This window comes from Enterococcus lemanii, assembly GCF_016909125.1.
GTDB classification, from domain to species: domain Bacteria; phylum Bacillota; class Bacilli; order Lactobacillales; family Enterococcaceae; genus Enterococcus_I; species Enterococcus_I lemanii.
In genome coordinates this window covers 1-57671 of record NZ_JAFBFD010000007.1, presented here as the reverse complement: position 1 = coordinate 57671, position 57671 = coordinate 1, and the positions used below count along the sequence as shown (strand labels likewise).

The following is a 57671-nucleotide window of genomic DNA, read 5'->3' as shown; positions in this document are numbered from 1 at the left end:
AACCGGTGTTGCCATTGCGGTAATGATTCCGATTGCGGGTGCGCTTTTAATTTCAGCTATTATGGTTTTACCAGCTGCAATTAGTATGCGACTAGGCAAAAGTTTTAATCTAGTTATTTTAATTAGTATAGCGATTGGTTTAGTTGGGATGCTCAGTGGCTTAACAACTTCTTATTACTTAGACACGCCACCTGGGGCAACGATTACCTTAATTTTCATCTTGCTTTTTTTAGGAGCAAGCCTTTTACGACAAAGTCTGATTCTTTATCGTCGAAGCAAAGAATAAAAAGCAAAAGAATTCGCTTAAAAACGAAAGTTATTATGCGAATTCTTTTTTCTTGTTAAGAAATTACGAACAATTAAAAGAAAAGACTCGAAAAAAAGAATAAAAAAAGCTATAATAGCTAAGAATAAAAAAAAGAGGAGTTGACGGTTTTGAAAATTCGTCGAAGTGAACGATTAATTGATATGACCCATTACTTATTAGACCATCCCCATCAATTAATTTCATTGACATATTTCGCTAAACGCTATGAGTCAGCGAAATCTTCAATTAGTGAAGATTTGGCAATTATTAAGAAAACTTTTAAAGAAAGAGGGACGGGAATTTTAGATACAATCCCAGGAGCAGCCGGTGGTGTCATTTTTGTCCCAATGATTACGCAAGCAGATGCCAAAGACTATATCACTGCACTAGCTAGCCAATTGTCTGAGCAAGATCGTTTATTGCCAGGTGGTTATGTTTATTTGTCAGACTTACTCGGCAATCCCGCACTGCTTCGTGAAGTCGGTCGAATTATTGCATCGAAATATCTAGATAAAAAGATTGATGCAGTAATGACGGTGGCGACTAAAGGGGTGCCAATTGCTCAAGCGGTCGCTTACTATTTAAATGTTCCGTTTGTTATTGTTCGCCGAGATTCAAAAATTACAGAAGGTTCAACCGTTAGTGTCAATTATGTATCGGGTTCTTCTGAAAGAATTGAGAAGATGGAACTTTCAAAACGAAGCCTAAAACGCGGCTCACGAGTCCTTGTGGTAGATGACTTCATGAAAGGCGGCGGCACGATCAATGGGATGCAAAGTTTAATTGAAGAGTTTGAAGCCGAACTTGTAGGTGTGACGGTTTTTGCTGAAGGAAACTTTAAAGGAAAACGTGCGATTGCAGATTATAATTCTTTATTGTTTGTTGAATCCGTTGATACACAAACCAAAACGATAAAAGTTCGACCAGGGAATTACTTTGACGATACTGATGAATCATAATATAATCAAAGTAGCTAAAAAGAGGGAAGTAATGGCCTCTTTTTAGCTACTTATTTATTATTTAGCTGAGGGGGAAGTGTACATGGAAAAAACATTAGTTATCATTAAGCCTGATGGCGTAAAGCGTCATTTAGTCGGAAAGATTATCCAACGCTTTGAAGAAAAAGGGCTGGTTATAACCGCACTAAAAATGGAAACGCTAACATTGTCGCTGTTAGAAGAACATTACAATCATCTCGTTACACGTCCTTTTTTTTCAGAATTGGTTGATTATATGACGTCTGGACCAGTCGTAATCCTCATTTTAACCGGTGAAAATGCCATTGAAATTGTTCGAAAAATGGTTGGCACAACGAATCCCTTACAAGCTGAAATTGGTTCAATTCGAGGGCAATACGGACTAAGTCATACCGAGAATGTCATTCATGCCTCGGATTCAACGGCAGCTGCTCAAGCGGAAATTCAACGTTTTTTTAAGTGAATCCGGATACCAATAGTCGTATTCTTTTTGAATCTTTTATTGAAAAAGCTTGTTACATAGGCTAAACTAAACAAGCAAAAGAGAAAAGGGAGGACGAGTCATGAGCGCGCGTTATGCAATTATTTTAGCAGCCGGTAAAGGCACACGTATGAAGTCAAAACTATATAAAGTCTTGCATCCAGTTTGTGGTCAGCCAATGGTTGAACATATTTTACAAAGAGTAACAGAAACCAATCCATCAGAAGTTGTTGCGATTGTTGGTCACGGAGCAGATAAAGTCAAGGAGCAACTGGGAGAACGTTGCCAATACGCATTACAAGAAGTGCAGTTAGGGACAGGACATGCGGTCTTACAAGCAGCCGAATTCTTAGAAGGGAAAACGGGGACAACGCTCGTCATTAGTGGAGATACGCCACTTTTAACAAGTGAAACGTTGAATAATTTATTTGATTACCATTTAGGAAAAAATGCGTCTGCTACAATTTTGACCGCCCAAGCGCAAGACCCAACTGGCTATGGCCGCATTATTCGTGACCGTGTCGGAATTGTTGATAAGATTGTAGAACAAAAAGATGCGACACCAGAAGAAGCACGGGTGACTGAAATTAATACCGGTACTTATTGTTTTGATAATGCGTTATTATTTGATGCTTTGGCTAATTTAAAAACAGATAATGCGCAAGGAGAATACTACTTAACCGATATTATCGAAATATTAAAAAGCCAAGGACACAGTGTAGCGGCCTATCAAACAGCCGATTTTAACGAATCTTTAGGGGTGAATGACCGCGTCGCTTTAGCCCAAGCCAATCAATTGATGCGCGAAAGAATTCAGTTAAAACATATGTTAAATGGTGTAACGCTTGTTGACCCAGCAACAACTTATATTGATGCGGCTGTTGAAATTGGTAGTGATACTGTTATTGAAGGCAACGTTTCAATTAAAGGAGCGACCACTATTGGCGAAGATTGCTTCATTACCAATGGCTCACAAATCGTGGATAGTGTGATTGCAGACCGCGTGGTAGTGAAGGCTTCAGTGATTGAAGAAAGTCGTATTCACTCAAATGTTGATATCGGCCCATATGCTCATTTACGTCCAAACGCTGAAATTTGTACGGGTGCCCATATTGGAAATTACGTGGAAATCAAAAATGCTAAAATTGGTGAAAATACAAAAGTTGGTCATTTAACGTATATTGGCGATGCAACTTTAGGTCGTGATATTAACGTAGGTTGCGGTGTCGTCTTTGTCAATTATGACGGTAAATCAAAATACCAAACAATTATTGGCGACCATAGTTTTATTGGCTCTAATGCCAATTTGGTGGCGCCCTTAACCATTGCAGCCAACACCTTGATTGCAGCTGGTTCAACGATTACAAAAGACATTCCAGAGTTTGCGATGGGAATTGCCCGAGCAAAACAAACAAACAAAGAAGAATTCGCTAAGAAATTACCTTATTTCCAATAATTCCTAGAAAATGACTTGATTTATTATAAAAAAATGACTACTATTTATGAGGAAGATGTCTCAAAAAGTAGTCATTTTTTAATTGGAATGGAAAAGAAAGTGGAGGTTCCCATGTCGAATCATTATTTTGATCCAAGATTAAAGATTTTTGCGTTAAACTCAAATCGCCCGTTAGCAGAGAAAATTGCAGCAGCAGTTGGTGTTGAACTAGGTAAATGTACGGTTAAACAATTTAGTGATGGTGAAATTCAAGTCAACATTGAAGAGAGTATCCGAGGTGCGCATGTTTACATTATTCAATCAACAAGTAGTCCAGTAAATGATAATTTAATGGAATTATTAATTATGATTGATGCCTTAAAACGAGCAAGTGCGAAAACGATTAATGTCGTAATGCCTTACTATGGCTATGCACGTCAAGATCGTAAAGCTCGTTCACGTGAGCCAATTACAGCGAAACTTGTTGCAAATATGATTGAAAAAGCTGGTGCAGATCGTATGGTTACATTAGATCTACATGCGGCACAAATTCAAGGTTTCTTTGATATTCCAGTGGATCATTTAATGGGTGCCCCATTAATTGCGAATTACTTTTTAGAACACGGGGTTGTGGGTGATGATGTTGTCGTTGTTTCACCAGACCATGGTGGTGTCACACGTGCTCGTAAATTAGCACAATTCTTAAAGTCACCAATTGCGATTATTGACAAACGTCGTCCAAAAGCGAACGTAGCAGAAGTCATGAACATTATTGGTCACGTTGATGGCAAAATTTGTGTCTTAATTGATGATATGATTGATACAGCTGGTACAATTACATTAGCAGCGAATGCTTTAAAAGAAGCCGGTGCTAAAAGCGTGTATGCTTCTTGTACGCATCCTGTTTTATCGGGACCTGCGATTCAACGTATTCAAGATTCAGCGATTGAACGTTTAGTAATTACAGACTCAATTAACTTACCAGATGAGTGCCGCATTGATAAGATTGACGAAATCAGTGTCGGACAATTGATGGGTGAAGCGATCAAACGTATCCATGAAAATAAACCAGTAAGTCCATTATTTGAATCAATTGAACAACTCGATTAAAAAAACCGTCTTTTCAGCCATAACGATGACTGAAAAGACGGTTTTTTTAATCGAGCTCCAACTGACCAGTTGCCAATTGGTAGTAAGTTCCTTTTTTAGCGAGGAGTTCATCGTGGTTGCCACGTTCAATAATCTCCCCTTGATCTAAGACGATAATGGCATCAGCATTTTGAATGGTTGAAAGTCGATGAGCGATGACAAAAACAGTTCGGTTTTTCATTAAGGCATCCATCCCAGCTTGTACGATTCGTTCCGTTCGTGTATCGATACTTGAGGTTGCCTCATCTAAAATCATCACAGGTGGATCAAAAATAGCCGCTCGCGCAATGGCAAGTAATTGCCGTTGCCCTTGTGATAATCCGTCGCCGTCGCCAGTAATGACGGTATCGTAACCTTGCGGCAAATGTGAGATAAAGTAATCCGCATTGGCGAGTTTTGCGGCAGCAACGACTTCTTCATCGGTCGCATCTAACTTGCTATAACGAATATTTTCTTTGATGGTTCCAGTGAATAAGTGGGTATCTTGCAACACAATCCCAAGTGAACGACGTAAAGATTCTTTTTTTATCGATTGAATATTGATCCCGTCGTAAAGAATTTCACCGCTGTCAATTTCATAAAAACGATTAATCAAATTAATAATCGTTGTTTTCCCGGCTCCTGTTGCTCCAACGAAGGCAATTTTTTGCCCAGGTTTTGCAAAAAGCGATAAGTTTTTCAAGATTTTCTTTTCAGGTGTATAAGAAAAATCAACTTGATTAAAACGAACATCGCCAGTGAGTGGGACGTACTTCGCCTCTTTTTCTGTCGTTGTGATTTTCCAAGCCCAGTGGCAAGTGTCGTCTAGGCATTCTGCTAGCTGCCCATTCGTATAATTGACGTTAACAAGCGTGACAGTCCCTTCATCAATTTCAGGTGTTTCATCCATTAAAGTAAAAATCCGTTCAGCTCCAGCCAAAGCCATAATAATAAAGTTAATTTGTTGTGAAATTTGGCTAATGGGCATGTTTAATGAGCGACTTAATTGTAAGAAAGCTGCAATTCCACCAATCGTTAACCCACCAATTCCGTAAATACTTAATAATCCACCAACAATCGCGATTAAGACATATTGAATATTTAATAAATTCATCATGACAGGCATTAAAATATTCGCATAACGGTTGGCATTTGTTGTATTTTCAGCGAGCGTTTCATTTAAATCAGTAAAATCATGAATGACAATTTGCTCATGGTTAAAGACTTTGACTACTTTTTGTCCATACATCATTTCTTCAATATAGCCGTTTAAATTACCAAGTGCTTGTTGTTGCTTAGTGAAGAATTGACCACTCAACCGACTAATCAACCGAATGGTAAAAAGCATTAAGACCATCGCAATCAGGGCAAAAAGCGTTAAAGGCAAACTAACCGAGTACATCGCAATAAAGACACTTACAATCGTTACAACGGCTTGTAAAAGATGCGGGGCGCTTTGTGAAAGCATTTGCCGCAGTGTATCGACGTCATTGGTGTAGTGACTCATCACATCGCCTTTTGGATGCGTATCAAAATAAGACAAAGGCAAACGTTCCATATGCGTAAATAATTCATCGCGGATTTTTCTTTGTGTCCCTTGAGAAATAGTCACCATTAACTGGTTAAACACAATCGAAGTCACAATTCCTAACGCATAAATCGCACCCATAACGACCACGGCTTTTAAAAGCCCCGTAAAGACGGTTAGTTGCGGGTTCATAAGCATCGGTGTCACGTGTTCATCGATGACAACTTGCAAGAAAAGAGAACCCTTAACGGTTGCAAAAGCTGTCACAAAAATACAAAGGGTCACAATCAATAATTGCCAAGGGTAGTCTTTGATTAAATAGGCGAGCAAGCGACGCAATGTTTTGATGGGATTTTTTGCTTTTTTCTTAGGATTCTTCATGGACATCACCAAAACCTTTCTGTTGCGACTCGTAAACCTCTTGGTAAATTTTATTGGTAGCTAGTAATTCAGCGGGGGTTCCAAAGCCGTTGATTTTGCCCTCGTCCATGACGATTACGACATCCGCATTTTCTATCGAGCTGATACGTTGGGCGATAATAAATTTCGTTGTTTCAGGAATAGCCGCATAGAAGGCTTGTTGAATGAGTGTATCTGTTTTTGTATCAACCGCACTCGTTGAATCATCTAAAATTAAAATTTTTGGCTGTTTTAACAAAGCACGAGCAATCGTTAAGCGTTGTTTTTGTCCGCCTGAAACGTTCGTACCACCTTGCTCAATATACGTGTCATAACCTTTATCAAAACGTTGAATAAATTCATCTGCTTGCGCAAGTTGACAAGCATGAACCAGCTCTTCATCGGTTGCATTAGGATTGCCCCAGCGTAAGTTTTCTTTAATGGTACCAGAAAACAAGACATTGTTTTGCAAAACAACCGCAACGCTATCTCGTAACGCTTCTAAAGAATAATCTTTGACGTTACGGTTAGCGACTTTAACGACTCCGCTCGTTGCATCGTATAATCGTGGAATGAGTTGGACTAAACTTGTTTTTCCACTACCCGTACCGCCGATAATGCCGACTGTTTGCCCAGATTGAATTGAGAAATGACAGTTTTTCAAAACAAGATTTTCAGCATCATTTGAATAACTAAAATGAACATTTTCAAAACAGACCGCCCCATTTTCGATTGTTTCAATGGGTTTTTGCGGATCGGTCAAGTCACTTTTTTCATTTAAGACTTCGGTAATCCGTTCAGCAGAAGGACGTGAAATAATTAACATCACAAAAACCATGGACATCATATTCAAGGAAACTAAAATTTGCATTAAATACATAAACATACTCATTAGTTCCCCTGTTGTCATCGAGCCGACGACAATTAAATGTGCACCCATCCATGAAATTAGTAACAAACAACTATAAATTGCAAATTGCATGGCTGGTTGATTAAAAGCAACAATTCGTTCAGCTTTTGAGAAAGAGCGATAAATTTTTTGGGACACGGTTGTAAATTTTTCGACTTCGTGATTTTCTTTGACATAAGATTTGACCACCCGAATCCCTTGGAGGTTTTCTTGTACGACTTGATTTAAGCGGTCATAAATTTTAAAGACACTTTGAAAAGCTGGCAAGGCAAAACGAATAATTAAGCCTAAACTAATCGCTAAAAAAGGAACAACGTATAAAAAAATGAGTGCTAGATCACGATTGACCCGAAAAGCCATAATTAAGGAAAAAGTAAAGAGTAATGGGCTACGTACCAAAATCCGAATCGTCATCTGAAAAGCGTTTTGAACATTCGTCACATCGGTTGTCAACCGTGTCACTAGGCTTGGTGTTGAAAAACGGTCCATATTGGCAAAAGAAAAACGTTGAATGTTCTCAAAAATACTTTGTCGCAAGTTTTTGGCAAACCCAGCCGAAGCCGTCGCCGCATACCGCGCAGAAAACATCCCAAAGAGCAAAGCTAAAATCGCACTAATTAATAAAGCAAGTCCAATCCAGATGATATTGTCTTGGTTTTTAGCGCTAATCCCACGATCGACAATTAAAGCCATTAATAATGGAATGAGAACATCTAAAACGACTTCGAGCGTAACAAAAAAAGGGGTCAAAAGACTCTCTTTCTTGTACTGCCCAACATGTTTAAGCAAGTCTTTAATCATATTGCAACTCCTATCTGAACCAATTTCATAATTATTTAGGTCTTCAAACCATTGATACACCAGCTCTTTCAAAAGACACAAAAAAGGAACCTCCCCATATGGTACAATTAGGTTGTCTACGACGGACAAGTACTCACAGGAGGGATTCCCTATGTCTATTATACAACAACCGACTTTATTTGACATTGATTATTTAGAAAAATTGGATATTCAGGAGAAGTATAAAGAAATCTTCTCCCCACTCGATTGGACAAATGTATTGAACTTATTCCAAAAAGAAACCCGCGTTGGTCCATCCATTACGGTTAATTATGAAGCACTATTACGATCCTTAATGGTTCGCATTATGGAGAAAATTCCGACACAAAAAGCTTTAATCAATCGCTTAAAAAGTGACCTTCGTTTGAAATTAAGTGTGGGATTTCTTTACTCTGAAGCGATTCCTTCTGAAGCCACCTACTCCCGTGTAATGGCTATTTTGGCAAGCAATCTTTCAGTTATCGAACAAATGAACCAATCGCTACTTCAGTTAATCAACGAAGAATTGGACATTTTTGAAGAAAACGTGGCGATTGATGTCACGGCCATCGAGGCACGAACCAAACCAGTAAAAACAGAGAATCCAAAATTACCATCGACGAAAGAACAACGCACGCTGGCAAAGGAAGAACTACGAACGTTAATCCCAACCTATCCGGCTTGGGGTGTCAAAAAAAATAGTAAAGGGAAGAATGATTTTTGGTTTGGCTATAAAGGAACATTGGCTGTGTCTACCAAGAACCAGTACATTCTTTGTATGGATATCGCATCGGCCTTCGCTTCAGATGTTAGTTTGGCGATTCCAACCATTCGTCAAACAGCCCCTTTGTTGTCTACGAAGAAGGAACCCACCTACTTTTCTTTTGATAAAGGCTACGATGCCCAAGAAATTTATCAAGAAGTCCATGATTTAGGATTTGAACCGATTATCCCCTTGAAATCTGTCCCGAAAAATGATGGAGAAGTGGACGATTACTATGCCCCTACTTGCCTTTTAGAACATAGCTATCAATATGATAGTTATGATTCTCGTTATGGTGCGCTTAAGTATGTACAACCCAAAAACCACTGTCAAAACTGCCCTTTAAAACACGAAGGTCTCTGCCAAAAAGTCATAAAAATCAAACAGATGAATGATCCAAGAAAATACAATCATCCCGCTCGAGGAACAAAAACCTGGGAGACCAAGTACAAAGAAAGAAGCAGTGTTGAGCGAGTCAATGCCTACCTGAAGGAGAATTATCAGCTTAATGATACGCGCTTTTACAAATCTGCACATGCCATTGTCTTTTATCATCTGATACAACTTACTTATAATGTCAAAACCTTTGTCAATCAACGTTTTTCTAAGAGGAATGCCGAAAAGAAATAGTCATGAAATTTCAAAAAAAAATTGAACGATTTGAAATTGGATGAGTGTTTATCTTTTTAAAAACAGAGTTATGAAATTGGTTCATCTAAAAATAACAATCTTCTTTTCTAATTGTGTTGAATCTAGCCAGAAAAGTCAATCAAACGGCTTAAAATAAATGGAATTTCAAAACAGTCATTGGTTTTATCAATCGTAGTTGCTTGAAAAGAGTCTTGTAATGATTAAAAACTGTTTTTTTTGCTGATTTATGCTAAGATAGACTTGTATCAAAAAATTAAATAGAATCCAATCACAAAGGGGAGTCCATTTGGGCTGAGAATGAGTTTACTCTAAACCCTTCGTACCTGTTTCGGTTATGCGAACGTAGGAATTGTGACGAGCAGAAGTATAAATTTAAAAAGATACTTCTCCTTTGTGAATTGTGAAGATTCTAAAGGAGGAGTTTTTTTATGCAAATAAAAACAAAAATTTTAGTTGAGGGCACGTTGATGGCAGCATTGGCCATGGTTTTTTCGTTGATTCCCTTACAGGTTGGCTCGAGTTTTTCCATTTCATTGGGACAAATTCCATTGACCATTTTTGCTTTACGTCGTGGAGTGAAACCAGGTCTATTAGCTGGGCTTGTGTGGGGGTTATTGCATTTCCCATTAGGGCAAGTGTACTTTTTAAGTGTGCCACAAGTTTTAATTGAATATTCACTAGCGTTCATGTTTGCAGGCTTTGCGGGCGTATTTATGGGCACGTTGATGCAAGCAATTCATAACGAAGACGTTAAAAAAGCAACCTTTATTGTGATTAAAGGCGCATTGGCGGGCTCTTTAGCGCGTTATTTTTGGCATTTTGTTGCGGGCTGGATTTTTTGGGGACAGTACGCTTTATGGGGACTGGCACCAAGTATCTTCTCGTTAGTAATGAATGGGGCAAGTGGTTTAGCCACCGGGGGCATCACGGCTCTAGCCTTAGTTTTACTTTATCGTGCCGTACCACGATTATTTAAAATTGAAGATTCAGCGGCTTTAAAATTTAAGTAACGGTTTGACAGAGGGATTTTACTTCGCCATTTAATGTTTCTCGAAAAATGGTTTCTACAAACATCTTTTCTTGTGCAAGTGTTTGTAGTGTTTCAGCGAGATGTTTGTTCAAAAAGGTAAGCCATTCGTCGACTACGTATGATTTGCCTTTTTTTACTTTGAATCGGGTTAATTCAACATTGTTCATCGTTTGCCTCCATTCATTTACTAGCTGTTCAAGTGAAGAAAGTAGAATCTATAAATTTGGATAAATAACTTTCTTTTTCTGATGATCTTTTACAAAAAAGGCATTGTTTTTGAATGAAAGTCAAACAACTCATCATACAAATCTAAGGTCCAGCTTTGGACTTCACAATGAAACGTTAAGTATCCTAGTAAATATTCTTGCTTTAATTTAAAACTTCTTTCAAGAACGGTTCTTTCATCGGCAAATAAAATGGGAATTTGCAGCTCATTATTTTTGAGTGAGGCATCTTCAAAAGAAAAAACCAGGCCTTCTTTCATGGCTTCTTTGAGTGTTTTAAGTAATTCGTAATTCAGTTTTTCAACGGGTTGTGTTTTACGGAAAAACGTTCGGCGTTCATTTAATTTTTCTAGTGAAAAGCGTGTGATTTTTAAGGCTAAAATCCGATAAAATTCATCAATGTAACGATAATACGTTCGATTCAAGCCGGATTCTAATTCAAAGTAAACAAAATTATTTTGTAATTTATAAAAGAAGGGGGAGTGAAGGTGTGTTTTCATGTGACCAAAATAAAGTAGCTCAGAGATCTCGAGTGGCGTGAGTTCCTTAAGCATATTTAAGTCAGAAAAATCAATCCATTTGTTCTCATTTGTTTGTCGTGTTCGACCGCTGATTTGAAAAAATTGTTGAATGGCTTCGGTGCCGCGAACAATTTTTAAGGCGGTGTGACTCTCGTGTTCCCCAAGTTCAGTTGTTGGATTTAATAACAATAGATTTTTAGGTTGATGAACAATTCCTTGCTGAAAATCACGAGCGGTAAGGCCTTTGGTTAAAACGGTATTACTAATCGTATCCAGATGAATATAAACAAGCGCAGTCAAGTTCTCCCCTCCTAAAAATAATTTTCATTCTTAGTTTCATTTTACCTCATTTCTATGAAAAAAGCTTATATCTTTTCGATTAAAATCCGGTTACAATCATTAATATTTGGCTTTAAATTGTGGTATGATTAAATGAGAGAGGAGTTTTCATAAATGAAGAAAAAAAGATTGAAAAATATCCTAATTAATCTGGGCCTATTTCTCTTATTGCTACTTGGACTGGCTCTCGTTTTTAATCGTCAAATCAAACAATTTTTAATGTCTAAAACAAGTGCACGTTATCAAATAGAACAAGTTACTCGTGAACAAATCGAAGCAAACAAGCAAGTCGAAGCAACATTTGATTTTGCGGCAGTGGAGTCTGCTAGTTTGGAAGCGGTCTTACAAGCGCAATTAAGTGGTAAAGTCTTGCCGGTGATTGGAGGCATAGCCGTTCCGAGCGTCGAAATTCAATTACCAATTTTTAAAGGGTTAGGCAATGAAGCTCTTTTATTTGGGGCAGGAACCTTCAGCCCAGAGCAACAAATGGGGCAAGGCAACTATGCATTAGCGAGCCACCGAATTGAGCAGTCAACGATTTTATTTACGCGTTTAGAGGAAGTTAAAATGGGTGATGTGATTTATTTAACCGATTTAGATCAAATTTATGTTTACGAAACGATTGAATCAAAGCGTATCGAAGCGTATCAAGTCGAAGTAATTGAGGAAGTGCCGGACCAGACGTTAGTGACGTTAATTACGTGTGGTGAGGCAGCCGGGATTACGCGTTGGATGGTCCAAGGCAAATTAACAGAAACGATTCCCGTTGATAAAGCAACACCGGCCATGTTAGAAGCTTTTTCAATGACGCAACAAACATTTTAGGTAAAGGAGGAAAAATACGTGAGTAAGAGTGAATTTTCTTATGAGATTGTGGAAGAAATTGGTGTTTTATCAGAAAATGCGAAAGGTTGGCGCAAAGAGTTAAATTTAGTGAGTTGGAACGGTCGCCCACCTAAATTTGATTTGAGAGATTGGGGACCAAATCACGAGAAAATGGGTAAAGGCGTAACTTTAAGCAATGAAGAATTTGAGGCGTTAAGCCAACTAATTTCAAAAATGTAGGTGAGAAAATCAAATGAAAAGTATGACGGGTTTTGGTAAAGCGTTAAAAGAATCCAAAGATTATCAAATTGAAGTGGAAATTAAAAGTGTTAATCATCGTTTTTTAGACTTTCAATTGCGATTACCTCGAGCGTTGCATCCTTTTGAGCAAGCGGCACGTCAAGCGATGAAAGAAATTTTAAAACGAGGACGAATCGAAGTTTTCGTCACTTTAACCGAATTAAATGACCAACAAAAAGAAGTGAAAATTCACTGGGATTTAATTGAAGCTTTTATGGCTCAAGTTAATCAAGAGGCCCATACTCGTTTTCAAACGACATTGGCACCGGAGCATTTATTACAAAGTTTGCTTGAAAAAGAAGAATTTGTTCAAGTCCAAGAAAAAAAGACTGTCGATGAAGCGTTAGAAGCGCTATTACTTGCGGCAATTGTAGCAGCAGCGAATGCCAATGATCAAAGTCGCCAAGTAGAAGGCGCCGGTATTTTACAAGTTTTACAAGAAAACTTGCAACAACTACAAGTAATGTTAGCTGAATTGGCGGGTTTGTTTCTTGTTTTTGAAAAAGAGTATTTGACTCGTTTTGAAAAGAAGCTAACTGAGTATTTAAGTACGGAAATTGACCGCGAACGGCTATTAACCGAAATGGTCATCTTATTAGAAAAAAGTGATATTCATGAAGAAATTGATCGTTTAAAAATTCACGTTGAAACATTTGAACAACTCTTAACAAGTAACAAGCCGGTCGGTCGAGAATTAGACTTTTTAATTCAAGAGATGAATCGAGAAGTCAATACGATTGGTTCAAAATCAAGTGCCATTGACATTAAGAACATTGTCGTTCAATTAAAAACGACAATTGAAAAAATTCGTGAACAAGTCCAAAATGTTGAGTAAAAACGTGTCGGAGAGGATAAAATTTGTTTGAAAGTAGCTTTTTAGTCGAAATTTTGGTATATTAAAGTAATTCTTGAAATTTACTGAAAAAAAGTGCACAATAAACGATAAGTAAATCTTCAAAAGTGAAAGGACATCAACATGACAGAGCGTGGGTTATTAATTGTATTATCGGGACCTTCAGGTGTAGGTAAAGGAACCGTTCGTAAGGCTATTTTCGAAAGTGAAGACAACGACTTTCAATACTCTATTTCGATGACAACTCGTAAAAAAAGAATTGGTGAAGTAGAAGGCGTAGATTATTTCTTTAGAAGCCGGGAAGAGTTTGAAGCATTAATTCAAACGGGTGAAATGTTAGAGTACGCCGAATACGTGGGCAATTACTATGGGACGCCACTTTCTTATGTGCAAAAAACGTTAGATGAAGGCAAAGATGTTTTTTTAGAAATTGAAGTTCAAGGGGCTCGTCAAGTAAAAGAAAAAGTGCCGGATGGTGTCTTTATTTTCTTAACACCACCGGATTTAGTGGAATTGCGTTCACGCATCACTGGACGAGGAACAGATGCGCCAGAAGTGATTGATGAGCGGATGCGCGTTGCTAAAGAAGAAATTGAAATGATGGCACTGTATGATTATGCCGTCGTGAATGATGAAGTACCGTTAGCTGTAAAACGAATTAAAGAAATTATTGCCAGTGAGCATTTTCGCGTGGAGCGTGTCATTGGGAAATATCGAAAAATGTTAGAGGAGTTGTAGAATAAAATGATGTTAAAACCGTCGATTGATAAATTGTTAGATCGTGTAAACTCAAAATATTCACTTGTGATTTTAGCTAGTAAACGTGCACATGAGCTTGAGGCTGGAAGTCAACCAACGTTAGATAAATTTGATTCAGTTAAAAGTGTTGGACAAGCGCTTGAAGAAATTGAAGCAGAGACTGTCATCAATGATCCACATCCTGAAATTAAACGCGCGCGAATGAAGCAAGAAGAAGAAGAGTTAAAAGCACGCAAAGAGCAAGAACAAAGAGAGCTAGAAGCAAAAGTACGTCGAGATTAATTTGCATCGGTATAAAATAAATAAAAGTCTGAGGTCTCGTTCTCAGACTTTTTGTTTGCTTTAAAGACAAAAGCAAACAATTCGAGTAAAATAAGAAGGAAATCTAAAAATGTCGGAAAGGAAGGGGTTAAATGACGTTATACGCAGCAGTCATTGTCGATGTCCCAACGATGCAAACCGATCAGCCGTATACGTATCTCATTCCTGAAAAGTGGCAAGAGGTTATTGAAGTCGGAATGCGTGTGGAAGTCCCTTTTGGCGAAGGGAATCGTCACTTACAAGGGTTTGTTGTCGGCCTCACAGCGGACTTGCCAGCAGAAATTACAACTGACCAACTCAAAGCCATTATGAATGTGCTAGACGTTTCGCCTGTTTTAAATGAAGAATTACTGGCATTGGCCGATCATATGAAAAAGACAACTTTTTCTTTTAAAATTACGTGCTTACAAACAATGTTACCAGCGGCGATGAAAGCTGCTTACGAAAAGCAATTTCTTTTAAAAGACCCAAATCACGCGGTTCAAGCGACCTTTTTTGAAAAAAAAGAAACAATTAGTTGGGATTTAGTTGAAGAACAGCAAGCATTGCCACTATTCAAAAAACTACGCGAGCAAAACGTGGTCGAACTACAGTACTTAGTCAAAGAAAAAGGGCGTAAAAAAACAATTCGCCAAGTTAAAAGCCAAATAACTGCCGAAAAAAAAGCCGACATCGCCCAAACTTTACGCCCAAATGCGCAACGACAGCACCAGTTACTTGCTTTATTAGTCGAACATCCGTATCAAAGTGTGTCATTTTATAAAGAGCAAGGTTTGACGACTAGTCAGTTAAACCAAGGATTAAAGCTAGGTTGGTTAAGTTACGAAGAAAAAGAAGTTTACCGTGATCCGTTTGAAAACCAAACGTTTGCCCCTTCCGAAGCGTTTGCTTTAAATGATGAACAAGCTGACGCAGTAGCGAAAATTCTAGCTGCTAGTCACAGCCAACAAGCCACGACCTTTTTACTGGAAGGGATTACTGGCAGTGGTAAGACAGAAGTTTATTTACAAACAATTGCGGAACTTTTAAAGCAAGGGAAAACGGCGATGATGTTAGTACCAGAAATTTCACTCACGCCTCAAATGGTTCAGCGTTTCAAAAGTCGCTTTGGTAAAGCGGTGGCGGTTTTACATAGTGGTCTGTCTCAAGGTGAGAAATATGATGAGTGGCGTAAAATTGAACGCGAAGAAGCACAAGTGGTGGTGGGGGCTCGTTCAGCCATTTTTGCGCCTTTAAAAAATATCGGGGTCATTATTATTGATGAAGAACACGAGACTTCTTATAAACAAGACGAGACACCGCGTTACCATGCCCGTGACTTAGCCATTTGGCGTAGTCAGTACCACCATTGTCCATTGATTTTAGGAAGTGCCACTCCTTCTTTAGAATCAAGAGCACGCGCCCAAAAAAAACGTTATGAACTACTCATGTTAACAAAACGTGCAAGCCACAATGCGCAATTGCCTAGCGTGGTGGTCGTTGATTTAAAAGAAGAATTTCAAAAACACAATCTGAGTACTTTTTCGTATTTATTACAAGAAAAAATTCAAGATCGTCTAAATAAAAAAGAACAAATGGTGTTGCTGTTAAATCGTCGGGGTTACTCGTCATTCGTGATGTGCCGTGATTGTGGTTACGTCTTGCCTTGTCCGAATTGTGATATTTCCTTGACGCTTCATATGGACATTAAAAAAATGTGCTGCCATTATTGTGGCCATCAAGAAAATATTCCCCATCGTTGCCCAGACTGCCAAGGGGATAAGATTCGCTATTATGGCACCGGCACGCAAAAAGTCGAAGAAGAACTACAAGCTTTGTTTCCTAAGGCACGTATTTTGCGAATGGATGTCGATACGACGGGAAAAAAAGGAGCGCACGAAAAGATTTTAACGGCTTTTGAAAAACACGAAGCCGATATTTTACTCGGGACACAAATGATTGCAAAAGGGCTCGACTTTCCTAATATTACTTTAGTTGGCGTCTTAAATGCAGACACCGCCTTGAATTTGCCTGATTTTCGATCGAGTGAGCGAACTTTTCAGTTGTTAACGCAAGTGAGTGGCCGAGCAGGACGGGGGCAAAAAGCCGGGGAAGTCATTGTCCAAACATTTAACCCTGAGCATCATAGTATTTTACTTGCAAAAGAACAAGACTATGAAACTTTTTACCAACAAGAAATGTTTTTACGTCATCAAAGTGGGTATCCGCCATTTTATTTTACGGTAAAAATTACGGCGAGTCATCCAAACGAAGAAATCGCTGCTCGCAAAATGTTTGCGATTGCGCAACAATTGCAACAAGCACTTAGTTCGGAGTGTCGGATTTTAGGCCCGATTCCCAGTGGCGTCGCACGGGTAAAAAACCGCTATTACTATCAGTTAATTTTAAAGTATAAAAGAGAGCCACATCTCCAAGCCGTTTTACAACAAATTTTAAACGAAAGCCAAGTTGAACAAAGGCAAAACTTATTTGTGGCCATTGATTATGAACCATTAAATTTTATTTAAAAAAAGGAGTTTGCTATGCGTTACCCAATTGTAATTCATCCAAACAAAAAATTATATGAACCAAGTACCCCGGTTGAGGCGATTACGCCAGCGTTACTTAAGTTGCTAGACGATTTGCACGAAACGATGCTTGCCCATGATGGTGTTGGGATCGCTGCTCCTCAAGTTGGCAAAAATATTCAAGTCGCACTCGTGGAAGTCGAAGAAGGCGATTTGTTTGAATTGATCAATCCACAAGTGTTGTCAGCGAAAGGCCGCGAAATTGATGTGGAAGGGTGTCTAAGCATTCCGCATGTCTTTGGCACTGTCGCTCGCCCGGATGAAATCATCGTGCGTTATTATGACCGTGAAGGCGAAGAAATGGAAGTCGAAGCATACGGCTACTTAGCGCGGGCCATTTTGCACGAGATTGATCACTTACAAGGCAAGCTTTTTATTGATCAAATGATTGAGCAAATTCCCGAAGAAGAACTAGAAAATTATATGGAGGAAAAAGAAAATGACTAAAGTTGTATTTATGGGAACACCGGCTTTTTCCGTGCCCATTTTAGAAGGATTGGTTGCTGCTGGCTATGAGGTGTTGGCCGTTGTGACCCAGCCTGATCGTCCAGTCGGTCGTAAAAGAACGATTACGCAAACCCCAGTAAAAGAAGCGGCCTTACGTTTAAATTTACCAGTATTACAACCAGAAAAAATAAATCAATCGCCAGAAATGGCTGAAATTATAGCCATGGCTCCAGACTTGATGATTACTGCCGCATTTGGCCAATTTTTACCTGAAAAATTACTTCAAGCAGCTAAGATTGCGGCCTTGAACGTTCACGCATCACTTTTACCAAAGTATCGTGGTGGAGCACCGGTGCATTATGCGATTATGGCAGGCGACAAAGAAACAGGGGTCACTATTATGGAAATGATTAAAAAAATGGATGCTGGTGGCATTTATGCCCAAAAAACCATTCCAATTACAGACCAAGATGATGTCGGTGTTTTATTTGAAGAATTAAGTCTTTTAGGCAAAGAGTTATTGCTTGAAACCTTACCTGAAATCATTGCAGGAAAATTACAAGCCACGCCTCAAGACGAAGCGTTGGTTACTTTTTCACCCAATATTACCCGTGAACAAGAAGCGATTGATTGGCAAAAGTCTGCCCAAGAAATTGACTGGCAAGTGCGTGGGATGCGTCCTTGGCCGGTAGCATTTACAACATATCAAGGAACACGTTGGAAAATACTAAGCGTTAAACCACTGGCAGAAACCACAACCAAAGCCCCTGGAACAATTATCGAGCGCACCAAAGAAACGTTGAAAATCGCTTGTGGGCAAGGTAGTGTTTTAGCCCTTGAGCAGCTGCAACCAGCTGGTAAAGGGGTTCAAGCGATTGCAGAATTTTTAAACGGTAGCGGTCAAAAAGTCGCAGTCGATCAAAAGGTGGGTATCAATGAGTAAAAAACAAACAAAAAAAACGGTACGCTATGTTGCGCTAGAAGCACTGGAACGTATTTCTAAAGGTGGGGCGTATTCCAATTTATTATTACGTGACCTCATAAAAAAAAGTGAGTTAAATGAAAAAGATGCGCGCTTATTAACGGAACTGGTCTACGGGACGGTGAGCCGCCAATTGTTACTTGATTATTATTTAACACCGTTTATTCAAAAAGCTAAAAAAGTTGAAGATTGGGTTCGGCTATTATTGCAACTGTCTTTATATCAAATGCTTTATTTAGACAAAGTCCCTAGCCATGCCATTGTAAATGAAGCAGTGGAAATTGCCAAAACTCGTGGTAATATAGGAGTAAGCAAATTTGTGAATGGCGTCTTAAGAAATATTCAAAGACAAGGCGTCGCAGAGTTAACGCAAATCAAAGACCCGATTGCTCGACTTGCTATTGAAATTAGCATGCCACAGTGGTTAGTTGAGAAATTTATTGCCGAAATGGGCTATGAACAAACGCGAGAACTCGGTCTGTCTTTATATGAACCGAGTCAAGTGAGTGCTCGTGTCATGACTAAGTCTATCTCGCGTGCCGAAGCATTGGCACAGCTTCAGGCAGAAGGAATTGAAGCCAAAGAAAGCTTGCTTGCACCCGAGGGCATTGTTGGCCAAAAAGGCTTTTTAGCGGGAAGCTCGCTTTTTAAAGAAGGGAAAATGACGATTCAAGATGAAAGTTCGATGCTAGTGGCTCCTGCTTTACAAGTGGCGCCCATGCACCAAGTATTAGATGCTTGTGGCGCGCCTGGTGGGAAAACCACCCACATCGCTACTTACCTAGACGGAAAACAAGGCGGACAAGTGACCGCTTTAGACATTCATGCCCATAAAGTCCGCTTAATTGAAGAAAATGCGGAACGTTTAGGCTTGGCCGATGTTGTGACTACGAAAGTCATGGATGCACGCACGGTAAGCGAGAATTTTGCCCCAGAGACTTTTGATCGTATTTTAGTGGATGCCCCATGTTCAGGGTTAGGCTTGATGCGTCGGAAACCAGATATTAAATACAACAAAAAACCAAGTGACTTTGAACAACTACCGACGATTCAGTTAGCAATTTTAGAAAGTGTGGCCCCAACCTTAAAACAAGGCGGCCTTTTAGTTTATAGTACTTGTACAATTGTCTCAGATGAAAATCAACAAGTCGTCGAAAAATTTTTAGCGGAACACGCTGACTTTGAACAACTTCCTTTTTCCGCTTCGAAAGCGTTAGATCAAAGTATTACTAACCAAACATTAACTCTTTATCCACAAGTTTTTCAAACGGATGGATTTTTCATTAGTTGTCTAAGAAAAAAATAGTGAGGTGGAAAGAAATGGAAGTTTATTTCCAGAGTGATCAAGGAAAAAAAAGAAATAGTAATCAAGATTATGTCGCCACGTTTTGTAATCAACAACAATATACGTTAGCTTTACTAGCTGATGGGATGGGTGGGCATCAAGCGGGCGATATCGCTAGTCGTCAAGCCGTCGAAGAAATTGGCCAAAATTGGCAAAAAACGACCATCACTGAAAGTCAAAAAGCGACACAATGGTTTATTCAGCAAATCCAAAAAGTCAATCAACTTATTTTTGAAAAAGGGCAAGCTGATTTGAAATTAAGTGGTATGGGGACAACCTTTGAAGCGGTTGCGGTTTTTGAAGACCAAATTGCTCTGGCCCATGTGGGGGATAGTCGGATTTATATTGTAAGAGACAATCAATTGTTGCCGTTAACAGAAGATCATTCGCTAGTAAATGAGCTAGTGAAATCAGGCGAAATTACAAAAGAAATGGCGGCTGTTCATCCGCGTAAAAATATCATTACCCGTTCAATTGGGATGCCTGGAACGGTTGAAGTGGACGTTGCAACGTATCCGTATCGCTTGGGGGATTTAATTTTAATTTGTTCAGATGGTTTAACCAATATGGTTTCAGAAGAAGACATATTGGCATTAATTCAAACAAAAGAGAGTTTACCAGCGCTTGGCCAAGCCTTAATTGATACAGCGAACCAACAAGGCGGATTAGATAATATCACTGTTTTATTAATTGATTTTGGAGGAAAAAACCATGATTGAAATTGGGAATAAGTTAAATGGTCGTTACTTAATCTTAGGAACAATTGGCAGCGGCGGAATGGCCAATGTCTTTTTAGCCAAAGACCTGATCTTAAATCGTGAAGTAGCGGTTAAGGTTTTACGCTTTGATTTCCAAGACGATAAAAATGCTATCCGCCGTTTCCAAAGAGAGGCGTTAGCGGCAACGGAATTAGTCCATCCAAATATTGTTGCGGTTTATGATGTTGGCGAAGAAGATGGGATGCAGTATTTAGTGATGGAATACGTAAAAGGGATGGATTTAAAACGTTATATCCAAACACACTACCCAATGCCGTATGCGTCAATTGTTGATATTATGAAACAAATTTTATCTGCCGTTGCACTAGCACATCAACACCGGATTATTCACCGGGATTTAAAACCACAAAATATTTTAATGGATGAAGATGGTTCGGTTAAAATAGCTGACTTTGGAATTGCGATTGCGCTTTCTGAAACGTCGATTACACAGACCAACACCATGCTAGGTTCCGTGCATTATTTGTCACCTGAACAAGCGCGTGGCAGTATGGCAACCAATCAGTCCGATATTTATGCTCTAGGAATTATTTTGTACGAAATGTTGACCGGCCAAGTGCCGTTTGATGGCGAATCGGCAGTAACGATTGCACTAAAACATTTTCAAGATGATGTGCCATCCATCCGCATGTATGATCGAACCGTTCCGCAATCATTGGAAAATGTGGTCTTAAAAGCGACGGCTAAAGAAACCGCGGATCGCTATAAGACCGCCGATGAAATGTTGCAAGACTTAGAAACGGTTCTTTCGCCGGGGCGTTTAGATGAAGCGCGTTGGGAACCAAGTGCACTGTTGGATGAAACCCGGGTCTTAACGCCCATTACCGAAGACACACCGATGCCAGAAAGCTTTAAAGAAATGGCACCACCTAAAAAAGACGTAGAGCAGCCAGAAGCAGAACAACCCAAAAAGAAAAAGAAGCTTTGGCTATGGCTTTTATTAGGGCTAGTCGCACTTGTTGCTGTCATCGGTGCATTCTTTTTCTTTAGCGGGGGCAAAGACCAAGTGGAAGTACCAGACGTCACAAATCAAACCGAAATTGTTGCCCGAGAAACGTTAAAAGAAGCCGGTTTAAAAATTGCTTCAGAAACCAAAACAATTTCAAGTGATGAGATTGAAAAAGATCGCGTGGTAAAAACAACTCCTGAATCCGGTTCTTTAGTGAAAGAAGGCCGTGAGATTGTTTTGTATTTAAGTTCAGGTAGTAAAACCATTGATATGATTGATGTCACTGGTGAAACGTTACGTTCAGCGACACGCGAGTTAACTAATTTGAACTTCGAGGCAAAGAACATCACTTCAAAAGAAGAATACGATAAAACGGTGAAAGCAGGCGAAGTCATTCGTCAAACACCAGAACCAGGAACCGAAGTCGTACCAAAAGAGACAAAAGTGGAGTTGATCATCAGTAAAGGGGAAGAACCAATTGAGATGCTTGACTTTACTGGTAGTACGAAAGAAGCGGCGAGCCGTAGTTTAAATAGTCTAGGTTTAGGTGACAATCCGATCACTTTTGAAGAAGAATATAGCGCCACCGTTCCAGCTGGTAATATTATTTCACAAACACCAGAAGCTGGAGCTAAAATTACGCCTGGGAAAACCGCGATTGCCTTTGTTGTAAGTAAAGGGGAAGAATTGGTAAAAATCCCAAATGTAGTTGGTGACACAAAAGACAGCGCTAAAAAAGCTTTAGAAGACGCTGGTTTTGTGACAGAAATTGTTGAAGAAAATAGTGATAACGTTGAAAAAGACAAGGTCATTCAGACGAATCCAAGTGCAGGCACCGAACTTGCTAAAGGCGCAACGGTCACTTTGACCATTTCAAAAGGCAAAGAAGAAGTAGAACAACCTGAAATGAGTAGTTTTAGTGTAGATGTAAGAGCTAATTGGCGAGAAGAGTTGTCGGAGAAGCAAGAAATATACATTTGGGTAACAGACGCTAAACGTGATCATGAGTTGGTAAGAAAAATTTCTGTTAATGTAAATAATCAATTTGAAACGATTCCTGTTTCTGTTACAGTAAAAGATGGAGAAACAGCGACAATTTTCGTACAACGAGATTCAAATCCTGAAGTTAGTCAAAAAGTAGATCGCAGTCAAACAGATCCACTGACTGTTCCTTAAAATTTATATACTAAACACCGATTAAAAGAAAATATCTTTTAATCGGTGTTTTAATATTACAGTGAGAAAACTTGAAGAGTTAAAGTAATCTTAAAAATACAGTGTACATTATAAAAATTTTGTTCTTTAACAATTAGAGTTTTGACTGAATCTTAAAAATTTGGAGAGTATAAATTTTGAGTAATTTAATTAATGTCTATCGATTAAATAAAAAATTTCTTATTAAAAAAGGCATTGTTGCGTAGTTTTTATGAATGACTTTAGGTGCCTTACTAATTCAAAAAAATATGGCTTCAGTGCTGAAGAAACTGTTATGCAAATTTAAGAAAACTCTTATTTTCAATCTTTTTCTTTTGTTAAATGAAGGTTTTTAGGCACCTATTACTAATTCCTCTATACAAGTGAATCGGAGAGAATCATTGGCGCCGGAGCCGTGTTAAAAGATTCGATGTGAATTACGGAAGCTTGGTGCTTTAGCAACTAGCTCTCCGTTTGAAGCTCGAAAGCTGAGAGACTACAGGCTCGAAGCGGTCTCACGGCCCCAAAAGCCAATGAATTCTCGTAGGTGAGCGGTGCTTACAAATTAAATTGATCTTTAAATACATGCACTTTTAGATGGTCACTAAACTTAGCTTACGAGAGCGGATTTCACTAAATTTATTTAGTAAAATCCAAGTAGGAAGACCCTTCTCCTTTTCATTTTCAGCAAAATTCAGTATAATTAAGGTCAATATTAGTCAAGGGAGGGTGCGATACAATGAATCAACGAAATACGTCCGATTCAATTGAAGCTTATTTGAAAAAGATTCTCGAAAATAGTTCAATGATTGAAATTCGTCGAACAGAGATGGCCGATTTATTTAAGTGTGTCCCTTCACAAATTAATTATGTCATTAATACACGTTTTACAATCCAGCGTGGTTATACCGTTGAAAGTAAACGTGGCGGAGGCGGCTATATTCGGATTGAGAAAGTTCAAATTTCAAGTTATTATCAATTTCTAAGAGAAATGAACCAAATGTTTGATGATGCGTTAACAGAAGCAGAAGCAAGAGGCATGTTGCAAAAACTATACGAAGAAGAATTATTAACCAAACGAGAAGCCGATTTGCTTTATTCGACCATCAGCAAAGCAACTTTAGGTCAATTTTCGCAAGAGCAAGCAATTCGGGCTGCTATTTTACATGAATTATTAGAACGTTTAAGTTATCAAGAAAAGGAGTGAATGTCGTGGATGAATTATTTACACCAAGAGCAAAAGCAGTTTTAAGCATTGCACAAGAAGAAGCCAAGCATTTTAAGCACCAGTCCGTTGGTTCAGAGCATTTGCTGCTCGCTTTAATTGTTGAACAAGAAGGGATTGCGGGTAAGACTTTACGTGAAATGAGCGTAACCGAAAGTGATATTCGTGAAGAAATTGAGCATGTGACGGGTTATGGCGCAATGAAAGAATACCCAGTAGGTGGCTTTTTACCTTACTCTCCACGTGCTCGTCAAATTTTTGCTTTTGCAGGCGACGAGGCGAAACGCTTAGGTGTCGGTCAGATTGGTACCGAACATTTGTTATTAGGGATGTTACGAGACGAAGAAATATTAGCGGCTCGTTTATTATTGAATCTTGGGTTTAGTTTAGCTAAGATGCGTCAATTATTAAAAAAGAAAATGGGCTTAAGTGGTGCGAAAAACACAAACAGTAACAATCGCCGCCCACAACCACGACGTCAAGGGGCGCCAACAGGCAATCCCGCTTCAGAAGGAACCCCTGTACTTGACTCACTCGCTCGTGATTTGACTAAAATTGCGCGTGAAAATCGTTTGGACCCAGTCGTTGGTCGTACCAATGAAGTCAAACGCCTAATTCAAATTTTAAGTCGCCGGACTAAAAACAACCCCGTCTTAGTTGGTGAACCTGGTGTTGGAAAAACAGCCATTGTTGAAGGACTTGCCCAAAGAATTGTTCAAGGGGAAGTACCCGTAGATATGCAGCAAAAACGCTTAATGATGCTTGATATGGGTGGGCTCGTTGCAGGAACCAAGTATCGTGGAGAATTTGAAGACCGCATGAAGAAAATCATTGATGAGATTTATCATGATGGGAATGTCATTTTATTTATTGACGAACTTCATACCTTAATTGGAGCAGGTGGCGCAGAAGGGGCGATTGATGCGGCCAATATTTTAAAACCGGCTTTGGCTCGAGGCGAGCTTCAAACAATTGGTGCGACAACGTTAGATGAGTATCAAAAATATATCGAAAAAGATTCCGCTTTAGAGCGTCGTTTTGCTCGTGTTCAAGTCGACCAACCAACGCCCGCTGAGGCACAAGAAATTTTACGTGGCTTACGTCCGCGCTACGAAGAGCATCATGGCGTGCGCATTTTAGATGAAGCGTTAGATGCAGCGGTTCATTTATCCGTTCGTTATATTAATTCACGCCAATTACCAGATAAAGCGATTGATTTAATGGATGAAGCAGCCGCTAAAGTTCGTTTAGACAAGGCGGAAGAAGCACCAACGTCTCTTCGTTTGCAAACAGAGATGCTCGCTTTAGCAGAAGAAAAAGAACAAGCAATTCGCAACCAAAACTTTGAAGAGGCTGCTCGTTTGCGCTTGAAAGAAAAAGAATTTGCCCAAGCTTTAGCAGAAGCCACCATCCAAGAGATGAAAGTCGAAGAAGGCTATGCGAATGTTGTCACAGAAGAAGATGTCGCTGCCGTTGTTTCGCAGTGGACGGGTGTCCCTTTACAACAAATGGAGAAAAAAGAAACAGAACGCCTCCTTGCCTTAGAAGATGTCTTACATGAGCGAGTGGTTGGACAAGATGATGCGGTTAAAGCGATTGCCCGAGCGATTCGCCGTGCGCGCAGTGGCTTGAAAGACCCAAATCGTCCAATTGGTTCCTTTATGTTCTTAGGCCCAACAGGAGTCGGTAAAACAGAATTAGCCAAAGCATTAGCTGAAGCAATGTTTGGTAGCGAAGACTCACTTATTCGCGTAGATATGTCGGAGTTTATGGAAAAATATAGTACCAGTCGCTTAATTGGCTCACCCCCAGGTTATGTCGGTTACGATGAAGGTGGCCAATTAACAGAAAAAGTACGTAGCAAACCTTACTCAGTCATTTTATTAGATGAAGTGGAAAAAGCCCATCCAGACGTCTTTAATATCTTATTACAAGTGCTTGATGATGGGCATTTAACAGATGCAAAAGGTCGCAAAGTCGATTTCCGCAATACGATTTTAATTATGACTTCGAATATTGGGGCAACGCAATTACGCGAAGAAAAAAATGTCGGCTTTAATGTAGTCGATGCATCAAAAGATTATCGAGCGATGCAAAAGCGGATTTTAGAAGAATTGAAAAAAGCCTATCGACCAGAATTCCTAAATCGAATTGATGAAACGATTGTGTTCCGTTCATTGGAACAAGGTGAAATCCATCAAATCGTAAAAATTATGAGTCAGTCGATTATTAAACGGTTAGCCGAACAAGACGTTCGTGTGAAAATCACTCCGGCCGCTTTAGATGTGATCGGTAAAGCCGGTTTTGATCCAGAATATGGGGCGCGTCCGATTCGTCGGGCTTTACAAAGAGAAGTGGAAGACCGTCTAAGTGAAGCTTTGTTGATGGGACAAATTCACATTGGCGACCAAGTGACAATCGGTGCTTCAAAAGGCGCGATTACACTAAACGTAAAAGAGAAAAAGAACGAAGCCATTTTACAAAAAGTTTAAAATTAAGAAACTCAACCTAAAAATAAAAGGTTGAGTTTTTTTACCTTTAAAAACGACAACTTGAATGATCGACACAAACTTATTTATTTTAATAACAGCCACTTCACAAAGAAAACGGAAACAGAAGAGGAAAAGAACAGAAAAGTTCGCCGTACCAGTCGCTATTCATGTATTTAAGTGAACATGATTCTGTGAATTTTTCGTGAAAAAAGCAACAAAACTACTTGGAAAGCCAAGAAGCATGTGATACGATAAGTTCGTTGTAAAAAAGTAAGATTGAATTTTAGAAAATGAGGTTACCATCCATGATAGAGATCATAACAACTGTTGCATCGATTGAACAAGCACAAGCAGTATTGCCGTTTGTCGATACGATTTATTTTGGTGAAGAAACATTTGCTTTACGCTTGCCACATTCTTTTGACCGTAAAGAGCAACGTGAACTTGTAACTTTAGCCCACCAAGCAGGTAAAAAAGCTCAAGTGGCGGTAAACGGCATTATGCACCCAGAAAAAATGAAATTGATTCCTGAATATTTAGCTTTTTTAGTTGAAATTGGCGTCGACCAAATTACCGTTGGCGAACCAGGAACCATTTTTGTCATGAAAAAAAATGAAGCGTTACGCATTCCGTTTATTTATGCGGGTGAAACGTTGGTTACAAGTGCCCGTCAAATTAATTTTTGGGCCAAAAAAGGGGCGGTTGGTGCGATTTTAGCACGTGAAGTACCATTTGAAGAAATGCAAATCATGGCGCCACAATTAAGTGTACCCGTTGAAGTTTTAGTTTATGGGGGCACCTGTATTCACCATTCGAAACGACCATTGTTACAAAATTACTATAATTTTACCAGTCAAGAAGAAGGCAAAGATCGAGCGCGTGATTTATTTCTTTCAGAACCTAAAAAAGATGAAACGCACTATTCGATTTTTGAAGACAGCCATGGCACGCATGTCTTTGCAAACAATGATTTAAATTTAATGAAAGAGCTAAAAGAGTTAGCGGATACTGGTTTTCAGACGTGGAAACTAGATGGTATTTTAAATACTGGCGATTCATTTGTTGAAATTGTCAAAACCTTTGATCAAGCACGTCAAGCGATTGAAAATAAAACATGGACAAAAGAGCTAGCCGAAGAACTCAATGCACAAATCATCGCCCACCATCCAAGCAATCGTGGGTTAGACACTGGTTTTTACTATATTGATCCAACGAAAATTAAGTAAGGGGATAAAACATGAGTGAGAAAAAAGTTTTAAAACGACCAGAAGTTTTAGCACCTGCTGGCACGTTAGAAAAATTAAAAGTAGCCATTCACTATGGCGCAGATGCAGTTTATATCGGTGGAAATGCGTATGGTTTACGCAGTCGTGCCGGGAATTTCACCTATGAACAAATGGCCGAAGGGGTGGCCTTTGCTAAAGCCCACAACGCCAAAGTTTACGTGGCGGCGAACATGGTAACACATGAGGGCAACCAGGCAGGGGCGGGGGAATTTTTCCGTGAGTTGCGTGATGTTGGCATTTCAGCTGTGATTGTTTCAGATCCGGCTTTAATTGAAATTTGTATTACGGAAGCACCAGGCTTACCGGTTCATTTATCGACCCAAGCATCGGCTACCAACTTTGAAACGTTAGAGTTTTGGAAAGAAGAAGGGTTAGAGCGCGTCGTTTTAGGCCGCGAAGTATCGATGGCAGAAGTGGCAGAAATTCGTAAAAATACCGATGTTGAAATCGAAGCCTTTATTCATGGCGCGATGTGTATTTCTTATTCCGGCCGTTGTACGTTATCCAATCATATGTCGATGCGTGATGCAAACCGTGGTGGTTGCTCGCAATCTTGCCGCTGGAAATATGATTTGTATGACTTACCTTTTGGCGGCGAACGTCGTAGTTTAACGAAAAATGGCGCGGTCGCAGAAGATTTTTCAATGAGTGCGGTCGATATGACGATGATTGAACACATCCCTGATTTAATTGAAAATGGCGTGGACTCTTTTAAAATTGAAGGCCGAATGAAATCAATCCACTATGTCTCAACAGTTTCAAATGTCTATAAAGCCGCTGTTGATAGTTACATGGAAGACCCAGAAAATTATGTCTGCAAACAAGAATGGATTGATGAACTTTGGAAAGTCGCCCAACGTGAATTGGCGACGGGCTTTTATTACCATACACCAACTGAAAATGAACAACTTTTTGGTGAGCGTCGTAAAATTCCTGAGTATAAATTCATTGGTGAAGTATTAGCCTATGATGAAGCCACCAAAATAGCGACCATTCGTCAACGAAATGCGTTTGAAGTCGGCGATGAAATTGAATTTTATGGACCAAATTTCCATCATTTTGAACAAAAAGTCGAAGTCATGTACAATGAAGACGGCGAATCAATTGATCGAGCGCCAAATCCGATGATGCTTTTAACGATGCCGGTGGTTGAGCCAGTTAAAGTTGGCGATATGATGCGTAAACGAAAATAACCAATAAACAAGAAAAACCGAATCGCTTTGAGGTTTGGTTTTTCTTTTGACTTTGATTTAAAAAAAAGGCGGTGGTTTCATGGAAATAAAATGGCGAACGCAAATTCAACTAGAAGATTGGCCGCTCCTGCTTAAAGCCGATCCAGAGAAAAAGGTAGTTGAAAGCTACTTAGGTACAAGTGAATTACTCGAAATACGAGACAAAAATCAATTGCTCGGTCTGCTTGTCTTACAAGAAAAAAATACCACAACGGTTGAAATTATGAACGTCAGTGTGGTTAAAGAGGCCCAAAATCAAGGGATTGGTCAACAATTACTCCGCGAAGCTTTGCGCCAAAGTCGAGAACAAGCTTATGAACAAATCGAAGTGAAAACCGGCACAACGAGTTTAGTGCCTTTAATCTTTTATCAAAAACAAGGCTTTCGCGTCGTGTCCGTCTTAGCCGATTATTTTACACAAAATTATCAAACGCCGTTGGTTGAAAACGGGGTTACATTAAAAGATGCCTTGCTCCTCCAGCGAAGTTTGATTGATTGACAGAAAAAAACACACATGCTAGTTTGAGTAAATACAAGGAAATAAAATCGGAGGGAACTTCTTTGAAAAAATATGATTATATTGTAATTGGCGGTGGCAGTGGAGGGATTGCTTCCGCGAATCGAGCGGCGATGCGTGGCGCAAACGTTTTACTAATTGAAGGAAAAGAATTGGGCGGGACGTGTGTGAATGTTGGTTGTGTTCCTAAAAAAGTAATGTGGCAAGCCAGCGATCTTTTTGAAAGCCTGCATCGTGACGCGAGTGGGTATGGCATCACTGCATCGTCACCCGTCTTAAATTTTAAGCAACTTGTGGATAACCGTGAGCAATACATTGAATTTTTACATGGTGCGTATGCTCGTGGGCTTGAAGGAAATGGTGTTGACGTTATTAAAGGTTATGCACAATTTGTGGATAACGAGACGATAGTTGTGGATAACTCGAAATATCAAGCACCACATATTTTAATTGCAACCGGTGGCCGACCAAAGTCTCTTGAAATTCCAGGTGGCCAATATGCTCGTGATTCGGATGATTTTTTTGCTTTAACCGAACTGCCTAAAAAGCCCATCGTCATTGGCGGTGGCTATATTGCAGCAGAAATCGCTGGTGTCATGCAAGGTTTGGGTGCACAAGTGTCATGGGCGTTTCGCTACCATCGTCCATTAAGGTGTTTTGAAGAAATGCTATCGTACCATTTAATGGCCCTTTATCAACAAGATGGGATAAAACTTTACGAATCCCACGTACCAGAAAAAATTGAAAAATCTGGGGATAACTATCTCGTGCATTTTGCTAACGGCACGACGTTAACCGGCGATTACGTTCTTTTTGCCGGTGGTCGAGCGCCGAATGTGGATAACTTAGGTTTAGAAAAGACAACGATTGCTTTATGCGAAAATGGTTTTATTCCGGTTGATCAGTACCAAAATACAAACACCAAAGGAATTTACGCGGTCGGGGATGTCATTGGTAAAATTGATTTAACCCCGGTGGCGATTGCGGCCGGGCGTCGTTTAGCTGAACGTCTCTTTAACAATCAGGCCGATGCCCATCTCGATTACAATCTTGTACCAACCGTCGTTTTCACGCATCCACCAATGGCTACGATTGGTTTGTCAGAAAAAGAAGCGCAAGAAAAATACGGTGAAAAACAAATCAAAGTCTATCAATCGGAATTTACGCCGATGTATTTTGCGCTTGATTCTTATCGCCAAAAAGCGAAAATGATGCTGGTTTGCGCAGGAGAAGAAGAAAAAATTGTTGGCTTACACGGGATAGGTCGGGGTGTCGATGAAATGCTCCAAGGCTTTGCCGTTGCGATTAAAATGGGCGCGACTAAAAAAGATTTTGACGAAACAGTTGCTATCCATCCAACCGGGTCAGAAGAATTTGTGACCATGCGATAAAAAAAGAGAGAAACCTGGTGAGAGAAGCAATCACCAGATTTCTCTTTTTTTTTACCATTGAGCGATTAAAGATATTTTATTTCATTAGCCGAATACTAATGACCGAGCAATCGCTGAAAGCTGTTCTCGAATTGTTTCTCCCAATTCGGCTATCCTTTGTTTAGACTCTTTTCTAGTAAAAATATTTATTTATGAACGATAGCAATTTTTAGTGCTACTTTTTTTAGTCGTAATTCCAGTGAAGTAGCGAATGTGACCAATAAAAGGTCACAAGAGAAATCGATAAGACTAGAAATCGTTAAAACAGCAAATAATGGGGTGGGATCCTCAAGTGAAGTCGTGAGAATGAAATATTTATAACTTATACCAATGACATGAATCCAAATTAATGAAGCATAATTGACCAAAAGGGTGCTTTGGAAGGTTCCTTTGTCATTTAAAGATTTTTTCATTTGGAACTGAATCAATGGGAAGACCGCAAATGCCAACAAAAAACCAAAAGAAGGTCTTAAAATATAAGCCAATCCTCCACCTGCAGCAAAAATAGGCAATCCAAGTACGCCTAAAATGAAATAGGAAATGGAAACAAGCAGACCATTTTTTAATCCTAAAATGGGGAATAATAAATAGACAACTACAATTTGTAGTGATAAATAATCAAGTAAAGGTAAAGGAATAAAAATTTTTGCCGAGACGATTAATAAAGAAAAGAGCATCGCCATATAGCTTAATTGTTTTGTTGACCGGTTGTGTGTTTGAATCATGGCAGACACCACGCTTGATAAATTTTTTTCCTGATATTCTCAGAGGTAAATTGATTTTCTAGATTTGTGATGTAAGGAATCTCACCAATCAATGGAATTTTTGTTGTTTTTTGAATAATATGACACATTTCTTCTGAGAACTTCGTATCTTGATCGGTGTGATTATAGACAAATCCCTGAATGGGAATCTTTTTTTGTTGTAAAGCTTGAATCGTTAATAAGCTATGGTTAATGGAGCCTAAATAATTATTCATAACGAGAATGACAGGGATTTGTAGCGCTTCAATGAAATCAATCATGAATTGATTATCGTTGATTGGCGTATAAAGGCCACCAGCTAATTCAAATATCAGCGCCGGCTCTTTTAAGCGTAAAGCGTGAGAATAAGCGAATAGGTCATCAAAATGAATCGCTTGCTGCTCTAGTTTACAAGCGATATGAGGAGAAGCCGCTGTCTGAAAAGAATAAAAATTGCCAATTTTTTCTTGAGGCACTTTCCATTTTGTATACATCTCTGTATCTTTTATAGGTCCTGTTTGAATGGGTTTGATTATTTTGGGTGATACTTGTAATTTGTCTTTTAAGTAATCATAAAGGAGTGTCGTAGTTACTGTTTTCCCGCTATCGGTATGAATGCTACAAACAATATATTGATTAGTCATAAGGTGCACCTACAATCTCTAGACCAAGTGCTTCAAGCATATTGAAGTCTTCTTCTTTTGTGGCCCCTTGTTCAGTTAAATAGTTTCCTAGAAAAATAGAGTCAACAATTAAGAGCGCAAGGTGTTGCAATTCCCCTAGGAGAAACTCACGCCCAGCACTAATTCGTAATTCTGTTTTAGGAAATAAAAGTCGCATCATAGTTAGAATTTTTAAACATTTCATCGGAGTTAACTCATTTTGTTGGGCAAGTTTAGTCCCTTCAATTGGTAATAAGAAATTAATTGGTAAAGAATAAGGCTTTAGTCGATCTAGTTCAAACGCCAAGGCCACGAGTTGTTCGTCTGTCTCACCCATTCCACAAATAAAGCCAGAGCAAATATTCATTTGTTCTTTGTTCAAATGTTCTAATGTTGCCACTCGATCTTCATAAGTATGGGTGGTTGTAATTATCGGATAATTTTCTTTAGGTGTATTTAAATTATGATTAATTCGATCCACACCAACGTTTTTTAAATAAGAGATTTGTTCTTCGTCTAGTAATCCAGTTGATAAACAAATCTCCATTTGTAAAGTTGCTTTTATTTCTTTGACGGCTTCCCCAAGTTGGAGTAATTCTTTCTTTGAAGGTTTGGTTCCGCTAGTCGCAATGCAAAAAGTACTTGCTTGATTTTTTTTAGCAATCAAAGCACGTCGGATAATTTCGGCTTTCGGAATTAAGCGATACGATTCGATTGGAGCGGTACTTGATTGTGATTGCGCACAATAACCACAATCTTCCTTACATAACCCACTTTTGGCGTTCAATAAACTATTGAGTCGGATTTGGTTCTTTGTCGCCTGTTGCTTAACTTTAATGGCTTCTCCATAGTAATGCCACCAATCAGCATTGTCTCCTAAAATCGTTAAACAATGCGCTATAATTTGTTCTTTTTCTTCATTTTCAAACATGCAATCACCTTTTCTTTAAGAATTGGTCACAATTTTATTTTCGTTAACCTTTACAAATTATAATGGTTAACGAAAATAAAGCAAGATTTTTTTTGAAATTCACTCCTCCTGCTCTCAAAAATTGCGCCTGCTTTTGTTTTATGAGCAATAAACCACTACTTTTTAACGTGGATATGATTCATGTGGTAAAAAATTAAAGTGCTAGTTTTCAATGACGAAAGCTAGCACTTTTCAGTGGTCTATAAAGATTGTATGTTATTTAAAGTGGTCTATCTATCCTTTTTAATGGTTAGCAAAAAAGATTTTTAACCCCTTTGCTCAAAATAGTACTAGTGCTATTTTGAGCAAAGGGGTTGGTGATACGCTTTTTTTTAATTGGTTCGATGCAAAATCAATTTCGTAATTTCAATCAGAGTTTCTTTGGCCCAAGCTGGCTCTTTAGGTAATTTTTCCAAGGCTTTTAAAGCTTGATTAGTATAATTTTCCGCCATTTTTTTGGCTTTTTGAACACCGCTTGAAGCAGTCACCAGTTCGAAAACTTGTTGGGCTTCTGTGAGGGTTAGTTGTTCTTTTTTCGCTAGTAAGGGCTTGATTTCAAGTGGGTTTTCTTTTAAAGCATAAAGTAACGGTAATGAATAAATTCCTTGGCGTACGTCTTCTAAAACAGGTTTACCAATAGCCGTACTTGTTTGCGTATAATCTAAAATATCATCTAAAATTTGAAAAGCCATCCCAATATTGTGTCCAATATCACCGGTTCTTTTAGCAAAAGAAGTGGTGCTACCACTTTCCAAAGCCCCAATCCCACAACTTAAAGCGAAAAGTTCCGCCGTTTTGCCTGAAATATTTTCCAAATACTCGTCAATGGTAACTTCGATATAGTAATGTTTTTCCATTTGCCCCAGTTCACCATCTAAGATTTTCTCCATACTTTTTGAATTCATCTGCAAACTTTGCATTGAACTTGCATAATCAGCTAAGAGTTTAAAACACGTCACAAACAAATAATCCCCTGCATAAACAGCGGTACTATTCCCAAAGCGTGCTCGAATCGTTGGTTGTTTGCGTCGTAAATCAGACTCATCGACAATATCATCATGAATTAAAGTGGCGGTATGTAACATTTCAATGGCAGCAGCTAAGGCAATCGTTTTTTTGTGGTCAGTTTGTTTGCCAAATTGAGCGAAAAGGATTTGATAGGCTGGGCGGAGTAATTTTCCGCCGGCTTGAATCATTTCTAAAATGGCAGTCTCCACGTCTTTATTTTTTAGTTGGATCGATTGTTCCATTAAAGTTAAGGTTGCTTGTAAATCTTTTTGTAATTGGGGGAATTGTGCCCACATTGGGTGAAGGACCATTAGCAACGTCTCCTTTCGTATTTATCATTCAGACCACTGAATTTTCGTTTCTTCTTCGTATGCTTGTTGGAATTGTTTGAGTGTTTTAACGCGTTGCAATAAGTAATTTGCACTAATTCCAATCGCGATACCAGATAAAATCCCTAAAAATGAGAGTACTGGCAAATAAAGCATCACACTCCAAGATTGGGCAATCCAAGAAGCAGTGACGAGTTGTCCGACGTTATGCATAAAGCCACCGGTTGCGCTAATTCCAATGATACTAACGCGTTTTGGCCCGAGCTTTTTGACAAGTAACATACTAAAGTAACTTAACATGCTACCAGAAAAGCTATATAGAAAAGTTGAAACCGTCCCTCCAAGGAGCGTAGTCAAGATTAGGCGCAAGGAGACCAGTAAGAAACTTTCTTTTTTTGGCATCGTAAATAAAGCGATAATCGTAATTAAATTAGCCAATCCAAGTTTTGCGCCAGGAGCAAAAGGAAAAGGGTAAGGAATTAAATTTTCGATTAAACCAATGACGACTCCTTGAGCGACAAGTAAAGAAATAAAAATAATTTTTCGTAAATGATTCATAACTTGAACGATTAATAAATCAAATCGTTTTGTTCACTCCCGTCTAGTGCTTTAATTTCAATGACTAATTTATGTGGTAGACAAACAATGGTTTCGCCATTTTTACTGGCCCAACCGCGTCGTACACAAATTTGATCACCGCAATCGGCTTCTTTGATACGAATGCGGCTACCATCAATTTCGAGTAAGTTCGTGTCACCGTCTTCATCTTCGTAAAGGTAGGTGAAGCCTTTTTTTCCTTCAACTAGCTGAAAAGTAGTAATTTCTTGCCCATCCACTCGTAAAATAGCTTGCATTTCCACATTTTCTGGTAATTTTTGCCAACCAAAAAGAAAGAGCGGCGTAAAGGAAGCTAAAATTAAAAATAAAATAATAATGAAATCCCAGCGCTTGAGGCGACTTGTTTGAATAAAATTTTTTAGCATCATTTTCCCATCTCCTTGGTTGATTTTCTCTAGTTTAACATAAACAGGTGCATTTCTTTTCGATTCATGAAAAAAAGTTGAAACAAAAGAATTGAGCGCCTTTTGTTTCAACTTTCAATAAAATGTGACTTAACTATTTTTGACCATACATTGATTTTGGTTTACCGTACCACCAGTTGCCTAAAGTTTTTTGTAACCAAGGCACAACCCAACGGTCTAAACCAACTGCACGACCAGAACCGTTCATTAAAGCAAATGCGACTGGAATAAACCAAATATTTACCCAGAAGAACATGCCTGAAAGACAGAAGGTCACAACTAAAGCAATGGTTGTCGCACTCATTAACCAAGTAAATAAGCCCGCCATTAATGCTAAAGCAATTCCGATCTCAACAAAGACCATCATTTTTTGGAAGAACATTGCAACATCCATGTTTGGCATCATCACTTTCATAATGCTTGAGAACCAATCTGGTGCCTTATCTAAAACCGCCATTGGATTTTCGCCATAAGCATAACTTAAACCAAAATGAGCCACGGCTTCGACTGCTTCGCCTGTAGCGGCCCCACTTGCGGCAGTTGTTGCTTCAGCGGCACTAGCCCCACTTGCAGCATCGGTAACGGCTTGGTAATCCCAAGTCCAAGGGAAGACACTGTTACCCGTGAACCAAGAACCTTCACCAAACCAAGTGCCAGGTTTTAGCCACTCCCCATTACCAACAATTTTCTTAGAGGCTTCAATAAACCACACTAAACCATAAAAGACGCGTAAAGGCACACTCCACAAGACGTTTCCATAACGAGAAGAATGACCATGAGTGACGTTACGATCATCTTTAATGTGGAAAAATTCATGCATCATGTATTGGAACATATAGTAACCAGAACGAATATCAAAGAAGTATTTCAAGTTGACGATGTGTTTCATAATAATCGCTAAGAAACCACTTAAATGAATTTTGTTAAATAAGTTAGCGACACCCCATTTGGCACCAATTGAAACCATAAATCCTTGGTAATTTCCTTTAAATGGATGTTTTTCGCCACCTTTAATATCAGCCACGATGTTTGCAGCAGCTGTATGACCAGTTTGTTCCGCTGCTTGAACAATTTGTGGTGTTGGGGTATTTGGAAACTCTTCGTAAAAAACTAAGTCCCCAATAATATAAATATTTTTATCTTCGTAACCTTTTGCTTCCATGAATTCATTGGCAACTAAACGATTACCACGAGAAGCTTCTAAACCAAAGTCAGCAGCGTCGGTTGTCCCTTTCACACCGGCAGTCCAAATTAAGGTATGTGTTGGAATCGTTGAACCGTCTTTCAAGATAATGTGATCTTTTGTTACTTCAACAATTGGTGCATTTAAAACAAGATCGACGTTTTTCGCTTTTAAGTAACGTTCTGCTTTTGCGGCATCGTTACGATCAAGCATATTTAAAATCGTCGGCATTGCTTCAACGACTTTCAAGCTAATTTCGCTCGGGTCTAATTTGTAATCTTTGGCTAAACGATCTTTCCAATCAATTAACTCCCCAATCATTTCAATTCCAGTAAAACCAGAACCACAAACAACAAAAGTTAACATCGCACGACGTACTTGTGCATCAGGTTCAATCGCCGCTTTGGCAACCGTTTTTAAGATATGTTCGCGAATTCGAATCGAATCTTCAAAAGACCATAAAGTAAAGCCGTGATCTTTCACGCCTGGTGTGCCAAAATCATTTGGCTCTCCACCCATACCAAGAATTAAATAATCAAATGCATAAGAACCTTGTTTAGTCGTAACAACTTTCTTTTCTTTATCGATACTTGTGACGGTATCTGTTACAAGTTGCACGTTTTTCTTACGACAAAATAGACGTTGCAAGTCATATTGAATGGCTTCAGGCTCAACACGTCCGCCAGCTACCTCGTGTAATTCGGTCATCATTGTATGGTAAGAGTGTCGATCAATTAAAGTAATTTGGACATCGTGATCCTTTTTTAGCTTCTTAGCCAAAAACTTTGTAGCCGCCACACCAGCATAACCAGCGCCGACGACAACGATATTTTTTGTAGCCATTAAAAATCTCCCCTTGTTCTAGAATAAATTAGTTTATAAGTGCACAATCTTAATAATTATAACTTGTTTTACAGGATTTGTCTAAGCTTTTGTTTGAAACTTTCACAAAAAATCCTGAAAATAACATTTTTTGTGAAAACTTATTTTTTTAAAAGATTCTTGCTAGAAAGGATTGACATCTTAAGAAAATTCGTTAAAATGTTAAATGAATCACAAACATCTTTGTGAATAAAAATGGAAAAGTGAAAAGGGGATCTTGATATGAAAGCAAAAAAATTTTTAGTAGGATTTGCCGCATTGACATTTACAGCATTAGTTTTAGGAGCTTGCTCACCAGATAGCAAAACAGAGGGCTCATCAAGTAGCGCACCAGCTGCGTCATCATCAGAAGTCGTAGCCTCTTCAACAGAAGCAACGCCGGGTGTAGCATTACAAGATGGCACTTATACGCTAGAAGAAACAGACTACAGCAATGACTACCGCGTTGTATTCTCAATTGTTGTAAAAGATGGTAAAATTGCAGAATCAAAATATGATAACTTAAATGAAGCAGGCGAATCAAAAGTTGAAAATGCAGATTACAATAAAATGATGGTAGAAAAAGCAGGAATTGGCCCAGAAGAATTTATTCCAGCATTTAACGAAGCTTTAATCGCTGCACAAAATCCAGTAAACATTGAAGTAATTTCAGGCGCAACGCACTCATTCCGCGCTTTCCAAAACTACGCACAACAATTAATTCAAGCAGCTCAAGCAGGGAACACTGAAACAATCGTTATTAAAAACGGTGGTGAATTAAAAGACGGTACGTACACATTAGAAGAAACAAACTACAACAATGATTACCGTGTTGTCTTTTCAATTGTCGTAAAAGATGGCCAAGTCGTTGAATCAAACTACGATAACGTAAATGAAGCAGGCGAATCAAAAGTTGACAACGCGGAATACAACGAAATGATGAAAGAAAAAGCGGGTATCGCACCAGAAACGTTCATTCCAGAATTTAACAAAATCTTTGTAGAAGAAATGAAAGCAGAAGATGGCGCACCAACAAACTTAGATGTGGTTTCAGGCGCAACACATAGTTTTGATGCATTTGTTATTTATGCACAACAATTATTAAATGCTGCTCAAAACGGTGATACTGAAACAATCACAATTGACAACCCAGTCCAATAATTTATTGATTTAACAAGAGAAGTCAGACATTCATTTGTTTGACTTCTCTTTTTTACTTAAAAATTGAAACTTTATTTAAGGAAAAAAAGAGAGACTTTCTAATTTTTCAAAAAAAAGTTATGATAGAAAAAACAAATAATTATTTGAGGGATGAACAAATGAAGAAGAGAATCATATTACTCGTAGCAGTAGCAACATTAGGTTTAGGCTTGAGTGCTTGTAGTAAGAAACAAGCAACAACAAGTTCGGACCAACCTGAAATAGCAGAAGGGATGCGTAGTGACCCTTACCGCCAAGAAGAATTCTTACTAGGAACGTACACGCGTTTAAGTGTTTATAATGAAGGGAAAAAAGAAGCATTAACGCCAGCTTTTGCTAAAATGCGTGAACTAGGAGATAAAATCACAATTAATGAAAGTGGTTCTGAAATTGATGCGATTAATGAAAAAGCCGGCATTGAACCGGTCGTGGTTTCAGCAGATGTTTATGATTTAGTGAAAACCGCTAAAGAGTATAGTGTCCAATCAAAAGGGGCGTTCAATTTAGTCATCGGTGCCATTACTCAACTGTGGCGGATTGGTTTTGACGATGCAAGAAAGCCAAGTCAGGCTGAAATTGATGAAGCATTGACTAAACTTGATTACAATAAAGTCCAATTAAATGACGAAGCCAAGTCTGTTTATTTAGAAGAACCTGGGATGATTATCGATTTGGGCGCGATTGCGAAAGGTTATATTGCGGATGAAGTCGCTGATGTATTAAAAAAAGAAGGGGTTACTTCAGGGATTGTTGATTTAGGCGGCAATATTTTAGTGATTGGTCATAGCTATCGCGGGGACGACAAACCTTGGAATGTTGGGATTCAAGATCCAAATGATGCTCGTGGTACAGTAATCGGTTCGGTCGAAGTGACGGATAAAACGGTCGTTACTTCAGGAATTTATGAGCGTTACTTAGAACTCGACGGCGTAAAATACCATCATCTTTTTGATACGAAGACGGGGTATCCAGTGGATAATGATCTAGCGAGCGTCTCAGTGATTACCGAGCATTCCATGGATGGTGATGCATTGACGACCTTGATTTTTGCCAAAGGATTAGAAGAAGGCATTAAATTTGTCGAAGAGCAAGCAACAACAGGGACCCAAGCGATTTTTATTACCCATGAAGGCAAAGTTTATGTGACCAAAGGATTAAAAGAAAACTTTAAATTAAACCCAGATTCCGAGTATCAAATGGCAGAAGAGGAGTAATTGAAAAAAAGAATGAATGTAAAAGTATTTTTAGAAGTCGTTGAAATAAAAACCAAAATTGCCAGTTTATTTCCTTTTTTTATTGGCGTGGCCTTTTCGCTCACTTATTTTCAACAAGTGCAGTGGTTCAACACGTTTTTGTTTTTCGTAGGGATGTTCGTCTTTGATATGGCAACGACCGCCATCAACAACTTAATGGACTATCAAAAAGCTAAATCAAAAACATATAAATATGAAAACAATGTTATCGGGCGAGAAAATTTGTCCGCTAAAAAAGTTGGTTGGATGATTATCGGCATGATTTTATTTACTTTAATCATTGGCTTAATTTTAAGTTATCGAACGGGCTGGTTATTACTGATAATGGGGGCTCTTGTTTGTTTTATTGGTATTTTTTATACGTTTGGTCCGATTCCGCTGTCACGGATGCCTTTGGGCGAAGTCTTTAGTGGTGTCACAATGGGCTTAGGGATTTTTGCCATCGTTCTTTACATTAATACGACGGCGCAGCCAATTTATGATTTAATGCTTGATTTTAAAGCAGGCACGTTTTTATTTACCGGTCACATGTGGCAGATTTTAGCCATTTTTTTAGCGTCGTTGCCAATGGTCTTTACGATTGCTAATTTAATGCTTGCAAATAATTTGCGTGATTTAGAAACGGATATTAAAAATCATCGCTATACATTGGTTTACTATATTGGTCGTTCAAAAGGCATCCGCTTATTCCAAGGGATGATGTATAGTTGTTACGCAGTTATTTTACTGGGGTTAGCCTTTGGATTATACGCTTGGCCGATTTTAATCACCCTTTTCACCATACCAAAAATTCATCAAAATCTAAAAGAACACGAAGCAAGTCTGCCTCATCCAAGGAGTTTTGGCTATGGCATTAAAAATTTAATCTTATTTAATAGTAGTTATTTCATTGGTTTAATGCTAACTCTTTTGTGGCAACAATTTAAATAAAAAACGAGCATGCTTTGAAGTGCGCCCCCTAAGTTAGATTTTTGGTCTAACTATTGGGGATCACTTCAAAGCATGCTTGTTTTTTGATCTAGCCAATTTGACTTAAACTAATCTCGCCAGAAGAAAGTATTTTTTGCCCGTCAGCGGTTTCGACAATGAGTTCCCCTTGCGCTGAAATGGCAACTGCTTTACCGGTGTAGTCTTGTCCTTGCTGGGTAAAACGCACCACTTTGCCTAAAACAAACGACTTGCGGCGGTAATACTCTAAGTAGGATTGATCGGGTAAGCCGTCAATGAGTTCAAAAAAGTTTTGCCAAATTTTTTGAATGAGTTCGTTGCGCGTAATCGTTGGTTCTGTGTCTGAAAAAAGAGCGGTCACTTTTTCTTGTAATTCGATTGGGAAGTCCGTTTGTTTCAAGCAAAAGTTTAAACCAATGCCAATCGTTACGTAAGAAATTTGGCCCGATTCAAAGTCACTAGTTGCTTCAGATAAAATCCCACAAACTTTTTTCTGATCTAAAAAGATATCATTGACCCATTTAATACTACAGTTTTTCCCGGTCACTTCATCAATGGCCAGGGCAACAGCGACGGCTGCTAAAATGGTGTATTGCGGTAATTCAGCAAAGGATTGATTTGCCTTTAGTAAAAGCGTCATATAAATTTGACCAGGTGGCGAAAAGAAAGGACGCGCGAAACGGCCATGCCCGCCGGACTGTGTCTCTGCTAAAAAAAGGGCCGGAGTGGCGTGTTGGTCCATGGCGGCTATTTTAGCTAACTTCATCGTTGATTGGGTTTCTTTCGTAATAAAGATTTGATTGACTGGTAAATGTTCAAAACTAATTTCTTCGGCTTCTAAAAGGTTGGACTGGATAAAACGATACCCGTTGGCTAAATGTTCAATCTTGTAGCCAATTCTCTCTAATTCACGAATCGCTTTCCAAATGGCCGTACGTGAAACGTGCAGTTGTTGGGCGATGGTTTCACCAGAAAGAATGGTATTCGAGTGTTTTAACAATTGCAAAACTCTTTCTTTCGTACCCTTCAAAAAACTCACTCCCTTTTTGAAATAATCATTGCTTAAGTATAGAGTTTTTAAGAACGACAAACAAGGGGCTTTCGTCGTAAAAAAAGCGAACAGACAAAAAAACGATGAAAGATAGAAAGAGTTGAAAATGAAATGAGTTTTTGCTGAAAACACCGCGAAAAAATACTTGACGAATGAGCAGTTGATGTGTATAATAAGGAGTTGCAAAAACTATCTAAAAAAACGAGCAGGAACGAAATATTGTCCGTTCCGGCAAGCAAATAAGGAACAAAAGTAGTTACTTCCCCAGAAGGCGTCGCTATTTTTGGTTTTTTTTTGCCTAAATGCCGTAAAAAATGTTCGATGTTACACATATTTAATATTTGTAACAAAAAAGAAATAATGTCGGATAGGTTTTTAGAAAGATTTTTTAGAAGAGGTGAAGAGCTTGGCTGGACACGTAGTAAAATACGGAAAGCATCGCGAACGTAGAAGTTTCGCACGAATCAGTGAAGTATTGGAATTACCAAACTTAATTGAAATTCAAACAGACTCTTATCAATGGTTCTTAGATGAAGGCTTGCGAGAAATGTTTGAAGATGTTTTACCGATTGATGATTTTAATGGCAATTTATCGTTGGAGTTTGTCGATTATGAGTTAAAGACACCAAAGTATACAGTCGAAGAAGCGCGCGCACATGACGCCAATTATTCGGCTCCTTTACATGTAACCTTACGTTTGATGAACCGCGAAACAGGTGAATTAAAAGCCCAAGAAGTTTTCTTTGGTGATTTTCCCTTAATGACTGAACAAGGAACGTTCATTATTAATGGGGCAGAACGAGTAATCGTTTCTCAGTTAGTTCGTTCACCAGGGGTTTACTTCCATGGGAAAACCGATAAAAACGGCAAAGAAGGTTTTGGTTCAACTGTGATTCCAAACCGCGGTGCTTGGTTAGAAATGGAAACAGATGCCAAAGACATTTCTTATGTTCGAATTGACCGTACCCGTAAAATTCCATTAACGGTGCTTGTTCGTGCATTAGGTTTTGGTTCGGATGATACGATTTTTGAAATTTTTGGCGATAGTGAATCGTTACGCAATACGATTGAAAAAGATTTACATAAAAATGCCAGCGATTCTCGTACTGAAGAAGGGTTAAAAGACATTTATGAGCGTCTACGCCCAGGCGAGCCAAAAACAGCCGATAGTTCACGTAACTTATTAACGGCCCGTTTCTTTGACCCACGTCGTTATGATTTAGCCGCTGTTGGTCGTTATAAAGTCAACAAAAAATTAGATCTAAAAACACGTTTATTAAACTTAACTTTAGCTGAAACGTTAGTCGATCCAGAAACCGGCGAAATTTTAGCAGAAAAAGGGACTGTTTTAACACACCAAGTAATGGATACGTTAGCAGAAGCAATCAATAATGGCTTAAATTCTGTGACTTACTATCCAAGTGAAGATGCCGTTGTCACAGAACCAATGACGGTTCAAGTGATTAAAGTCTTCTCACCAAGAGACCCAGAACGTGAAGTGAACGTGATTGGGAATGCTTATCCAAGTGACGATGTTCGGACAGTTCGTCCAGCAGACATCATTTCATCAATGAGCTATTTCTTAAACTTAATGGAAGGTATCGGCAATGTTGATGATATCGACCACTTAGGAAACCGCCGCATCCGTTCAGTTGGTGAGTTGTTACAAAACCAATTTAGAATTGGATTGTCACGGATGGAGCGAGTTGTTCGAGAAAGAATGACCATCCAAGACAGTGAAACAATTACGCCACAACAATTAATTAATATTCGTCCAGTTGTTGCAAGTATCAAAGAATTCTTTGGTTCTTCTCAGTTGTCACAGTTCATGGATCAAACGAACCCATTAGGGGAATTGACCCACAAACGTCGTCTTTCAGCCTTAGGACCTGGTGGTTTAACGCGAGATCGTGCGGGTTATGAAGTCCGAGACGTTCACTATTCTCACTATGGCCGTATGTGTCCGATTGAAACGCCTGAAGGACCAAACATTGGGTTAATTAACTCACTGGCTTCTTATGCGAAAGTGAACCGTTATGGTTTTATCGAAACACCGTACCGTCGTGTGGATCGTGAAACTGGTCAGGTAACGAACCAAATCGATTACTTAACCGCAGATATTGAAGACCATTACGTTGTTGCCCAAGCCAATAGCTTGTTAAATGAAGATGGTACGTTTGCTGAAGAAGTCGTTATGGCCCGTTTAACGAGTGAAAACTTAGAAGTAACGATTGATAAAGTCGACTACATGGACGTTTCACCAAAACAAGTAGTCGCAGTCGCAACAGCTTGTATCCCATTCTTAGAAAACGATGACTCCAACCGTGCCCTAATGGGTGCCAACATGCAGCGTCAAGCCGTACCACTGATTAATCCAAAAGCACCATGGATTGGTACTGGAATGGAATATAAATCTGCCCATGACTCGGGTTCCGCTTTATTATGTAAGGCAGACGGAATCGTTGAATACGTGGATGCACAAGAAGTTCGCGTTCGCCGCGACAATGGGACGTTAGATGCGTATCCAGTAACGAAATTCCGCCGTTCAAACTCAGGAACCAGTTATAACCAACGCCCATTAGTTGAATTAGGTGAAGCCGTTGAAAAAGGCGATATCTTAGCCGATGGACCGTCAATGGAATGTGGCGAAATGGCTTTAGGTCAAAACGTCTTAGTTGCCTTTATGACTTGGGAAGGGTACAACTATGAAGATGCGATTATTATGAGCCGTCGTCTAGTGAAAGATGATGTGTATACTTCTGTTCATATTGAAGAATACGAATCAGAAGCACGTGACACCAAATTAGGCCCAGAAGAAATTACGCGTGAAATTCCAAACGTTGGGGAAGACGCACTGAAAAACTTAGACGAAATGGGTATTATCCGCATCGGTGCGGAAGTAAAAGACGGCGATTTGCTTGTCGGTAAAGTGACACCAAAAGGCGTGACCGAACTTTCAGCGGAAGAGCGCTTATTACATGCAATCTTTGGTGAAAAAGCTCGTGAAGTCCGCGATACTTCTTTACGTGTACCACACGGTGGAGGCGGAATCGTTCATGACGTGAAAATCTTTACGCGTGAAGCAGGCGATGAATTGTCACCAGGTGTAAATATGTTAGTTCGTGTTTACATTGTTCAAAAACGTAAAATCAATGAAGGGGATAAAATGGCCGGCCGTCACGGAAACAAAGGGGTTGTCTCTCGCATTATGCCAGAAGAAGACATGCCTTTCTTACCAGATGGCACACCAGTTGACATCATGTTAAATCCTCTAGGGGTACCTTCACGGATGAACATTGGGCAAGTATTAGAGTTACATTTAGGAATGGCTGCTCGGGCACTGGGCATTCACATTGCGACACCCGTTTTTGATGGTGCAAGCGATGAAGATGTTTGGGAGACCGTTCGTGAAGCAGGTCTTGCAAGTGACGCGAAAACGGTGCTTTATGATGGTCGTACCGGTGAACCATTTGATGGCCGTATTTCTGTCGGAGTCATGTACATGATTAAATTAGCCCACATGGTTGATGATAAATTACATGCCCGTTCAATTGGACCATACTCACTTGTCACACAACAACCGCTTGGAGGAAAAGCCCAATTTGGGGGACAACGTTTTGGTGAGATGGAAGTTTGGGCCCTTGAAGCATACGGTGCTGCTTATACTTTACAAGAAATCTTAACGTATAAATCCGATGACGTGGTCGGTCGTGTGAAAACATACGAAGCCATCGTTAAAGGTGAACCAATTCCAAAACCAGGCGTACCAGAATCTTTCCGCGTACTTGTAAAAGAATTACAATCACTTGGTTTAGATATGCGTGTTCTCGATATCGATGAACAAGAAATTGAGCTGCGTGATATGGACGATGATGACGATGATTTAATTACCGTTGACGCATTAACCAAATTTGCAGAACAACAAAAAGCGCGTGAAGCAGCTGAAAAAGCACAACAAGAAGCAGCCGCTTTAGAAGCAACCGAAGAATAAAAACGAGGAGTTAGCGGGGAAAAAAGAGAAAGAAAAACCTCTTTTTTTCCGCGTGCTCCCTTGGTTTTTTTGAATATTTAGCCATGAAATGAAATGGAGGGAACCCCTTTTGATCGATGTAAATAGATTCGAAAGCATGCAAATAGGTTTGGCTTCTCCCGAGAAAATCAGAAGCTGGTCGTATGGGGAAGTAAAAAAACCTGAGACCATTAACTATCGTACGTTAAAACCTGAACGAGAAGGGTTATTTGATGAGCGTATTTTCGGTCCGACAAAAGATTGGGAATGTGCTTGTGGAAAATACAAACGAATCCGTTATAAAGGGATTGTTTGTGACCGTTGTGGCGTAGAAGTCACTCGTTCAAAAGTTCGTCGCGAACGCATGGGACACATTGAATTAGCCGCACCAGTTTCACATATTTGGTACTTTAAAGGGATTCCATCTCGCATGGGGTTAGTTTTAGACATGAGCCCACGTGCGTTAGAAGAAATCATTTATTTTGCTTCATATGTTGTGATTGAACCGGGAAATACAAGTTTAGAAAAGAAACAATTGTTAACCGAACGTGAATACCGCGAAAAACGTGATCAATATGGTCAAGAATTTACTGCCGCAATGGGTGCCGAAGCGGTCAAACAATTGCTTGATAATGTCAATTTAGAAGGCGAAGTAGCGGAGTTAAAAGAAGAGTTAAAAACCGCTTCTGGCCAAAAACGGACACGCGCGATTCGTCGTTTAGATATTTTAGAAGCTTTCCGTGCTTCAGGTAACCAACCAGGCTGGATGGTAATGGACGTTGTTCCTGTTATTCCACCTGATTTACGCCCGATGGTACAATTAGAAGGTGGTCGTTTTGCGACTTCTGATTTAAATGACTTATACCGTCGTGTAATCAACCGTAACAACCGTTTGAAACGTTTATTAGACTTAAACGCTCCAAATATTATCGTTCAAAATGAAAAACGAATGCTCCAAGAAGCCGTTGACGCATTGATTGATAATGGTCGTCGTGGCCGTCCGGTAACAGGACCAGGTAACCGTCCATTGAAATCTCTTTCTCACATGTTGAAAGGAAAACAAGGTCGTTTCCGTCAAAACTTACTTGGAAAACGGGTTGACTATTCTGGCCGTTCGGTAATCGTTGTTGGACCATTTTTACAAATGTACCAATGTGGTTTGCCAAAAGAAATGGCGTTAGAATTATTCAAACCATTTGTGATGCACGAACTTGTAAAACGCGAAATTGCGTCAAACATTAAAAATGCAAAACGTAAAATTGAACGTCAAGAAGACGATGTTTGGGACGTTTTAGAAGATGTGATTAAAGAGCATCCCGTACTACTAAACCGAGCACCGACGCTTCATAGATTAGGAATTCAAGCGTTTGAACCAATCTTAGTCGAAGGTCGTGCGATTCGTTTACACCCATTAGTTTGTGAAGCTTATAATGCCGACTTTGATGGGGACCAAATGGCGGTGCACGTACCATTAAACGAAGAAGCCCAAGCAGAGGCACGGATGTTAATGCTAGCGGCACAAAATATCTTGAACCCGAAAGATGGTAAACCAGTTGTAACGCCATCTCAGGATATGGTTTTAGGGAACTACTATTTAACAATGGAAGAAACGGGTCGTGAAGGCGAAGGCATGATTTTCCGTGACATGGATGAAGCAGTTACAGCATGGCGTAATGGCTATGTTCACTTGCATTCACGTGTTGCTGTCGATCCTGCTCACTTAGGTGAAAAACCATTTACACCAGAGCAAAAAGAGCAATTATTATTAACAACCGTTGGTAAAATTATCTTTAACGCGATTATGCCACCAGAGTTCCCTTACTTAAACGAACCAACTGACTATAACTTAACGGTTAAAACACCGGATAAATATTTTGTTCCAGCAGGTACGAATATTCCAGAATACATTAAGACCCAAGATTTAGTCGGACCATTTAAGAAGAAAAATCTAGGAAACGTGATTGCCGAAGTCTTCAAACGTTTCAAAGTAACCGAAACATCTCGCATGCTTGACCGTATGAAAGATCTAGGGTACAAACATTCGACAATGGCAGGGATTACGGTTGGAATTGCCGATATCATGGTCTTAGAAGAAAAACATGATATTATCGAAGAAGCACATAAACAAGTGAATAGCATTACTAAACAATTCCGTCGTGGTTTAATTACGGATGATGAACGATACGAACGCGTCATTGGTGTTTGGAATAGCGCGAAAGATCAAATTCAAATTAAACTAATGGAAACATTAGATGCAAAAAATCCAATCTTCATGATGTCTGATTCTGGTGCCCGTGGTAACATCTCCAACTTTACCCAATTAGCGGGAATGCGTGGACTGATGGCGGCTCCAAGTGGGAAAATCATGGAATTACCAATCATTTCTAACTTCCGTGAAGGGTTAACCGTTTTAGAAATGTTTATCTCGACTCACGGGGCGCGTAAAGGAATGACCGATACCGCCTTGAAGACAGCCGATTCAGGATACTTAACGCGTCGTTTAGTTGACGTTGCCCAAGATGTCATCATTCGTGAAGACGATTGTGGTACCGATCGCGGATTAGACATTGCGACTATCCGTGAAGGCAATGAAATTATCGAATCTTTAGAAGAACGTTTAATTGGTCGTTATGCACGTAAATCAATTATTCACCCAGAAACAGGTGAAGTGATTGTTGCAGCCAACGATTTAATTACGGAAGATTTAGCAAAACAAACGATTAAAGCGGGCATTGAAAAAGTAACGATTCGCTCCGTCTTTACATGTAATACCAAACACGGTGTATGTAAACATTGTTATGGCCGTAACTTGGCAACTGGTAATGAAGTTGAAGTTGGTGAGGCAGTTGGAACCATCGCTGCGCAATCAATCGGAGAACCAGGTACACAGTTGACGATGCGTACGTTCCATACTGGTGGGGTTGCCGGAGACGATATCACGCAAGGTCTTCCTCGTGTTCAAGAGATCTTTGAAGCACGTAATCCAAAAGGTCAAGCAGTAATCTCTGAGGTAACAGGTGAAGTGATCGATATCACAGAAGATGCAGCGACACGCGTGAAAGAAGTAACCATTAAAGGTGAAACCGACACGAGAACTTACCAAGTACCATTTACTGCACGTATGAAAGTAGCACAAGGCGACATGATTGATCGTGGTGCACCGTTAACGGAAGGTTCAATTGAGCCAAAACACTTACTTCAAGTTTGTGACGTACTAACAGTTGAAAACTACTTATTACGTGAAGTGCAACGTGTTTACCGGATGCAAGGGGTAGAAATTGGCGATAAACATATTGAAGTAATGGTTCGTCAAATGTTACGTAAAGTTCGCATCATGGATCCAGGTGATACCGATATCTTACCAGGTACTTTAATGGATATTGCCGACTTTAAAGACCGTAACTACGAAGCGATTGTTTCTGGTCGCGTCCCAGCAACATCTCGTCCGGTTCTACTTGGAATTACGAAAGCTTCCCTTGAGACTAATAGTTTCTTATCTGCCGCTTCCTTCCAAGAAACGACACGTGTCTTAACAGATGCGGCGATTCGTGGTAAGAAAGACCACTTACTTGGCTTGAAAGAAAATGTTATCATCGGAAAAATTATTCCAGCAGGAACAGGTATGCCACGTTACCGCAACATGGAACCAAAAGAAGTAACCGTTGCAAGCGAAAATGTCTATAGTATTTCAGATATCGAAGCACAAATGGCCGCAGAAGATGCAGCAATGGAGCAAGGGAAACTATAATGAAATAACAAAAAAGGTTAGCTTTTATGGCTAATCTTTTTTTATGGTCTAAACGCTGAATAATTGCTATTTCTGAGCGGTGAATGTTTACTTAACAAGGCTTCCTTACTTGAACAGTTCTTTATTTTATAATAGATTTTCTCTTTTTTTTAAACCACTTTCAAATAAAGCGGAGAAAGCATATTCTAAAAAGTGATAAATAATGAGAGGTGATTTGAGTGAAAATAAAATATTTAGGAACGGCAACCGCTGAACGGGTCCCAGCGATTTTTTGTACATGTGAGGTTTGTGCTTTTGCAAGAAAAGAAAAAGGTAAAGAGATTCGCACGCAAATGCAAACGTGGGTCGATGATGGCCAATTACTAATTGATTTTACAGCAGATAGCTATCTACATCAGTTGCAACACCAAATCGATTTTAATCAGGTGGAACATCTACTACTCACGCATTGGCATGGCGATCATTTTTATGGGGAAGATTTAGCATTACGCATGAGTGGTTACGCGCAAAATTTACCCAATGTTTTACATGTTTACGGGAGTCCTTTTGTTAAAGAATTTTATGACCGGGCCTTTGAACTAGAAGGACGGTTTGATGAGCGTCGTTTGCTTTACCATACGCTCACACCTTACGAAGAAACAACGATTGGTTCGTATCGTGTTTGCCCAATCCCAGCGCAACATGGCCATTTTGAAGCGGACTGTCTAAGTTATGCCATTCAAAATTTGAGCGATGGCAAGTGTCTTTTTTATGGCCATGATACGGGCGTTCCTAAAGAAGCAGATCTCAGCTTTTTAGCGCAACATCATTGGCTATTTGACTGTGTATCACTTGATTGTACGGGACAAGAACGAGCAAGTAGCGATCCAGTCCATATGTCACTAAAAGAAAACCTAGCTTTGATTGCACACATGCGGCAATTAGGGCTTATCCACGATCAGACGCAGTTTATTGCGAGTCACTTTTCCCATAATGGTGGCATGAACTTTGCCCAAATGTGCACTTTAAGCGAAAAAAATGCAATAGTGACAAGTTATGATGGAATGGAAGTCGTATTTTAAAAAAGTAAACAATTCGTTTAGTAAACAAATTTTTAATAGATAAAGCTTGCTATTTCAGTATATATGTGGTTTATTTTAGTTAACAGATAAATTGAAGGTAGATGATAAAATGGCTGGTATTCGTGATGTAGCCAAAAGAGCGGGTGTTTCTATCGCAACGGTTTCGCGTGTCTTAAATGAAGACCCGACACTCTCCGTAACAGATGAGACAAGAGAGAAAATTGCAGAAGCCGTGACGCATTTTAGTTATCAAAAGAAAAGCGTACCGCAAAAGAAAACAAAAGCCACTAAAAGTGTGTTATTAATTACAACTGTCTCTGAGATCGATGAACTCGAAGATCCCTATTTTCGCGCGATTCGTCGCGGGATTCAAGTAGAAGCAGAAAAAAGAAAATTAGCAATCACTCAAACGGTGCGTTTATGTGAAGGCAAGATTAAACCAGAAGAACTTAAAAACAGTGGAGCCGTGATTATTGTCGGCCAAGTTTTGCCAAGTGTGATTGAATTTGTGATGAAATATAACTCGAATTTGATTGTGGTGGACGATCCCAATGCGACGACTTTAGTGGATGCCGTTTACACAGACTTGCAACAAGCCACTCGTGATCACTTAGAGCGCCTTTATCAAAAAGGGCATCGCAAAATTGCTTTTATCGGTGGACCGCGTGTGTTATTAGATCTCCAAGGTAAACGCTATGAATCAAATGACGATTTTCGTCAGACAGCTTATGAAGAATGGATGCAACAACATGGGTTAGCCGAAGCCGTTCAAACGTATATTGCCGGTTGGAATACATTAGATGGTATGACCGCTTGCAATGAATTGTTAGCAAACGTGGGCAAAAATTTACCGAGTGCCATTATTGTAGCGAACGACCCGATTGCAGTTGGCGTCTATCGCGCGCTTCAAAAACAAGGCATAAATATTCCAGAAGACGTTTCAATTGTGAGTTTTGATAACATTGAAGTCGCTGAGTATTTGACCCCGTCTTTAAGTACCGTTGATATTCAAACAGAAGAAATCGGGCGCATTGCGATTCGTTTAGCGAAAGAAAAGATAGAGCAAGTTCGCACGATTGCCATTCGAGTAATGGTGCCCAGTCAAGTAATTATCCGGGAAAGTGAAAAGGTAATTTAGAAAAGAGTGAACACAACTTAAGTGTTCACTCTTTTTGTTAACTTAAATATTTTAGTAAAAACTATTGACTTTATTTTGGTTAACGTTTAAGATATGTTTAGTAATAAGAAAGCGCAAACAAAATGGTTTAGGGGGAAATAATATGAAAATCTCAAAAAAATGGTTCGTTGGAGCAACAGTTTTAAGTTCACTTGTCTTAATGAGCGCGTGTGGCAGTAAAGAAGCAGACAAAGATGGTAAGACAGAAATTGAGTTTTTTAGTCAGAAAAAAGAAATGCAAAGTACTCTCCAAGAAATTATTAACGATTTTGAAAAAGAAAACCCTGAGATTAAAGTGAAGTTTACTAATGTTCCAGATGCGGGAACGGTTTTAAAAACACGGATTTCAAGTGGCGATATCCCAGATGTAATCAATGTTTTCCCACAAAATGCTGATTTTCAGGAGTGGGCGAAAAACGATATCTTCGCTGATTTAACACAAGCGGAGTACTTGAGTAATTTGTCAGAAGGGGCAGCTAATCCATATGCAATTAATGATAAAATATATTCAATCCCTTTAACAAGTAATGCTTGGGGTTTCTTCTATAATAAAACAAAATTTGCTGAATTAGGTTTAGAAGTTCCGAATACTTGGTCAGAATTTGAAGCACTCGTTCAAAACATTCAAGATAAAGAGGAAGTTCCTTTTGCATTATCTTTAACACAAGCCGATGCATGGACATTAAATGGTTATCATCAACTTGCTTGGGCAACGACGACGGGCGGATTTACCGCAGCGAATGATGCACTTGTTCGTAGTCCAAAAGGCAGCATTCAAGTTGGGAATTCTGATTTTGATCAAGTCGCCGATCAATTAGATTTACTGAATGGTACTGGACAAAAAAATGCAAATGGGGCGACTTATGATGACGCAGTAGCTGCTTTTGCCAAAGAGAAAGCATTGATTTTCCCGAATGGGATTTGGGCATTGCCAGCCGTTCAAAACCAAAACCCAACATTTGAAATTGGAATGTTTGCTTATCCGGGGCAAAAAGAAGACGAACAAATGACGGTTGGTGCAGCCGATTTAGCTTTGTCAATTGCAGAAAGTTCAAAAAATAAAGAAGCTGCCAATAAATTTGTTGCATACATGACAACAAAAGACGCAATGCAAAAGTATTATGACGTAGATGGTGCGCCGACTTCTGTAACAGCGGTGGAAACACAAGATCGTTTCCCAGAGACAGCAGGTGTGACGCAATACGTCTTTACCGATCGCCAAATTGTTTGGTTACAAAAAGATTGGACTTCAGAAGAAACATTCCACCATATGACGGTTGAATATGTAAATAATCAAGACCGAAAACAATTGGCTTCAAATTTGAACAATTTCTTTGACACGATGAAATAGTAAGGATGAGAGCAATGAAAAAAAATAGTCTTTTCAATCATTATTGGGCCTATCTTTTTGTATTAATCCCAATATTATTACAAGTAATCTTTTTCTATTTACCGATGTTGCAAGGTTTTTTCTACAGTTTAACTGACTGGACAGGACTAACGAACAATTACAATTTTGTTGGGTTAAGAAATTTTCAAGCGATTTTATCAGACCAAAAATTTATGAAATCGATTGGCTTTACGGTTATTTTTACGCTAGGATTAATTGTAGGTGAAGTGGTTTTGGGTATTGTGATTGCTCGATTTTTAAATCGCAAAATGAAAGGAGTGGGCTTTTTTAGGACAGCCTACTTCTTCCCAGCAGTTTTAAGCACGGTCACACTCGGTTTAATTTTTAAGCAGATCTTTAATTATGGCTTACCACAATTAGGGGAAAAACTTGGTTGGGGATTTTTAGAACAAAATTTAATTGCCAATGAAAAAACAGTCTTTTGGGGTGTCTTATTTGTCGCCTTATGGCAAGGGATTGCCATGCCGGTGGTTATTTTTCTAGCGGGCTTGCAAAGTATTCCAGAAGAAATTTTAGAAGCTGCTTCGATTGATGGTGCAACGAGCCAACAAAAATTTATCCATATTGAATTTCCGTATTTGTTACCGTCATTAAGTATGGTCTTTATTATGGCTTTAAAAGCAGGATTAACAGCATTTGATTTAATTTATGCCTTAACTGGCGGCGGACCAAGTGATAAAACCACGACTTTGGGTCTCCTTGTTTATAATTATGCTTTTAAGAGCAATCAATACGGCTATGCTAATGCCATTGCAGTGGTCTTGTTTATGGTCATTGCAGTTATTTCAGTCTTACAAATTCGTTTATCTAAACGGTTTGAAGTTTAGGGGAGGAAAGACAGATGAAGCAAAAAAACTCAATTTTTCATTATTTATTTTTAAGTTTAGGATTTATTCTGATTTTTATTCCACTATACTTAACGGTTATTAGTTCATTTAAAGATACCAATCAGATTACGAGCAACTTTTTTGGCTTACCCAATCCCTTTACAACGGATAATTTTCAACGACTGTTAACCGATGGGATTGGTCAATACTTTTTTAACTCAACGATTATCTCGGTTGTTTCAATCGCGTTGATCACTTTGTTTGTTCCAATGGCAGCCTTCTCGATTGCCCGCAATTTGTCAAAGAAAAAAGCGTTCGCCTTGATGTATTCTTTTTTAATCCTTGGTATTTTTGTACCCTTTCAGGTGATTATGATTCCAATTACGACGATGATGACAAAGTTAGGTTTATCAAACATTACAGGGTTAATTATTTTATACTTGGCTTATGCGATTCCGCAGACGTTATTTTTATATGTAGGGTATATTAAAACAGCAATTCCAATCGAACTGGATGAAGCAGCTGAAATTGATGGTTGTGGTAAATTTCGTATGTACTTTCAAATTGTCTTTCCATTAATGAAACCGATGCATGCGACAACGCTAATTATTAATGCCTTATGGATTTGGAACGATTTTCTTTTACCGTTACTTTTATTAAATAAAGATTCGTCCAATTGGACTTTGCCACTTTTCCAGTACAATTATCAAGGGCAATACTTTAGTGATTATGGGCCATCATTTGCTTCTTACGTGGTGGGGATTGTGGTAATCCTAATTGTATATTTAATCTTCCAAAAAAATATTATTTCAGGAATGACCAATGGTTCGGTCAAATAACAAAAATTCGAAAGCGAGTAAAAAAATGATTACTTTTGATGAAAACAAACAAGTTTTTCATTTGAAAAATGAACAAATTAGTTATTTAATTCAAATTGAAGAAGAAGGGTATTTAGCCCATCTTTATTATGGACAAGCATTGAGTGATTATTCGGGTCACTATCAGTTCTTGCGCAGTAACCGTTCTTTTTCACCCAATCCAGCTGGGGCAACGGCGCGTTCGTATTCGATTGATACGCTCATGTTGGAGTATCCAGGCTATGGTTATGGCGATTTTCGTGAACCGGCTTTTAATTTGAAATTAGCAAATGGCAGTCGCGTCACCGATTTTCGTTATGATCGTTATGAAATTCTTGCCGGCAAACCTAAATTAACAGGATTGCCAAGTACGTATGTGAAAGAGGAAAAAGAAGCAGAAACACTGCACATTTATTTAAAAGACCCGGTTGCGCAGTTAACTTTGCGTTTGTCCTATACCATTTATGCTGATTATAGTGCGATAATTCGTTCAACAAAAATCAGTAATGAAAGCACGACAACGGTTGAGGTCAATCAGCTGGCTAGTCAGTGTCTTGATTTTCCGAATCGTGCGCTAGACGTCATTCATTTAAATGGAACTTGGGCAAAAGAACGTCAAATGACGCGCGAAAAAATTGAAATTGGCACACGAGTTTTTGATAGTAAACGCGGTTCGAGCTCGCATCAACAAAACCCGTTTGTTGCATTGGTTGAACCAACGACGACCGAGTTTCAAGGGGAAGCTTATGGGATTTGTTTGGTTTATAGTGGCAACCATGAAACGGTGATTCAAAAAGATGCTTTCTTACAAACGCGTGTGGTGACAGGTATCAATTCGTTTAACTTTGGTTGGCAGCTTTTACCAGGTGCGGCGTTTGAAACGCCAGAAGTGGTGAGTGTTTATAGTGCAACCGGGCTAAACACGATGTCACAGACGTATCATGATTTGTTTAATCAACGCTTAGTTCGAGGGAAATATCAGCTACAAGAACGACCAACTTTAATCAACAACTGGGAAGCGACATACTTTAATTTCAACGACGAAAAAATTTATGGGATTGTGGACCAAGCCAAAGCGTTAGGGATTGAAATGTTTGTTTTAGATGATGGTTGGTTCGGTGTGCGTGATGATGACAATCGTTCGTTGGGGGACTGGTTTGAATATGAAGGCAAATTAGCCAAAGGGTTAGCCGGACTAGCGGACTATGTACACCAGCAAGGGATGAAATTTGGTTTATGGTTTGAACCAGAGATGATTTCGGCCAATAGTGAATTGTATCGTCAGCATCCAGAGTGGGTTTTAGCAACGCCAAATCGAGGCAAGTCGGTTAGCCGCAATCAGTATGTTCTTGATTTTTCACGTGCGGATGTCCGCGAAAATATTTACCAACAAATGACCGCCATTTTAGACCGCGTGCCGATTGATTACATTAAGTGGGACATGAACCGCAACATGACGGAAGTTTACTCGCTACTACTTGATCCAGCGATGCAAGGTGAAGTATCACACCGTTATATGTTAGGCTTATATGAATTTTTAGAAAAATTAACTCAAAATTACCCAGAAATTTTATTTGAAAGTTGCTCCGGTGGTGGTGGGCGCTTTGACGCAGGTTTCCTTCATTATATGCCACAAGCTTGGACGAGTGATAACACGGATGCCATTTCGCGTTTGAAAATCCAACATGGTACGAGCATGGTCTACCCAATTTCAAGTATTGGGGCGCACGTTTCAGCTGTACCAAATCACCAAACAAATCGTCAAACCAGTTTAGCGATACGTGGCAATGTCGCGATGTCGGGTGTCTTTGGTTATGAATTAGATTTAACCCAACTAACGGCCGATGAAAAAGCAGAAATTAAAGAACAAGTACAGTTTTACAAACAACACCGTCAACTACTGCAATTTGGCACGTTTATTCGTTTGCAAAGCCCTTATGAAAGTAACGACGTCGCTTGGATGTTTGTTTCGAAAGATCAAAAAGAAGCAATGGCCTTTTATTTTAGACCACTAGCCGATGCGGCAGCGCCTTTTGTGACGCTAAAATTAGCAGGGCTAAAAACCGATGGGATTTACCAGTGGAATGACCAACAAATAACCGGTTCAGAATTGATGCATCTAGGATTATACGTCGATGATTCTCTGCACGGAGATTACGCGACCCAACGCTTTTATTTTAAAGAAGTATAATAAGTAAAACCACCACGAAAAACGTTTTTCGTGGTGGTTTTTTGCAGATTATGGGTCTATAATATTTGGTGTTGTTACTAAGAAATTGGTAAGAACACCCTTTTTCTTTCTATAACAAAAAAGCATCTGTTTCCCTTATAATTAA

Annotated in this window: 46 protein-coding genes, 1 pseudogene and 1 riboswitch (1 of these 48 running past the window's edge); of the genes and pseudogenes, 35 read left to right on the top strand and 12 right to left on the bottom strand. The window is 39.2% G+C overall.

The window, feature by feature from the left end; all coding sequences use genetic code 11:
* The 5 genes from JOD14_RS03280 to JOD14_RS03260 all read left to right on the top strand — a co-directional run.
* Window positions 1-286 carry the 3' portion of a metal ABC transporter permease gene (locus tag JOD14_RS03280; protein WP_204653267.1) on the top strand. It extends 539 nt beyond the left edge of the window, so 286 of the gene's 825 nt are visible here — the last part of the coding sequence; the start codon falls outside the window, past its left edge; it ends in the stop codon at window positions 284-286.
* Between the two features lie 149 nt (window positions 287-435).
* Complete coding sequence (purR, locus tag JOD14_RS03275; protein WP_204653266.1) at window positions 436-1266, top strand: pur operon repressor; 831 nt, start codon at window positions 436-438, stop codon at window positions 1264-1266.
* 82 nt (window positions 1267-1348) lie between these two features.
* A complete protein-coding gene (gene ndk, locus JOD14_RS03270) occupies window positions 1349-1747 on the top strand; it encodes a nucleoside-diphosphate kinase (protein WP_204653265.1) in 399 nt (132 codons plus the stop codon).
* A gap of 100 nt (window positions 1748-1847) precedes the next feature.
* Entirely contained in the window at window positions 1848-3221 is a 1374-nt protein-coding gene (gene glmU / locus JOD14_RS03265; protein WP_204653264.1) for a bifunctional UDP-N-acetylglucosamine diphosphorylase/glucosamine-1-phosphate N-acetyltransferase GlmU, read from the top strand.
* 111 nt (window positions 3222-3332) lie between these two features.
* Window positions 3333-4310, top strand: a complete 978-nt coding sequence (locus tag JOD14_RS03260; protein WP_204653263.1) for a ribose-phosphate diphosphokinase — start codon at window positions 3333-3335, stop codon at window positions 4308-4310.
* A 46-nt stretch (window positions 4311-4356) separates the two neighbouring features.
* Here the strand turns inward: JOD14_RS03260 and JOD14_RS03255 are convergent, their stop codons facing one another.
* Window positions 4357-6237 carry an ABC transporter ATP-binding protein gene (locus tag JOD14_RS03255; RefSeq protein ID WP_204653283.1) on the bottom strand — a complete coding sequence of 627 codons (1881 nt, stop codon included), beginning with the start codon at window positions 6235-6237 and terminating at the stop codon, window positions 4357-4359.
* Complete coding sequence (locus tag JOD14_RS03250; protein WP_204653262.1) at window positions 6224-7966, bottom strand: ABC transporter ATP-binding protein; 1743 nt, start codon at window positions 7964-7966, stop codon at window positions 6224-6226. The genes JOD14_RS03255 and JOD14_RS03250 overlap by 14 nt, the downstream gene beginning before the upstream one ends.
* Window positions 7967-8117: 151 nt before the next feature.
* On the opposite strand from JOD14_RS03250, the gene JOD14_RS03245 reads away from it, so the two are divergent.
* Window positions 8118-9377 carry a transposase gene (locus JOD14_RS03245; protein WP_204653261.1) on the top strand — a complete coding sequence of 420 codons (1260 nt, stop codon included), beginning with the start codon at window positions 8118-8120 and terminating at the stop codon, window positions 9375-9377.
* A 285-nt stretch (window positions 9378-9662) separates the two neighbouring features.
* A riboswitch (TPP riboswitch) is annotated at window positions 9663-9764 on the top strand.
* Between the two features lie 62 nt (window positions 9765-9826).
* Window positions 9827-10408, top strand: a complete 582-nt coding sequence (thiT, locus tag JOD14_RS03240; RefSeq protein WP_204653260.1) for an energy-coupled thiamine transporter ThiT — start codon at window positions 9827-9829, stop codon at window positions 10406-10408.
* 25 nt (window positions 10409-10433) lie between these two features.
* Here the strand turns inward: thiT and JOD14_RS03235 are convergent.
* Both JOD14_RS03235 and JOD14_RS03230 read right to left on the bottom strand, forming a co-directional pair.
* Window positions 10434-10595 (bottom strand): annotated as a pseudogene (locus JOD14_RS03235) (DUF6176 family protein); the annotation flags it as partial.
* An 89-nt stretch (window positions 10596-10684) separates the two neighbouring features.
* The gene (locus JOD14_RS03230) at window positions 10685-11473 is read right to left on the bottom strand and encodes a hypothetical protein (protein ID WP_204653259.1); all 789 of its coding nucleotides are present in this window, start codon (window positions 11471-11473) and stop codon (window positions 10685-10687) included.
* Window positions 11474-11626: 153 nt separating this feature from the next.
* On the opposite strand from JOD14_RS03230, the gene JOD14_RS03225 reads away from it, so the two are divergent.
* The 17 genes from JOD14_RS03225 (at window position 11627) to gor (ending at window position 30976) form a co-directional block, all read left to right on the top strand.
* Window positions 11627-12337, top strand: a complete 711-nt coding sequence (locus JOD14_RS03225) for a class A sortase (protein WP_204653258.1) — start codon at window positions 11627-11629, stop codon at window positions 12335-12337.
* A gap of 18 nt (window positions 12338-12355) precedes the next feature.
* A complete protein-coding gene (locus JOD14_RS03220) occupies window positions 12356-12577 on the top strand; it encodes a PC4/YdbC family ssDNA-binding protein (RefSeq protein ID WP_204653257.1) in 222 nt (73 codons plus the stop codon).
* Between the two features lie 13 nt (window positions 12578-12590).
* Window positions 12591-13472, top strand: a complete 882-nt coding sequence (locus JOD14_RS03215) for a YicC/YloC family endoribonuclease (RefSeq protein ID WP_204653256.1) — start codon at window positions 12591-12593, stop codon at window positions 13470-13472.
* 141 nt (window positions 13473-13613) lie between these two features.
* A complete protein-coding gene (gmk, locus tag JOD14_RS03210) occupies window positions 13614-14228 on the top strand; it encodes a guanylate kinase (RefSeq protein WP_204653255.1) in 615 nt (204 codons plus the stop codon).
* Between the two features lie 6 nt (window positions 14229-14234).
* Window positions 14235-14531, top strand: a complete 297-nt coding sequence (gene rpoZ, locus JOD14_RS03205) for a DNA-directed RNA polymerase subunit omega (RefSeq protein WP_204653254.1) — start codon at window positions 14235-14237, stop codon at window positions 14529-14531.
* A gap of 131 nt (window positions 14532-14662) precedes the next feature.
* Window positions 14663-17077 (top strand): primosomal protein N', encoded by a 2415-nt coding sequence (gene priA, locus JOD14_RS03200; protein WP_204653253.1) that lies wholly within the window; start codon window positions 14663-14665, stop codon window positions 17075-17077.
* A gap of 15 nt (window positions 17078-17092) precedes the next feature.
* The gene (gene def, locus JOD14_RS03195; protein WP_204653252.1) at window positions 17093-17584 is read left to right on the top strand and encodes a peptide deformylase; all 492 of its coding nucleotides are present in this window, start codon (window positions 17093-17095) and stop codon (window positions 17582-17584) included.
* Window positions 17577-18527, top strand: coding sequence for a methionyl-tRNA formyltransferase (fmt, locus tag JOD14_RS03190; protein ID WP_204653251.1), 951 nt, complete (start codon window positions 17577-17579; stop codon window positions 18525-18527). Before def ends, fmt begins: the two co-directional genes overlap by 8 nt.
* On the top strand, window positions 18520-19872 hold the full coding sequence (gene rsmB, locus JOD14_RS03185; protein ID WP_204653250.1) for a 16S rRNA (cytosine(967)-C(5))-methyltransferase RsmB: 1353 nt from the start codon (window positions 18520-18522) through the stop codon (window positions 19870-19872). Before fmt ends, rsmB begins: the two co-directional genes overlap by 8 nt.
* 14 nt (window positions 19873-19886) lie before the next feature.
* Window positions 19887-20630, top strand: coding sequence for a Stp1/IreP family PP2C-type Ser/Thr phosphatase (locus JOD14_RS03180; RefSeq protein ID WP_204653249.1), 744 nt, complete (start codon window positions 19887-19889; stop codon window positions 20628-20630).
* Window positions 20623-22815, top strand: a complete 2193-nt coding sequence (gene pknB, locus JOD14_RS03175) for a Stk1 family PASTA domain-containing Ser/Thr kinase (RefSeq protein ID WP_204653248.1) — start codon at window positions 20623-20625, stop codon at window positions 22813-22815. Before JOD14_RS03180 ends, pknB begins: the two co-directional genes overlap by 8 nt.
* Window positions 22816-23572: 757 nt before the next feature.
* Window positions 23573-24040 carry a CtsR family transcriptional regulator gene (locus JOD14_RS03170; RefSeq protein ID WP_204653247.1) on the top strand — a complete coding sequence of 156 codons (468 nt, stop codon included), beginning with the start codon at window positions 23573-23575 and terminating at the stop codon, window positions 24038-24040.
* A 5-nt stretch (window positions 24041-24045) separates the two neighbouring features.
* Complete coding sequence (locus tag JOD14_RS03165; RefSeq protein ID WP_204653246.1) at window positions 24046-26550, top strand: AAA family ATPase; 2505 nt, start codon at window positions 24046-24048, stop codon at window positions 26548-26550.
* A gap of 305 nt (window positions 26551-26855) precedes the next feature.
* Window positions 26856-27776 carry a peptidase U32 family protein gene (locus JOD14_RS03160; RefSeq protein ID WP_204653245.1) on the top strand — a complete coding sequence of 307 codons (921 nt, stop codon included), beginning with the start codon at window positions 26856-26858 and terminating at the stop codon, window positions 27774-27776.
* Window positions 27777-27787: 11 nt separating this feature from the next.
* Window positions 27788-29029, top strand: coding sequence for a peptidase U32 family protein (locus JOD14_RS03155; protein WP_204653244.1), 1242 nt, complete (start codon window positions 27788-27790; stop codon window positions 29027-29029).
* 79 nt (window positions 29030-29108) lie between these two features.
* Window positions 29109-29567 carry a GNAT family N-acetyltransferase gene (locus tag JOD14_RS03150; protein WP_204653243.1) on the top strand — a complete coding sequence of 153 codons (459 nt, stop codon included), beginning with the start codon at window positions 29109-29111 and terminating at the stop codon, window positions 29565-29567.
* A 62-nt stretch (window positions 29568-29629) separates the two neighbouring features.
* Window positions 29630-30976, top strand: a complete 1347-nt coding sequence (gene gor, locus JOD14_RS03145) for a glutathione-disulfide reductase (protein ID WP_204653242.1) — start codon at window positions 29630-29632, stop codon at window positions 30974-30976.
* A 185-nt stretch (window positions 30977-31161) separates the two neighbouring features.
* On the opposite strand, the gene JOD14_RS03140 is transcribed toward gor, so the two are convergent.
* From JOD14_RS03140 to JOD14_RS03110, 7 genes are all read right to left on the bottom strand, one after another.
* Window positions 31162-31740: a biotin transporter BioY gene (locus JOD14_RS03140; protein WP_204653241.1), complete on the bottom strand. Its 579-nt coding sequence runs from the start codon at window positions 31738-31740 to the stop codon at window positions 31162-31164.
* Window positions 31737-32402: a dethiobiotin synthase gene (bioD, locus tag JOD14_RS03135; RefSeq protein ID WP_204653240.1), complete on the bottom strand. Its 666-nt coding sequence runs from the start codon at window positions 32400-32402 to the stop codon at window positions 31737-31739. The genes JOD14_RS03140 and bioD overlap by 4 nt, the downstream gene beginning before the upstream one ends.
* A complete protein-coding gene (gene bioB, locus JOD14_RS03130) occupies window positions 32395-33351 on the bottom strand; it encodes a biotin synthase BioB (RefSeq protein ID WP_204653239.1) in 957 nt (318 codons plus the stop codon). Before bioB ends, bioD begins: the two co-directional genes overlap by 8 nt.
* A 371-nt stretch (window positions 33352-33722) precedes the next feature.
* Complete coding sequence (locus tag JOD14_RS03125) at window positions 33723-34709, bottom strand: polyprenyl synthetase family protein (RefSeq protein ID WP_204653238.1); 987 nt, start codon at window positions 34707-34709, stop codon at window positions 33723-33725.
* Window positions 34710-34733: 24 nt separating this feature from the next.
* Complete coding sequence (locus JOD14_RS03120) at window positions 34734-35285, bottom strand: Gx transporter family protein (RefSeq protein WP_204653237.1); 552 nt, start codon at window positions 35283-35285, stop codon at window positions 34734-34736.
* Window positions 35286-35296: 11 nt separating this feature from the next.
* Complete coding sequence (locus tag JOD14_RS03115) at window positions 35297-35713, bottom strand: NusG domain II-containing protein (protein ID WP_204653236.1); 417 nt, start codon at window positions 35711-35713, stop codon at window positions 35297-35299.
* Between the two features lie 130 nt (window positions 35714-35843).
* Complete coding sequence (locus tag JOD14_RS03110; RefSeq protein WP_204653235.1) at window positions 35844-37775, bottom strand: NAD(P)/FAD-dependent oxidoreductase; 1932 nt, start codon at window positions 37773-37775, stop codon at window positions 35844-35846.
* Window positions 37776-38036: 261 nt separating this feature from the next.
* On the opposite strand from JOD14_RS03110, the gene pplA reads away from it, so the two are divergent.
* The 3 genes from pplA (at window position 38037) to menA (ending at window position 41176) form a co-directional block, all read left to right on the top strand.
* Window positions 38037-38954 carry an extracellular electron transfer flavoprotein PplA gene (gene pplA / locus JOD14_RS03105; protein ID WP_204653234.1) on the top strand — a complete coding sequence of 306 codons (918 nt, stop codon included), beginning with the start codon at window positions 38037-38039 and terminating at the stop codon, window positions 38952-38954.
* Window positions 38955-39112: 158 nt separating this feature from the next.
* Window positions 39113-40207 carry an FAD:protein FMN transferase gene (locus tag JOD14_RS03100; RefSeq protein WP_204653233.1) on the top strand — a complete coding sequence of 365 codons (1095 nt, stop codon included), beginning with the start codon at window positions 39113-39115 and terminating at the stop codon, window positions 40205-40207.
* Between the two features lie 12 nt (window positions 40208-40219).
* Window positions 40220-41176, top strand: a complete 957-nt coding sequence (menA, locus tag JOD14_RS03095) for a 1,4-dihydroxy-2-naphthoate polyprenyltransferase (RefSeq protein WP_204653282.1) — start codon at window positions 40220-40222, stop codon at window positions 41174-41176.
* Between the two features lie 88 nt (window positions 41177-41264).
* On the opposite strand, the gene JOD14_RS03090 is transcribed toward menA, so the two are convergent.
* On the bottom strand, window positions 41265-42224 hold the full coding sequence (locus tag JOD14_RS03090; RefSeq protein ID WP_204653232.1) for a biotin--[acetyl-CoA-carboxylase] ligase: 960 nt from the start codon (window positions 42222-42224) through the stop codon (window positions 41265-41267).
* Between the two features lie 427 nt (window positions 42225-42651).
* Here JOD14_RS03090 and rpoB point away from each other — a divergent pair, with 427 nt between their 5' ends.
* From rpoB to JOD14_RS03050, 8 genes are all read left to right on the top strand, one after another.
* Window positions 42652-46236, top strand: a complete 3585-nt coding sequence (gene rpoB, locus JOD14_RS03085; RefSeq protein ID WP_204653231.1) for a DNA-directed RNA polymerase subunit beta — start codon at window positions 42652-42654, stop codon at window positions 46234-46236.
* Between the two features lie 109 nt (window positions 46237-46345).
* Window positions 46346-50002: a DNA-directed RNA polymerase subunit beta' gene (rpoC, locus tag JOD14_RS03080; protein WP_338031663.1), complete on the top strand. Its 3657-nt coding sequence runs from the start codon at window positions 46346-46348 to the stop codon at window positions 50000-50002.
* Between the two features lie 218 nt (window positions 50003-50220).
* Window positions 50221-51063, top strand: coding sequence for an MBL fold metallo-hydrolase (locus JOD14_RS03075; protein ID WP_204653229.1), 843 nt, complete (start codon window positions 50221-50223; stop codon window positions 51061-51063).
* A 109-nt stretch (window positions 51064-51172) separates the two neighbouring features.
* On the top strand, window positions 51173-52201 hold the full coding sequence (locus tag JOD14_RS03070) for a LacI family DNA-binding transcriptional regulator (RefSeq protein ID WP_204653228.1): 1029 nt from the start codon (window positions 51173-51175) through the stop codon (window positions 52199-52201).
* A 142-nt stretch (window positions 52202-52343) separates the two neighbouring features.
* Window positions 52344-53591, top strand: coding sequence for an ABC transporter substrate-binding protein (locus JOD14_RS03065; RefSeq protein WP_204653227.1), 1248 nt, complete (start codon window positions 52344-52346; stop codon window positions 53589-53591).
* 14 nt (window positions 53592-53605) lie between these two features.
* Window positions 53606-54478 (top strand): carbohydrate ABC transporter permease, encoded by an 873-nt coding sequence (locus JOD14_RS03060; protein WP_204653226.1) that lies wholly within the window; start codon window positions 53606-53608, stop codon window positions 54476-54478.
* Between the two features lie 14 nt (window positions 54479-54492).
* Window positions 54493-55317, top strand: a complete 825-nt coding sequence (locus JOD14_RS03055) for a carbohydrate ABC transporter permease (RefSeq protein WP_204653225.1) — start codon at window positions 54493-54495, stop codon at window positions 55315-55317.
* Between the two features lie 25 nt (window positions 55318-55342).
* The gene (locus JOD14_RS03050) at window positions 55343-57526 is read left to right on the top strand and encodes an alpha-galactosidase (RefSeq protein WP_204653224.1); all 2184 of its coding nucleotides are present in this window, start codon (window positions 55343-55345) and stop codon (window positions 57524-57526) included.
* Window positions 57527-57671: the final 145 nt, after the last annotated feature.

What these genes read in the sequence shown, in the direction of transcription:
- ndk (WP_204653265.1), top strand. Translation starts at nt 1,349, where the DNA reads ATGGAAAAAACATTAGTTATCATTAAGCCTGATGGCGTAAAGCGTCAT.
- glmU (WP_204653264.1), top strand. Translation starts at nt 1,848, where the DNA reads ATGAGCGCGCGTTATGCAATTATTTTAGCAGCCGGTAAAGGCACACGT.
- JOD14_RS03260 (WP_204653263.1), top strand. Translation starts at nt 3,333, where the DNA reads ATGTCGAATCATTATTTTGATCCAAGATTAAAGATTTTTGCGTTAAAC.
- JOD14_RS03255 (WP_204653283.1), bottom strand. Translation starts at nt 6,237, where the DNA reads ATGAAGAATCCTAAGAAAAAAGCAAAAAATCCCATCAAAACATTGCGT.
- JOD14_RS03250 (WP_204653262.1), bottom strand. Translation starts at nt 7,966, where the DNA reads ATGATTAAAGACTTGCTTAAACATGTTGGGCAGTACAAGAAAGAGAGT.
- JOD14_RS03245 (WP_204653261.1), top strand. Translation starts at nt 8,118, where the DNA reads ATGTCTATTATACAACAACCGACTTTATTTGACATTGATTATTTAGAA.
- thiT (WP_204653260.1), top strand. Translation starts at nt 9,827, where the DNA reads ATGCAAATAAAAACAAAAATTTTAGTTGAGGGCACGTTGATGGCAGCA.
- JOD14_RS03225 (WP_204653258.1), top strand. Translation starts at nt 11,627, where the DNA reads ATGAAGAAAAAAAGATTGAAAAATATCCTAATTAATCTGGGCCTATTT.
- JOD14_RS03215 (WP_204653256.1), top strand. Translation starts at nt 12,591, where the DNA reads ATGAAAAGTATGACGGGTTTTGGTAAAGCGTTAAAAGAATCCAAAGAT.
- gmk (WP_204653255.1), top strand. Translation starts at nt 13,614, where the DNA reads ATGACAGAGCGTGGGTTATTAATTGTATTATCGGGACCTTCAGGTGTA.
- rpoZ (WP_204653254.1), top strand. Translation starts at nt 14,235, where the DNA reads ATGATGTTAAAACCGTCGATTGATAAATTGTTAGATCGTGTAAACTCA.
- priA (WP_204653253.1), top strand. Translation starts at nt 14,663, where the DNA reads ATGACGTTATACGCAGCAGTCATTGTCGATGTCCCAACGATGCAAACC.
- def (WP_204653252.1), top strand. Translation starts at nt 17,093, where the DNA reads ATGCGTTACCCAATTGTAATTCATCCAAACAAAAAATTATATGAACCA.
- fmt (WP_204653251.1), top strand. Translation starts at nt 17,577, where the DNA reads ATGACTAAAGTTGTATTTATGGGAACACCGGCTTTTTCCGTGCCCATT.
- rsmB (WP_204653250.1), top strand. Translation starts at nt 18,520, where the DNA reads ATGAGTAAAAAACAAACAAAAAAAACGGTACGCTATGTTGCGCTAGAA.
- JOD14_RS03180 (WP_204653249.1), top strand. Translation starts at nt 19,887, where the DNA reads ATGGAAGTTTATTTCCAGAGTGATCAAGGAAAAAAAAGAAATAGTAAT.
- pknB (WP_204653248.1), top strand. Translation starts at nt 20,623, where the DNA reads ATGATTGAAATTGGGAATAAGTTAAATGGTCGTTACTTAATCTTAGGA.
- JOD14_RS03170 (WP_204653247.1), top strand. Translation starts at nt 23,573, where the DNA reads ATGAATCAACGAAATACGTCCGATTCAATTGAAGCTTATTTGAAAAAG.
- JOD14_RS03160 (WP_204653245.1), top strand. Translation starts at nt 26,856, where the DNA reads ATGATAGAGATCATAACAACTGTTGCATCGATTGAACAAGCACAAGCA.
- JOD14_RS03155 (WP_204653244.1), top strand. Translation starts at nt 27,788, where the DNA reads ATGAGTGAGAAAAAAGTTTTAAAACGACCAGAAGTTTTAGCACCTGCT.
- JOD14_RS03150 (WP_204653243.1), top strand. Translation starts at nt 29,109, where the DNA reads ATGGAAATAAAATGGCGAACGCAAATTCAACTAGAAGATTGGCCGCTC.
- JOD14_RS03140 (WP_204653241.1), bottom strand. Translation starts at nt 31,740, where the DNA reads ATGATTCAAACACACAACCGGTCAACAAAACAATTAAGCTATATGGCG.
- bioD (WP_204653240.1), bottom strand. Translation starts at nt 32,402, where the DNA reads ATGACTAATCAATATATTGTTTGTAGCATTCATACCGATAGCGGGAAA.
- bioB (WP_204653239.1), bottom strand. Translation starts at nt 33,351, where the DNA reads ATGTTTGAAAATGAAGAAAAAGAACAAATTATAGCGCATTGTTTAACG.
- JOD14_RS03125 (WP_204653238.1), bottom strand. Translation starts at nt 34,709, where the DNA reads ATGGTCCTTCACCCAATGTGGGCACAATTCCCCCAATTACAAAAAGAT.
- JOD14_RS03120 (WP_204653237.1), bottom strand. Translation starts at nt 35,285, where the DNA reads ATGAATCATTTACGAAAAATTATTTTTATTTCTTTACTTGTCGCTCAA.
- JOD14_RS03115 (WP_204653236.1), bottom strand. Translation starts at nt 35,713, where the DNA reads ATGATGCTAAAAAATTTTATTCAAACAAGTCGCCTCAAGCGCTGGGAT.
- JOD14_RS03110 (WP_204653235.1), bottom strand. Translation starts at nt 37,775, where the DNA reads ATGGCTACAAAAAATATCGTTGTCGTCGGCGCTGGTTATGCTGGTGTG.
- pplA (WP_204653234.1), top strand. Translation starts at nt 38,037, where the DNA reads ATGAAAGCAAAAAAATTTTTAGTAGGATTTGCCGCATTGACATTTACA.
- JOD14_RS03100 (WP_204653233.1), top strand. Translation starts at nt 39,113, where the DNA reads ATGAAGAAGAGAATCATATTACTCGTAGCAGTAGCAACATTAGGTTTA.
- menA (WP_204653282.1), top strand. Translation starts at nt 40,220, where the DNA reads ATGAATGTAAAAGTATTTTTAGAAGTCGTTGAAATAAAAACCAAAATT.
- JOD14_RS03070 (WP_204653228.1), top strand. Translation starts at nt 51,173, where the DNA reads ATGGCTGGTATTCGTGATGTAGCCAAAAGAGCGGGTGTTTCTATCGCA.
- JOD14_RS03065 (WP_204653227.1), top strand. Translation starts at nt 52,344, where the DNA reads ATGAAAATCTCAAAAAAATGGTTCGTTGGAGCAACAGTTTTAAGTTCA.
- JOD14_RS03060 (WP_204653226.1), top strand. Translation starts at nt 53,606, where the DNA reads ATGAAAAAAAATAGTCTTTTCAATCATTATTGGGCCTATCTTTTTGTA.
- JOD14_RS03055 (WP_204653225.1), top strand. Translation starts at nt 54,493, where the DNA reads ATGAAGCAAAAAAACTCAATTTTTCATTATTTATTTTTAAGTTTAGGA.
- JOD14_RS03050 (WP_204653224.1), top strand. Translation starts at nt 55,343, where the DNA reads ATGATTACTTTTGATGAAAACAAACAAGTTTTTCATTTGAAAAATGAA.